The sequence below is a fragment of the Streptomyces sp. NPDC048057 genome, from assembly GCF_040653095.1.
In the GTDB taxonomy this organism is placed as follows: Bacteria; Actinomycetota; Actinomycetes; order Streptomycetales; family Streptomycetaceae; genus Streptomyces.
Map to the genome: position 1 here is coordinate 57,672 of NZ_JBEZNF010000017.1, position 57,671 is coordinate 115,342.

46 protein-coding genes (2 of these 46 cut by a window edge) are annotated in these 57,671 nt (G+C 73.1%); 28 read left to right on the forward strand and 18 right to left on the reverse strand.

The genetic code is table 11. The features are described 5' to 3' along the window. From AB0E05_RS20985 to era, 11 genes are all read left to right on the forward strand, one after another. Nucleotides 1–1,070, forward strand: partial view of an enolase C-terminal domain-like protein gene (locus AB0E05_RS20985; protein ID WP_361965573.1) — the 3' portion only. 226 nt of this gene lie to the left of the window's left edge; only the last 1,070 of its 1,296 coding nucleotides appear in the window; its start codon lies off the left edge, out of view; it ends in the stop codon at nt 1,068–1,070. 196 nt (nt 1,071–1,266) lie between these two features. Further along, complete coding sequence (locus tag AB0E05_RS20990) at nt 1,267–2,310, forward strand: PfkB family carbohydrate kinase (protein ID WP_361965810.1); 1,044 nt, start codon at nt 1,267–1,269, stop codon at nt 2,308–2,310. Nucleotides 2,311–2,678: 368 nt separating this feature from the next. Next, complete coding sequence (locus AB0E05_RS20995; protein WP_361965575.1) at nt 2,679–3,776, forward strand: PhoH family protein; 1,098 nt, start codon at nt 2,679–2,681, stop codon at nt 3,774–3,776. Between the two features lie 14 nt (nt 3,777–3,790). Beyond that, the gene (gene ybeY, locus AB0E05_RS21000; RefSeq protein WP_361965577.1) at nt 3,791–4,288 is read left to right on the forward strand and encodes an rRNA maturation RNase YbeY; all 498 of its coding nucleotides are present in this window, start codon (nt 3,791–3,793) and stop codon (nt 4,286–4,288) included. Continuing rightward, nucleotides 4,285–5,586, forward strand: coding sequence for a hemolysin family protein (locus AB0E05_RS21005; RefSeq protein WP_361965579.1), 1,302 nt, complete (start codon nt 4,285–4,287; stop codon nt 5,584–5,586). Before ybeY ends, AB0E05_RS21005 begins: the two co-directional genes overlap by 4 nt. A gap of 14 nt (nt 5,587–5,600) precedes the next feature. Next, entirely contained in the window at nt 5,601–5,954 is a 354-nt protein-coding gene (locus tag AB0E05_RS21010) for an MmcQ/YjbR family DNA-binding protein (RefSeq protein WP_361965812.1), read from the forward strand. Nucleotides 5,955–6,018: 64 nt separating this feature from the next. After that, nucleotides 6,019–6,396 (forward strand): cytidine deaminase, encoded by a 378-nt coding sequence (locus AB0E05_RS21015; protein ID WP_361965581.1) that lies wholly within the window; start codon nt 6,019–6,021, stop codon nt 6,394–6,396. A gap of 414 nt (nt 6,397–6,810) precedes the next feature. Beyond that, nucleotides 6,811–7,287 (forward strand): hypothetical protein, encoded by a 477-nt coding sequence (locus AB0E05_RS21020; RefSeq protein ID WP_361965583.1) that lies wholly within the window; start codon nt 6,811–6,813, stop codon nt 7,285–7,287. 361 nt (nt 7,288–7,648) lie between these two features. Further along, a complete protein-coding gene (locus tag AB0E05_RS21025; protein ID WP_361965585.1) occupies nt 7,649–9,016 on the forward strand; it encodes a beta-xylosidase in 1,368 nt (455 codons plus the stop codon). A gap of 60 nt (nt 9,017–9,076) precedes the next feature. Next, the gene (locus AB0E05_RS21030; protein ID WP_361965587.1) at nt 9,077–10,039 is read left to right on the forward strand and encodes a DUF916 domain-containing protein; all 963 of its coding nucleotides are present in this window, start codon (nt 9,077–9,079) and stop codon (nt 10,037–10,039) included. Between the two features lie 59 nt (nt 10,040–10,098). Continuing rightward, nucleotides 10,099–11,052, forward strand: coding sequence for a GTPase Era (gene era / locus AB0E05_RS21035; protein WP_361965589.1), 954 nt, complete (start codon nt 10,099–10,101; stop codon nt 11,050–11,052). Between the two features lie 166 nt (nt 11,053–11,218). On the opposite strand, the gene AB0E05_RS21040 is transcribed toward era, so the two are convergent. Both AB0E05_RS21040 and AB0E05_RS21045 read right to left on the reverse strand, forming a co-directional pair. Beyond that, nucleotides 11,219–11,485: a protealysin inhibitor emfourin gene (locus AB0E05_RS21040; RefSeq protein WP_361965591.1), complete on the reverse strand. Its 267-nt coding sequence runs from the start codon at nt 11,483–11,485 to the stop codon at nt 11,219–11,221. 71 nt (nt 11,486–11,556) lie between these two features. Then, complete coding sequence (locus AB0E05_RS21045; RefSeq protein WP_361965593.1) at nt 11,557–12,612, reverse strand: M4 family metallopeptidase; 1,056 nt, start codon at nt 12,610–12,612, stop codon at nt 11,557–11,559. A gap of 416 nt (nt 12,613–13,028) precedes the next feature. Here AB0E05_RS21045 and leuA point away from each other — a divergent pair, with 416 nt between their 5' ends. Together leuA and AB0E05_RS21055 are read left to right on the forward strand one after the other, a co-directional pair. Beyond that, nucleotides 13,029–14,789: a 2-isopropylmalate synthase gene (leuA, locus tag AB0E05_RS21050; protein ID WP_361965595.1), complete on the forward strand. Its 1,761-nt coding sequence runs from the start codon at nt 13,029–13,031 to the stop codon at nt 14,787–14,789. 221 nt (nt 14,790–15,010) lie between these two features. Next, nucleotides 15,011–15,715: a TerB family tellurite resistance protein gene (locus tag AB0E05_RS21055; protein WP_361965597.1), complete on the forward strand. Its 705-nt coding sequence runs from the start codon at nt 15,011–15,013 to the stop codon at nt 15,713–15,715. Between the two features lie 16 nt (nt 15,716–15,731). Here AB0E05_RS21055 and AB0E05_RS21060 read toward each other — a convergent pair whose 3' ends face one another. Beyond that, nucleotides 15,732–17,201, reverse strand: coding sequence for an MFS transporter (locus AB0E05_RS21060; RefSeq protein WP_361965599.1), 1,470 nt, complete (start codon nt 17,199–17,201; stop codon nt 15,732–15,734). A gap of 114 nt (nt 17,202–17,315) precedes the next feature. Between AB0E05_RS21060 and AB0E05_RS21065 the strand changes: the two genes are divergently transcribed. The 6 genes from AB0E05_RS21065 to AB0E05_RS21090 all read left to right on the forward strand — a co-directional run bounded on the left by AB0E05_RS21065 (nt 17,316) and on the right by AB0E05_RS21090 (nt 24,210). Continuing rightward, nucleotides 17,316–18,110 carry a helix-turn-helix transcriptional regulator gene (locus AB0E05_RS21065; RefSeq protein WP_361965601.1) on the forward strand — a complete coding sequence of 265 codons (795 nt, stop codon included), beginning with the start codon at nt 17,316–17,318 and terminating at the stop codon, nt 18,108–18,110. 160 nt (nt 18,111–18,270) lie between these two features. After that, nucleotides 18,271–20,400: an MMPL family transporter gene (locus AB0E05_RS21070; RefSeq protein ID WP_361965603.1), complete on the forward strand. Its 2,130-nt coding sequence runs from the start codon at nt 18,271–18,273 to the stop codon at nt 20,398–20,400. Nucleotides 20,401–20,497: 97 nt separating this feature from the next. Continuing rightward, the gene (locus tag AB0E05_RS21075) at nt 20,498–21,793 is read left to right on the forward strand and encodes a histidine kinase (RefSeq protein WP_361965605.1); all 1,296 of its coding nucleotides are present in this window, start codon (nt 20,498–20,500) and stop codon (nt 21,791–21,793) included. Further along, entirely contained in the window at nt 21,790–22,497 is a 708-nt protein-coding gene (locus AB0E05_RS21080; protein ID WP_361965607.1) for a response regulator transcription factor, read from the forward strand. The genes AB0E05_RS21075 and AB0E05_RS21080 overlap by 4 nt, the downstream gene beginning before the upstream one ends. Nucleotides 22,498–22,573: 76 nt before the next feature. Next, nucleotides 22,574–23,320 carry a DNA repair protein RecO gene (gene recO / locus AB0E05_RS21085; RefSeq protein ID WP_361965609.1) on the forward strand — a complete coding sequence of 249 codons (747 nt, stop codon included), beginning with the start codon at nt 22,574–22,576 and terminating at the stop codon, nt 23,318–23,320. Between the two features lie 65 nt (nt 23,321–23,385). Then, nucleotides 23,386–24,210 carry an isoprenyl transferase gene (locus AB0E05_RS21090; protein WP_361965611.1) on the forward strand — a complete coding sequence of 275 codons (825 nt, stop codon included), beginning with the start codon at nt 23,386–23,388 and terminating at the stop codon, nt 24,208–24,210. A gap of 64 nt (nt 24,211–24,274) precedes the next feature. On the opposite strand, the gene AB0E05_RS21095 is transcribed toward AB0E05_RS21090, so the two are convergent. The 4 genes from AB0E05_RS21095 to AB0E05_RS21110 all read right to left on the reverse strand — a co-directional run bounded on the left by AB0E05_RS21095 (nt 24,275) and on the right by AB0E05_RS21110 (nt 27,670). Further along, nucleotides 24,275–24,706 carry a transcriptional repressor gene (locus AB0E05_RS21095; protein WP_361965613.1) on the reverse strand — a complete coding sequence of 144 codons (432 nt, stop codon included), beginning with the start codon at nt 24,704–24,706 and terminating at the stop codon, nt 24,275–24,277. A gap of 295 nt (nt 24,707–25,001) precedes the next feature. Beyond that, nucleotides 25,002–25,880, reverse strand: coding sequence for a metal ABC transporter permease (locus AB0E05_RS21100; protein WP_361965615.1), 879 nt, complete (start codon nt 25,878–25,880; stop codon nt 25,002–25,004). A 3-nt stretch (nt 25,881–25,883) separates the two neighbouring features. Beyond that, entirely contained in the window at nt 25,884–26,663 is a 780-nt protein-coding gene (locus AB0E05_RS21105; RefSeq protein ID WP_361965617.1) for a metal ABC transporter ATP-binding protein, read from the reverse strand. Beyond that, nucleotides 26,660–27,670 (reverse strand): metal ABC transporter substrate-binding protein, encoded by a 1,011-nt coding sequence (locus AB0E05_RS21110; protein WP_361965619.1) that lies wholly within the window; start codon nt 27,668–27,670, stop codon nt 26,660–26,662. The genes AB0E05_RS21105 and AB0E05_RS21110 overlap by 4 nt, the downstream gene beginning before the upstream one ends. 144 nt (nt 27,671–27,814) lie before the next feature. Here AB0E05_RS21110 and AB0E05_RS21115 point away from each other — a divergent pair, with 144 nt between their 5' ends. Both AB0E05_RS21115 and AB0E05_RS21120 read left to right on the forward strand, forming a co-directional pair. Beyond that, complete coding sequence (locus AB0E05_RS21115) at nt 27,815–29,200, forward strand: glycine--tRNA ligase (protein WP_361965621.1); 1,386 nt, start codon at nt 27,815–27,817, stop codon at nt 29,198–29,200. A 217-nt stretch (nt 29,201–29,417) separates the two neighbouring features. Beyond that, entirely contained in the window at nt 29,418–29,654 is a 237-nt protein-coding gene (locus AB0E05_RS21120) for a DUF6243 family protein (protein ID WP_361965623.1), read from the forward strand. Nucleotides 29,655–29,732: 78 nt separating this feature from the next. Here the strand turns inward: AB0E05_RS21120 and AB0E05_RS21125 are convergent, their stop codons facing one another. Next, entirely contained in the window at nt 29,733–31,178 is a 1,446-nt protein-coding gene (locus AB0E05_RS21125; protein ID WP_361965814.1) for an MFS transporter, read from the reverse strand. A 205-nt stretch (nt 31,179–31,383) separates the two neighbouring features. Between AB0E05_RS21125 and dusB the strand changes: the two genes are divergently transcribed. From dusB to AB0E05_RS21140, 3 genes are all read left to right on the forward strand, one after another. Continuing rightward, on the forward strand, nt 31,384–32,454 hold the full coding sequence (gene dusB / locus AB0E05_RS21130) for a tRNA dihydrouridine synthase DusB (RefSeq protein ID WP_361965816.1): 1,071 nt from the start codon (nt 31,384–31,386) through the stop codon (nt 32,452–32,454). A 436-nt stretch (nt 32,455–32,890) separates the two neighbouring features. After that, nucleotides 32,891–35,608 (forward strand): pyruvate, phosphate dikinase, encoded by a 2,718-nt coding sequence (gene ppdK, locus AB0E05_RS21135; protein ID WP_361965625.1) that lies wholly within the window; start codon nt 32,891–32,893, stop codon nt 35,606–35,608. Between the two features lie 633 nt (nt 35,609–36,241). Then, a complete protein-coding gene (locus tag AB0E05_RS21140) occupies nt 36,242–37,291 on the forward strand; it encodes a winged helix-turn-helix domain-containing protein (protein WP_361965628.1) in 1,050 nt (349 codons plus the stop codon). 67 nt (nt 37,292–37,358) lie between these two features. Here AB0E05_RS21140 and AB0E05_RS21145 read toward each other — a convergent pair whose 3' ends face one another. Beyond that, entirely contained in the window at nt 37,359–38,519 is a 1,161-nt protein-coding gene (locus AB0E05_RS21145) for an alkaline phosphatase PhoX (protein ID WP_361965630.1), read from the reverse strand. A 150-nt stretch (nt 38,520–38,669) separates the two neighbouring features. After that, complete coding sequence (locus AB0E05_RS21150; protein WP_361965632.1) at nt 38,670–40,703, reverse strand: APC family permease; 2,034 nt, start codon at nt 40,701–40,703, stop codon at nt 38,670–38,672. Nucleotides 40,704–40,916: 213 nt separating this feature from the next. On the opposite strand from AB0E05_RS21150, the gene AB0E05_RS21155 reads away from it, so the two are divergent. Then, on the forward strand, nt 40,917–41,522 hold the full coding sequence (locus AB0E05_RS21155) for a hypothetical protein (protein ID WP_361965634.1): 606 nt from the start codon (nt 40,917–40,919) through the stop codon (nt 41,520–41,522). Between the two features lie 268 nt (nt 41,523–41,790). Continuing rightward, nucleotides 41,791–42,687: a putative protein N(5)-glutamine methyltransferase gene (locus AB0E05_RS21160; RefSeq protein ID WP_361965636.1), complete on the forward strand. Its 897-nt coding sequence runs from the start codon at nt 41,791–41,793 to the stop codon at nt 42,685–42,687. Here the strand turns inward: AB0E05_RS21160 and AB0E05_RS21165 are convergent. Both AB0E05_RS21165 and AB0E05_RS21170 read right to left on the reverse strand, forming a co-directional pair. Next, a complete protein-coding gene (locus AB0E05_RS21165; protein ID WP_361965638.1) occupies nt 42,614–43,288 on the reverse strand; it encodes a class F sortase in 675 nt (224 codons plus the stop codon). The two genes, AB0E05_RS21160 and AB0E05_RS21165, sit on opposite strands and share 74 nt — an antisense overlap. A gap of 194 nt (nt 43,289–43,482) precedes the next feature. Continuing rightward, nucleotides 43,483–44,040 (reverse strand): hypothetical protein, encoded by a 558-nt coding sequence (locus AB0E05_RS21170; protein WP_361965640.1) that lies wholly within the window; start codon nt 44,038–44,040, stop codon nt 43,483–43,485. Between the two features lie 255 nt (nt 44,041–44,295). On the opposite strand from AB0E05_RS21170, the gene AB0E05_RS21175 reads away from it, so the two are divergent. Beyond that, on the forward strand, nt 44,296–44,925 hold the full coding sequence (locus tag AB0E05_RS21175) for an NAD(P)H-dependent oxidoreductase (protein ID WP_361965643.1): 630 nt from the start codon (nt 44,296–44,298) through the stop codon (nt 44,923–44,925). Between the two features lie 40 nt (nt 44,926–44,965). Then, on the forward strand, nt 44,966–45,334 hold the full coding sequence (gene cutA, locus AB0E05_RS21180) for a divalent-cation tolerance protein CutA (RefSeq protein ID WP_361965645.1): 369 nt from the start codon (nt 44,966–44,968) through the stop codon (nt 45,332–45,334). Nucleotides 45,335–45,695: 361 nt separating this feature from the next. Here cutA and AB0E05_RS21185 read toward each other — a convergent pair whose 3' ends face one another. The 6 genes from AB0E05_RS21185 to AB0E05_RS21210 form a co-directional block, all read right to left on the reverse strand. Then, nucleotides 45,696–46,286, reverse strand: coding sequence for a TIGR03086 family metal-binding protein (locus AB0E05_RS21185; RefSeq protein ID WP_361965647.1), 591 nt, complete (start codon nt 46,284–46,286; stop codon nt 45,696–45,698). A gap of 104 nt (nt 46,287–46,390) precedes the next feature. After that, nucleotides 46,391–47,107 (reverse strand): ElyC/SanA/YdcF family protein, encoded by a 717-nt coding sequence (locus AB0E05_RS21190; RefSeq protein WP_361965818.1) that lies wholly within the window; start codon nt 47,105–47,107, stop codon nt 46,391–46,393. 77 nt (nt 47,108–47,184) lie between these two features. Beyond that, nucleotides 47,185–49,125, reverse strand: a complete 1,941-nt coding sequence (locus AB0E05_RS21195; protein ID WP_361965649.1) for a hypothetical protein — start codon at nt 49,123–49,125, stop codon at nt 47,185–47,187. Beyond that, nucleotides 49,122–52,712 (reverse strand): DUF5682 family protein, encoded by a 3,591-nt coding sequence (locus AB0E05_RS21200; protein ID WP_361965651.1) that lies wholly within the window; start codon nt 52,710–52,712, stop codon nt 49,122–49,124. Before AB0E05_RS21200 ends, AB0E05_RS21195 begins: the two co-directional genes overlap by 4 nt. Beyond that, nucleotides 52,699–53,811 (reverse strand): AAA family ATPase, encoded by a 1,113-nt coding sequence (locus AB0E05_RS21205; RefSeq protein ID WP_361965820.1) that lies wholly within the window; start codon nt 53,809–53,811, stop codon nt 52,699–52,701. Before AB0E05_RS21205 ends, AB0E05_RS21200 begins: the two co-directional genes overlap by 14 nt. Before the next feature lie 71 nt (nt 53,812–53,882). Further along, nucleotides 53,883–57,671, reverse strand: the 3' portion of a protein-coding gene (locus AB0E05_RS21210; RefSeq protein ID WP_361965653.1) for a hypothetical protein. 1,302 nt of this gene lie beyond the right edge of the window; only the last 3,789 of its 5,091 coding nucleotides appear in the window; its start codon lies off the right edge, out of view; the stop codon is at nt 53,883–53,885.

The window sequence follows — 57,671 nt, forward strand, 5'->3', positions numbered from 1 at the left end:
ACGTGAACGGACTGCACCGGCTCGCCGAAGTGGTGTGCCGCGCCGGCAGCGCACAGGAGGCGGGCTCGGTGGACGCCGCCGGTCTGCGGAGCGTGCGCACCAGCGAGAAGTTACGCCTCTCGGTGGTCTCGGCGTTCGAGGTGGCCCTCCTCGACGCCCTCGGCAAGAGCCTCGACCTGCCCGTGCACGCCCTGCTCGGCGGCAAGGTCCGCACCACGGTCGAGTACAGCGCGTACCTCTTCTACCGGTGGGCGGCCCACCCGGGCGGTGCCGGCGAACCGGACGACTGGGGCGCCGCCCTCGACCCCGCGGGCGTCGTCGCACAGGCCCGTCGCCTCGCCCGCGACCACGGCTTCCGCTCCTTCAAGCTCAAGGGCGGCGTCTTCCCGCCGGACGAGGAGGTCGCGGCCGTCCGCGCGCTGGCGGAGGCGTTCCCCGGGGCGCCGCTGCGGCTCGACCCCAACGGCGCGTGGTCCGTGGAGACCTCGGTGCGCGTCGCGGACGAACTGCGGGACGTCCTGGAGTACCTGGAGGACCCGACGAGCACCACCGCGCACATGGCCGAGGTCGCCGCCCGCACCTCCGTGCCGCTGGCCACCAACATGTGCGTGACCACCTTCGCGGACCTGCCCGAGGCGCTGGAGCGCGGCGCGACCCAGGTCCTCCTCAGCGACCACCACTACTGGGGCGGGCTGCACAACACCCGCGAACTGGCCGGGATCTGCCGCGTCCACGGCCTCGGGCTCTCCCTGCACTCCCACACCCACCTGGGCGTCAGCCTCGCCGCGATGACCCACGTCGCCGCCGTCGTGCCCAACCTCGACTACGCCTGCGACAGCCACTACCCCTGGCAGACCGAGGACGTCATCACCGAGCGGCACGTCTTCGACGCCGGCGCGCTCCCGGTCGACGGACGGCCCGGGCTCGGCGTCGAACTGGACCGCGGACGGCTGCGCGCGCTGCACCAGCGGTGGCTCGACGACGACGGGGCGCTGCGGGACCGCGACGACGCCCGGGCGATGCGCGCGACCGACCGTTCGTGGACGGTGCCGACCGTGCCGCGCTGGTAGGCGCGGGCCGTGCGGCTTTCCCAGCGCCGGGCGGGCGTGGATTTGGCAGACTGACCGGATCTGCACCACGCACAGGAGCGCCACGGTGACCACGCGACACGGAACGCAGCACCCTCAACCCCGGCACACCCACTCCCACGTTCACCCCCACCCCCATCCCAACCGGCACGCCAGCCTCCTCGACCCGCTCGCGCCGCTGCGCGCGCCGGACGACCCGTACTGCGACGTGTACCTGACGGGGACGGTGTTCCTCGACATCATCCTGACCGGCCTGGACTGCGCGCCGGTGCGCGGCACGGAGTCCTGGGCCCGCGGCATGGGCTCCAGCCCCGGCGGCGTCGCCAACATGGCCACCGCGCTCGCCCGGCTCGGGCTGCGCACCTCGCTCGCCGCGGCCTTCGGTGACGACCACTACGGCGACTACTGCTGGGACGCCCTGGAACAGGGCGAGGGCATCGACCTCAGCCGGTCGCGCACCGTGCCCGGCTGGCACTCGCCGGTGACCGTCTCGATGGCGTACGAGGGCGAGCGGACCATGGTCTCCCACGGCCACGAGGCCCCGCCGCCCGAGCCCGCCCCCGACTGCCCGCCGAGCAGCCGCGCCGCGGTGGCCGCGCTGGAGCCCGGCGGCTCGTCGTGGATCTCCGGCGCGGCGGCCGGCGGCACCCGGATCTTCGCGGACGTCGGCTGGGACGAGACCGGCCGCTGGGACCCGGCGCGGCTGGCGGACCTGGCGCACTGCGAGGCGTTCCTGCCGAACGCGGAGGAGGCCATGCGCTTCACCCGCACCGAGTGCCCGCGGGCCGCCGCGCGGGCGCTCACCGCGTACGTGCCGACCGCGGTCGTCACCCTCGGTTCGGACGGCGCGTACGCGGTCGACGCGGCCACCGGCGAGGCCGCGGAGGTCCCCGCGATCGCGGTGGAGGCGCTGGACCCCACCGGCGCGGGGGACGTCTTCGTCGCGGGCTTCGTCACCGGCACGCTCGCCGGCTGGCCCCTCGCCGACCGGCTGGCCTTCGCCGGGCTGACCGCGGCGCTCTCCGTGCAGGAGTTCGGCGGCTCGCTCTCGGCGCCCGGCTGGTGGGAGATCGCGGCGTGGTGGCAGTACGTGCGGGGGGCGCCGGACCAGGACCCCGCGGCGCTGCGGCGGTACGCCTTCCTGGACGACCTGCTCCCCACCCCCGCGACCCCCCGTCCCCTCCGCCGCGCGGTCCCCACGATCGGCTTCCGCCACGGCTGACGCTCCGCTGGGGCGGCTTGGACCTGCCCGCCGTTGTGGTTGCGGCGCGTTGGTCTCCGCGACCCGGTGGTGGGCTTGCCGCGCAGTTCCCCGCGCCCCTGAAAACCCATGCCCTGCGGGCATGAGCGCCCCAGCGCCCGCAGGGCGCAATAGGGGCGCGGGGAACTGCGCGACGAGCCACAGATCAGCCGCAGAGCACAACGCGCCCGCAGGGCTACGGCGAGTAGGCCCGCACCCCGCCCCGCACTGCACCCGGCGGGAAAAGGCTTCCGCTGTTGCGGCCGGGGGGACGTACGCTGGGGTACCAGAGGTTGTCGAGTGGCGAGAACCCCGCACGAGGAGGTCAGGCAGGCCCGTCGGGCCGGACCATGACTCAGACACCCACTGCACAGACCTCGGCGCCAGGTCAGGCGCGAGCCTTCTTCACCGTCCCGCCCAAGCACCCCATGGTGACGGTCCTCGGCTCGGGTGACTCACTGCTGCGCGTGATCGAGGCGGCTTTCCCGGCGGCCGATATCCATGTCCGGGGCAATGAGATCAGCGCGGTCGGAGACGCGGCGGAAGTCGCCCTGATACAGCGACTGTTCGACGAGATGATGCTCGTGCTCCGCACGGGACAGCCGATGACGGAGGACGCCGTGGAACGCTCGATCGCCATGCTCAGGGCGGAGGCGAACGGCGACGGAGACGGCGCCGAGACCCCCGCCGAGGTGCTCACCCAGAACATCCTCTCCAGCCGCGGTCGCACCATCCGCCCCAAGACCCTCAACCAGAAGCGCTACGTCGACGCCATCGACAAGCACACGATCGTGTTCGGCATCGGCCCCGCCGGCACCGGCAAGACGTACCTCGCCATGGCGAAGGCGGTCCAGGCGCTCCAGTCCAAGCAGGTCACCCGGATCATCCTGACCCGGCCCGCCGTCGAGGCGGGGGAGCGGCTCGGCTTCCTGCCCGGCACGCTCTACGAGAAGATCGACCCGTATCTGCGCCCGCTGTACGACGCGCTGCACGACATGCTCGACCCCGACTCCATCCCGCGCCTGATGGCCGCGGGCACGATCGAGGTCGCGCCGCTGGCGTACATGCGCGGCCGGACGTTGAACGACGCGTTCATCATCCTCGACGAGGCCCAGAACACGAGCCCGGAGCAGATGAAGATGTTCCTGACGAGGCTCGGCTTCGACTCGAAGATCGTCATCACCGGTGACGTGACCCAGGTCGACCTGCCGAACGGCACGAAGAGCGGTCTGCGCCAGGTCCAGGAGATCCTCGACGGCGTCGAGGACGTCCACTTCTCCCGGCTCACGTCGCACGACGTGGTCCGGCACCGGCTCGTCGGACGTATCGTCGACGCGTACGAGAAGTACGACGGCCGCCTCGGTGCGCAGGCCGGCGGTGCCCCGCACGGCCAGCAGGCCGCGCACCACCACCACCAGCACTCCGGCCGCAACGCCCAGGGGAAGTAGAGCACCACCACACCATGTCGATCGACGTCAACAACGAGTCCGGAATCGAGATCGACGAGCAGGCGGTGCTCGACGTGGCCCGCTACGCGCTCGCCCGGATGCGCATCCACCCGCTCTCCGAGCTCTCGGTGATCGTCGTGGACGCCGAAGCCATGGAGCAGTTGCACATCCAGTGGATGGACCTGCCGGGGCCGACCGACGTCATGTCCTTCCCGATGGACGAGCTGCGTCCGCCGGTCAAGGACGACGAGGAGCCCCCGCAGGGGCTCCTCGGTGACATCGTGCTCTGCCCCGAGGTCGCCCGTCAGCAGGGCGAGCAGGCCCCCACCGGGCACTCCATGGACGAGGAGCTCCAACTGCTCACCGTCCACGGAGTGCTCCACCTGCTGGGATACGACCACGAGGAGCCGGACGAGAAGGCCGAGATGTTCGGGCTCCAGGCCGCCATCGTCGACGGCTGGCGGGCCGAGCGCGGGCTGACCGGTCCGTCTCCCGCGCCGACCGTGTCATGAGCGGCCTCCTGATCGTCGGGGCCGTCCTGCTGGTCGTCGTCGCCTGGCTGGCGGCGTGCGCCGAGGCCGCCCTCGCCCGGGTCTCCAGCTTCCGCGCGGACCAGGCGGTGCGCGCGGGCCGGCGCGGTGCGGGCAAGCTCGCACAGGTCTCCGCGGACCCCACCCGCTATCTGAACGTCGCCCTGCTGGTCCGGGTCGCCTGCGAGATGGCCGCCGGCGTCCTCGTCACCTACGTCTGCCTCCAGTCGTTCCCGGAGACCTGGGAGGCGCTGACCGTCGCCATCGCGGTGATGGTCCTCGTCTCGTACGTCGCCGTCGGCGTCTCCCCGCGGACCATCGGCCGCCAGCACCCGCTGAACACCGCGACCGCCGCCGCGTACGTCCTGCTCCCGCTGGCCCGGATCATGGGCCCGATCCCGCAGCTGCTGATCCTGATCGGCAACGCCCTCACCCCCGGCAAGGGCTTCCGCAAGGGCCCCTTCGCCAGCGAGGCCGAGCTGCGGGCGCTGGTCGACCTCGCCGAGCAGGAATCGCTGATCGAGGACGAGGAGCGCCGCATGGTGCACTCCGTCTTCCAGCTCGGCGACACCCTGGTGCGCGAGGTGATGGTGCCGCGCACCGACCTGGTCTGCATCGAGCGGCACAAGACCGTCCGCCAGGCGCTCACCCTCGCGCTGCGCTCCGGCTTCTCCCGGATCCCCGTCACCGGGGAGAACGAGGACGACGTCGTCGGCGTCGTGTACTTGAAGGACCTGGTGCGCAAGACCCATGTGAACCGCGAGGCCGAGGGCGACCTGGTCGCCACCGCGATGCGGCCCGCGGTCTTCGTCCCCGACACCAAGAACGCCGGCGACCTGCTCCGCGAGATGCAGCAGAAGCGGAACCACGTCGCCGTCGTCATCGACGAGTACGGCGGCACCGCCGGCATCGTCACCATCGAGGACATCCTGGAGGAGATCGTCGGCGAGATCACCGACGAGTACGACCGCGAGCTGCCGCCCGTCGAGGACCTCGGCGGCGGACGCTTCCGGGTCACCGCCCGCCTCGACATCGGCGACCTGGGCGAGTTGTACGGCGTGGGCGCACTGGACGACGAGGACGTGGAGACCGTCGGAGGGCTGCTCGCCAAGTCGCTGGGCCGGGTCCCGATCGCGGGCGCGACCGCGCTGGTCGACCTGCCCGACGGCCGGTCCCTGCGGCTCACCGCGGAGTCCCCGGCCGGCCGCCGGAACAAGATCGTCACGGTGTTGACGGAGCCGGTCAAGGACCGCCCCGGGGCGGAAGTGGGGGTCGGATGACCGCCCCCCGCCCGCTGACCGCGGCCAAGCTCCGGGCGTTCTGCCTGGAGTTCAACGACGCCGTGGAGACCTTCCCCTTCGGCCCGGAGAACTCGGTCTTCAAGGTCGCGGGGAGGATGTTCGCGCTCAGTGCGCTGGACGGCCGGCCGCTGACGGTCAATCTGAAGTGCGAGCCGGAGAACGCGGTGCGGCTGCGCGCCGAGCACCCCGCGATCACCCCCGGCTACCACATGAACAAGCGCCACTGGAACACGGTCGCCGTGGCCGACCTGCCCGCGCGGCTGGTCAAGGAGCTGATCGAGGACTCGTACGACCTGGTGGTGGCCAAGCTCCCCAGGGCGGAACGACTCCGCCTCGACCGGCCCTGACCCTCCCCGGCCCACCGACGGCCCGACCCGCGGGCGCCTGCGGGTCGCGATCTATGCTTCGGGCATGACCCAGAGCAGCGAATCGCAGGGCGCCGGCGGGGCGGACCTCGGCGCCGAGGACCGCAAGATCATCACGCTGGCGCGCAGCGCCCGGGCCCGCAACGCGGTGCCCGAGGGCGCCGCCGTACGGGACGAGACCGGGCGGACGTACGTCGCCGGGACGGTGGCGCTCGACTCGCTGAAGCTGAGCGCGCTCCAGACGGCCGTCGCGATGGCGGTGGCGAGCGGGGCGACGTCGCTGGAGGCCGCGGCCGTGGTCTCGGAGTCCGCCGCCGTCCCGGAGCAGGACCGCGCGGCCGTACGGGACGCGGGCGGGCCCGCCACCCCGGTGCTGCTGGCCGGCCCGGACGGACAGCTCAGGGCCACGGTCACGGCCGGCTGAGCCGGTCGCCGGACCCCGGCCCGTACGCCTCGTACCCCCTCGCGAATCGACCCGTCCCGTGGGTCCCGCCGTGGATTCCCAGAAGGATCACGGCCGTTCGTCTTGCCTTCGTCGGCCGGTTGCGCATCAATGAACAGCAGCTCAACCCGACGGATCGTCAGATCCACCCCGTTCCACCCGTGACGGCACGGTCCGGGACCCGAGCCGCGGTCCCGAGCCGAGTCCGGCCGTCCCACCGTCCGTGCGGCGTGCGCACCCCGCCCGCGGAGTTCACCGACGATCCACGCACACCCTTGTGACGCAGCCCGCGGCGCGGCGCGTCCGTGCGCGACGACGTCCACGTGTCACCCCGCGCGCGGTCCGACGCGTGCAGCGGGCTGCCCCAACCATCCCTGGCAAGGGAAAGGGGAATCCATGCGAGGCAGCAGATTGGGCATCGGCTCCGCCGTGGCGGCGGGGGTGCTCGCCGTCACGTCCCTGGCGTTCGCCCCGGGCGCCGGGGCGGTCACGCCGACCGAGGCGACCGCCGACTACGACTGCGGCATGTGGGGCGGCGGCCAGGCGCGACTGACCGCCACCCAGAACGGCACCGCGGCCACCATCGTCCTGCGGTCGGCGGTGAAGACGCCGGTGGCGGTGGGCGCCGACACCATCAACGCGACCCTCACGCTGGCTAAGGCCGGCGGCGGCACCCGGCAGTTCACCGGGCAGAAGAACCCGGCGCTGGCGGCGGGCGCGTCCGTGGAGATCGGCCCGCTGAACGCGACGGTCGCGCTCGGCGACAGCCTCAACTCGTACTTCGCCGGGCCGGCCCTGACGATGACGATCTTCGGGTTCCCGGTGAGCTGTGACGCCGTGACCTCGCAGTCGCCGGGACCGTTCGTGTTCTGACCGCCCGCCCGCCCGCCCGCCCGCCCGTCCGTCCGTCGTGGCCGGGGGCCGGTGCCGTTGCCTGCGGCGCCGGCCCCTGCGGCTGCCTGCGGCGGGCGCGGTGGCGCACTGGGGGCGCACTGGTCTCCGCGACCAGCCCAGACGGCCCGCAGGTGTCACGACTGCCGCACCGGCACGGCGCCGTCGCGCCCGCCCGAGGCGGCCGCGGAGCGCGTGGATCTTGACAGTAACTGATGGGTCATCAGTTGGCGGATTTCGCTTCCCTTGACTTCTTTTGAGCGCCCCTGGTCAATGGCCGTCCGCATGCCAGGCCGTCCGCACGCCTCCGCATTCCTCCGCATTCCTCCGAAGGGGACACCACATGGCCTCAAGCCTCCGCAACGCCGGGCGAAGACCAGCGGCCCGACGTCGCACCGCCGGGCGCCGGCGGTGGACCGCCGCGCTCGGCGGCCTCGCGCTCCTCGCCGGCACGGCCGCCCTGGCCGCTCCCGCACACGCATCGCCCACCGCGTCCGCGCCGGTCGACTTCGCGACCCGCTGCGTACCGCCGCCGATCGCCGGCATCCCGCCCATCAACGGCACCACGACCGCCGAGATCACCGTCGACAACGCCGCCCCCAAGGTCGGCGACACGGTCACGGTCACCTACAAGGTCACCAAACCGGCCGCCAGCAACCCGGTCGACCTCGCGCTCCCCGCCGACATCATGACCCCCACCGGCAAGGTCACCCTCGGCGGCGCCCAGACCGGCGCCCTCACCGTCGCCGGCCCGAAGAAGAACCCGCCCGTGCCCGGCAAGGGCGAGTTCCCGCCGTTCGCCATGACCGGCACGTTCACGGTCACCGCGGCCGGCGCGATCACCCTCTCGCCCGGCGACTACAACATCCACACCAGCTACATCATGGAGCTGGACACGCCCTGCACGGTCAGCAGCCCGCCCGCGCCCGTCTCCCAGACGATCGTGGCGAGCGAGCGGCCGGGCGCCAACGAGCGCGCGATCTCGCTGGGCACGGCGTCCGGCAAGCCCGGCGAACGCGTCACCGTCGCCGGTACCGCGTTCACCCCGCTCGCCGACGTCACCGTCGTCGGCCGGGCCGGCGCGGCCGAGACCGCCGACAAGATGACGGTCAGGACCGACGCGGCCGGTGGCTTCACCGCCCGGCTGAAGGTGAACGACAAGGCGACCACCTCGGTCGTCGCGTACGAGGGCAGCTCCTGGTCCGCCGACAAGGGCGCGGGGCCGGCCGCGTACACCGTCGTCGACGACACCCCCGTGCCGGGCAACAGCCAGAAGCTCACCGCGTCCGTGGTCGCCGGCACCCTGTCCATGACCCAGGCCGGGGACGCCGTCCAGCTCTCCGCGGTGAACTTCGGCGCCGGCGGCGCGGCCACCGGCGACCTCCAGAAGGTGACGGTCAGGGACTTCCGCGGCGGGCCCGCCGGCTGGTCCCTCACCGGCAAGGTCACCGACTTCACCGGCCCCGGCGGCCGGATCGAGGCGGGGAAGCTCGGCTGGACCCCCGCGTGCACCACCAAGGCGGGCAGCCCCAGCACCTGCGTGCCGGGCTCCGCCGGGACCGTGGGCAGTGCCGGCGCGACCCTCGCCTCCGCACCCAACGGCACCGTCACCGGCGGAGAGTTCACGGTGGACGCGAAGGTCTCGCTCGACGTCCCCGCGTTCACCGCGCCCGGTGCGTACGCCGGCGTCCTCACCCTCACCCTCACCTGACGGCACGGCGGGCCGGGCGCGCACCCGGTCGGCCCGCCCCGACCCCGGGGATCCGCACCCATGACGACAGCGTTCCGAGCGCGCGCACGGGCCGTCCTGCTGGCCCTGCTCGCCGTGCTGCTGGCCCCGGCCGCGCCCGCCGCCCGGGCCGCCGAGAACGGCGAGTGGTCCGTCTACCCCGCCGCGTCCGAGCTGGGCAGCCGGCCGTACTTCTACCTCACCGCCGAACCGGGAGCCACCCTCACCGACCGGATCACCATCGGCAACAAGACCGCGGCGCCCCTGACCTTCCGGCTGTACGCCGCCGACGCGTACAACACCGAACGCGACGGCGGCTTCGCCGTGCGCGCCCCGGACGAGGACCAGCGCGGCATCGGCGCCTGGGCCAGACCCGAGAGGGAGCGCGTCACCGTCCCACCGCGCGGTTCGGTCACCGTGGGCTACGCCCTCACCGTCCCCGAGGGCGCCGAACCCGGGGACCACCCCGGCGCGCTGGTGGCCCTGGACGAGCGCGTCGGCCGGACCGGCGGGAACGTCGCGCTCGGCGTGCAGCAGGCCGTCGGCGCCCGGGTGTACCTGCGGGTGAAGGGCCCCGCGGTGCCCGCGCTCTCCGTCGAGGACGTCACCCTCAGCCAGGACCGGCCGCTGCTGCCCGGCGCGGGCGAGAGCAGCGCCGTCATCTCGTACACCCTGCACAACCGCGGCAACGTGACCCTGAACCCCGAGGTCGCCCTGAAGGCCGAGGGGCTCTTCGGGCGCGACCTGCTGGCGCGGGAGCTGCAAAAGGTGCCCTCCGAACTGCTGCCCCGGCAGAAGATCCGACTCACCGAGCGCTGGCGCGGCTCCCCGCAGGCCGACTGGGGCGAGATCCGGCTCACCGCGACCGCCAAGGACGTCCGGGAGTCTGCCGCGGTCTCCTTCTTCGCCCTGCCGTGGCTTCTCGCCGCGGCCGTGGCGGTGCTGCTCGGGGGCGGCGGAGCATGGGGCCGCGCCCGGCTGAAGGCCCGTGCACGGGCGCGGTGAGGCCCGTCGCACCGCCTCGTGCGGCACGGAGGACACGGGCGCCGCGGGCATCAGCGACAATGAACGGCATGAGCGTGCGTAACCAGTCCACCGAGTCCGCCCCCCACCGGTCGGGCTTCGCCTGTTTCGTCGGCCGCCCCAACGCCGGCAAGTCCACCCTCACGAACGCTCTGGTCGGTCAGAAGGTGGCGATCACCTCGAACCGTCCGCAGACCACCCGGCACACCGTGCGCGGCATCGTGCACCGGCCCGAGGCCCAGCTGATCCTGGTCGACACCCCCGGCCTGCACAAGCCGCGCACCCTGCTCGGCGAGCGGCTGAACGACGTGGTGCGCACCACCTGGGCCGAGGTCGACGTGATCGGCTTCTGCATGCCGGCGAACGAGAAGGTGGGCCCCGGCGACCGCTACATCGCCCAGGAGCTGGCCGGGATCAAGAAGACCCCGAAGGTCGCCGTCGTCACCAAGACGGACCTGGTCGACTCCAAGACCCTGGCCGAACAGCTCCTCGCCGTCGACCGGCTCGGCCGGGAACTGGGCATCGAGTGGGCCGAGATCATCCCGGTGTCCGCGACCGGCGGCAAGCAGGTCGCGCTCGTCGCCGACCTGCTGGTCCCGCTGCTGCCCGAGGGCCCCCCGCTCTACCCGGAGGGCGACCTCACGGACGAGCCCGAGCAGGTCATGGTCGCCGAGCTGATCCGCGAGGCGGCGCTGGAGGGCGTACGGGACGAGCTGCCGCACTCGATCGCGGTCGTCGTCGAGGAGATGCTGCCGCGTGAGGGCCGCCCGGCGGACAAGCCGCTGCTGGACATCCACGCCAACGTGTACATCGAGCGCCCCAGCCAGAAGGGCATCATCATCGGCCCCAAGGGCAGCCGGCTGAAGGAGGTCGGCAGCAAGTCGCGCAAGCACATCGAGGCGCTGCTCGGCACCCCGGTCTTCCTCGATCTGCACGTCAAGGTCGCGAAGGACTGGCAGCGGGACCCCAAGCAGCTCCGCAAGCTGGGCTTCTGAGCGCGCTCGGGGGCGGCGGTTGCCTTGCGGGGTGCGTCGTGGTCGTCAGCGCAGCCCCTAGCGCCCCCGGACGTACTCGCCGTTCGCACCCGCAGAGACCAACGCGCCCGCAGGGCCACGGCGCGGGTGTCCAGGCGCTCCGGCCCAGCCGCACCGCGGGCAGGACCTACGCGCCTTCCTTCAGCACCCGCGACACCAGCTCGCGCTGCGCCGCGGTCAGGCGGGGGTCCGCGGTGTGGACCGTGCGGCCGTCGACGGTGATCTCGTACGCGAAGCCGTCCGGCACCCCGGCGCGCGGAGCGCCGCCGGCGCTCGCGAGCGCCTCGGCGGCCAGTGCCCGCCAGGCGTCCGCGTCGGACCGACCCGCGGTGTCCACCGTCGCGGACCGCTCGATGCCGGCGAATCCACCGGTGCGCCGTACCTGGATGCGCATGGGCTCCGCCCTCGTGTGTTGGGCCGGCGCTGGGACCCGGGCAGCCGCCGCGGGCCCCTTCGGTCGGCCCGCTACGCGGTGGGCACGCCCACCGTGGACCACGCCTTGAGCACGGCCTCCGTCTCGTCGCCCTCACCGTAGCGCGCGCGTGCCGCGGCCACCGTCTGGCGGGCGAAGTCGGCGAAGTCCGCGTCGCTCGACAGCTCCCCGCCGGTCAGCGTGTCGTACCAGATCTGTCCGGCGCGCTCCCACGACTTGCCGCCGAGCCGGGTGGCCAGCAGGTAGAAGGCGTGGTTCGGGATGCCGGAGTTGATGTGGACGCCGCCGTTGTCCCGGCCGGTGCGCACGTAGTCGTCCATCGTCGCCGGCTGCGGGTCCTTGCCGAGGACGTCGTCGTCGTACGCGGTGCCCGGGGCCTTCATGCTGCGCAGTGCGACGCCGGTGACGTCGGGCGCCAGCAGCCCGGCGCCGATCAGCCAGTCCGCCTGCTCCGCGGTCTGGTCCAGGGTGTACTGCTTGACCAGCGAGCCGAAGACGTCCGACACGGACTCGTTGAGCGCGCCCGACTGGCTGAAGTAGTCCAGGTTCGCGGTGTACTGCGTCAGCCCGTGCGCCAGCTCGTGCGCGATGACGTCGATGGGGATGGAGAAGTCCAGGAAGATCTCGCCGTCGCCGTCGCCGAAGACCATCTGGGCGCCGTCCCAGAAGGCGTTGCCGTAGTCGCGGTCGTAGTGGACGCTCGCCTTCAGCGGCAGTCCGGCGTCGTCGAGGGAGCTGCGCCCGTAGGACTTCAGCAGGAGCTCGAAGGTGGAGCCGAGGCCCGCGTAGACGCGGTTGACGGTGGCGTCCTGGACGGGGGCGTCGCCCTCGCCGCGGACCTTCTTGCCCGGCAGGTCGGTGCCGTTCTCGCAGTCGTACACGGTGCGTCGTGGGGTGTCCCTGGGGCCGGGCGGTGCCGCCGCCGCGGTCAGGCCGCGCACGGTGGTGATCCGGCGCCGGGTGCGCTGGAGGGCGTCCAGCTCCAGGGTGCGGTGGGCGCGCTGGGCGACCGCGCCCGCGCCGGAGCGCGCGATGCGATCGAGCAGATGAGGGGGCACGACGGTGCAGAAGACGGTGTGGAATGCCATGTCTGGCAATGTGGCACCGCGTCACCGAGCTGTCACTAGCTGCGACGGCCTTTAGTGAAATGGAGTGAAGCGCCCGGATCCACTGACGTCTCCCGGTCCCCCCTGCGCCCCCGCGACCCGTGGGGTTGCTCTACAGCGGGCGCGGGTGCGCCGTGACGGGTGTGCGGTAATGGCGGGGACGCGTCCGCCAAGGCGGCGCTCCGCGGGCATTCGGGGTTCCGCATACTGATACGGGCGGGTCCGGACCGCGAGGTGTCGGTTACGATGCCAGGCATCATGCGTTTCGGGCTGCTTCTTCTTAGCTGCCGCGGCGAGGGCCTGTAGTCGTAGGCCGACCCCCTCCCCGCGGGACCTGCTGCTGCTTCGAACCGTCGGCCGGTTGAGACCTTCCATCCGGATTCCGAGGAGCCCGCGCCATGTCCGACCCCACCGTTGGTCGTCCCACCCCGCTGACGAACGCGAGTCACACCCAGAAGCCGTCCGGGATGCCGATCCGCAAGTACCGGCCCTTCGACGCGGTCGACATCGCCGACCGCAGCTGGCCCCAGAAGCGCATCACCCAGGCGCCCCGCTGGCTCTCCACCGACCTGCGCGACGGCAACCAGGCGCTGATCGACCCGATGTCCCCGGCCCGCAAGCGCGCCATGTTCGACCTGCTGGTACGGATGGGCTACAAGGAGATCGAGGTCGGATTCCCGTCGTCCGGCGAGACCGACTTCGCGTTCGTGCGCTCCATCATCGAGGAGGGCGCGATCCCCGAGGACGTGACGATCTCCGTCCTGACCCAGGCGCGCGAAGAGCTGATCGAGCGCACGGTGGAGTCCCTGAAGGGCGCCCACCGGGCCACCGTCCACCTGTACAACGCCACCGCGCCCACCTTCCGCCGCGTCGTCTTCCGCGGCTCGAAGGAGCAGGTCAAGCAGATCGCGGTGGACGGCACCCGGCTGGTGATGGAGTACGCCGAGAAGCTGCTGGGCCCCGAGACCGTCTTCGGCTACCAGTACAGCCCGGAGATCTTCACCGACACCGAGCTGGACTTCGCCCTGGAGGTCTGCGAGGGCGTCATGGACGTCTGGCAGCCGGAGGACGGCCGGGAGATCATCCTGAACCTGCCGGCGACGGTCGAGCGGTCGACCCCGTCCACGCACGCGGACCGCTTCGAGTGGATGTCGCGCCATCTGTCCCGGCGCCAGTACGTGTGCCTGTCCACGCATCCGCACAACGACCGCGGCACGGCCGTCGCCGCCGCCGAGCTGGCCGTGATGGCGGGCGCGGACCGCGTCGAGGGCTGTCTGTTCGGCCAGGGCGAGCGCACCGGCAACGTCGACCTGGTCACCCTGGGCATGAACCTGTTCTCGCAGGGCGTGGACCCGCAGATCGACTTCTCGCAGATCGACGAGATCCGTCGCACCAGCGAGTACTGCAACCAGATGGAGGTCCACCCGCGCCACCCGTACGCGGGCGACCTGGTCTACACCGCCTTCTCCGGCTCCCACCAGGACGCCATCAAGAAGGGCTTCGACGCGCTGGAGGCGGACGCCGCGGCGGACGGCAAGACCGTCGACGACGTCGAGTGGAACGTGCCGTACCTGCCGATCGACCCCAAGGACGTGGGCCGTTCCTACGAGGCGGTCATCCGGGTCAACTCGCAGTCCGGCAAGGGCGGCATCGCGTACGTCCTGAAGAACGACCACAAGCTGGACCTGCCGCGCCGGATGCAGATCGAGTTCTCGAAGATCATCCAGGCGAAGACCGACGCCGAGGGCGGAGAGGTCACCCCGGCCGCCATCTGGGACGTCTTCCGGGACGAGTACCTGCCCAACCCCGACAACGCCTGGGGTCGGGTCCAGCTCCGCTCGGGCCAGTCCACCACCGACACCGACGGCGTGGACGCGCTGACCGTGGACGCGGTCGTCGACGGCGTGGAGACCCGGCTGGAGGGGACGGGCAACGGTCCGATCTCCGCCTTCTTCGACGCCCTCCAGGCCATCGGGATCGACGTGCGGCTGCTGGACTACACCGAGCACACCATGAGCGAGGGCGCCTCAGCGCAGGCCGCCTCGTACATCGAGTGCGCCATCGACGGCAAGGTGCTGTGGGGCGTCGGAATCGACGCCAACACCACGCGGGCCTCGCTGAAGGCCGTCGTCTCGGCGGTCAACCGCGCCGCGCGCTGAGCGGATCCGCCCGCCGTCCGCCCGTGCGGCGTCAGACGTCCACCACCCGCGCCCCGGGTCGTTTCCGTCCGGAATCGGCCCGGGGCGCGGCCGTGGTGACGGTCGTCGGGAATCGGCCATGTGCCGTCCGGCTGTCTCCGGGGTGCTGACGACCCCCCGTCCGTGTGGCTAACATCACGCCAACGCGGCGGTGCCGCGGGGAGCATGGCGGAGGTGGCGGAGTGCGGACTGGCCGAGGAGTATTTGGCCGGAAGGTAGTGGTCTGCGGCGTTCACACCTCGTGGAACACCGTCGGCGACGGCGAGTTCTTCTGCACGGCGTGCGGCGGCGACCGCAACTACCGTCGGCGCACCGGCCGTCGTCGCTTCACCCTGCTCGGGATTCCGCTGCTGCCGCGCGGTTCGGCCGGGCCCGTCGTCGAATGCGCCGCCTGCCACGGCCACTTCGGCATGGACGCACTCGATCACCCCACCACCGCGCGCTTCTCCGCGATGCTGCGCGACGCGGTGCACACCGTCGCCCTCGCCGTCCTCGTCTCCGGCGGCACCGCTTCGCGGTCCGTACGGGAGACGGCCCTGGCCACCGTCCGGGCCGCCGGTCTCCACGAGTGCACCGAGGACCAGCTCACCGGACTGATCGAGGCGCTGGCCGCCGACACCGGCCGGTTCGTCACCGACACCGGCCCCTACGGGGGTGCTGCCGCCGCCCTCGCGATCGAACTGCACGAGGCGCTGGAGCCGCTGGCGCCCCATCTCGCCCCCGCGGGGCGGGAGTCGATCCTGCTCCAGGGCGCCCGGATCGCGCTCGCCGACGGGCCGTACACCCCGGCCGAGCGGGAGGTGCTGACGACGGTGGGCGCGGCGCTGCGGCTGCCGACCGCCGACACCGTACGGCTGCTGGACACCGCCCGCACCCACTCGCCCTGATCCCTGCCCCGGGCGCTCAGTGGTCGGCGTCCGTCGGCGCCGCGGCCGTCGCCTCCTTCGCGCCGTCCGGCTGCCCGTCGGCCGGGGCGCGTCCCGGCATCAGGGTCGCGATGACCACCGCGCCGAGCGCCATGAACCCGGCCGCCACCACCAGCGCGAGCGCGAAGCCGTCCGTCGCCGCGTCCCCGCCGCCGTGCACCGGGTCTCCCTGACTGGACGCCAGGGAGACCAGCGCCGCGATGCCCACCGCGCCGCCGATCTGCTGGACGGAGCTGAGCAGCGCCGACCCGAGCCCGGCGTCCCGTTCCGTGGTGTCGGCGACGGCGGCGATCGCCAGCGCGGGGAACCCGAGGCCCGACGCGACCGAGACCACGATCACTCCGGGCAGCACCGCGGAGACGTAGCCGTCGCCCTCCGAGAGGCGCGACAGCAGCAGCATGCCGACCGCGCTCAGCGCGAACGACACCACGAGCGGCGGGCGGACCCCGTAGCTGGCGACGGCGCGCGCGGAGAGCCAGATGCCGATCAACACGCCACCCGCGTACGGCAGATAGGCCATGCCGGCGCGGAGCGGGCCGTACCCCATGACGTTCTGCAGGTGCAGCATGACCAGGAAGGTGAGGGCGAAGAAGGCGGCGGTGAACAGCAGGGACGTGCCGTATGCCACCGCCCTGGTCCGCACCGCCAGGAACCCCAGCGGCACCAGCGGCTCGGCCGTGCGCGCCTCGACGGCCAGGAAGGCCGCGCCCAGCACCAGCGCCAGCAGCAGCGACACCGCGGTCTGCGGGTCCCAGCCCGACTCCGCCGTCCGCAGCAGACCGTTCACCAGCGCCAACAGGGCACCCGTGCCCAGCAGGGCGCCCGGCACGTCGATCCGCGAGCGCCGGGCCGGCCGTCCACCGGGCAACAGGCGCGGCGTCAGCAGCAGTGCCGCCAGGGCGATCGGCACGTTGATGAAGAAGGCCCAGCGCCAGGACAGCAGGTCCGTCAGCACGCCCGACAGCACCAGGCCCGTGGTGCCGCCCAGCGCGGCCACCCCGCCCCAGACGCCCATGGCCTTCGCCCGCTCCTGATCGCCCGGGTACATCAGGGTGATCATCGACATCGCGGCCGGGCTCGCCAGGGCGGCGCCGGTGCCCTGGGCGAACCGCCCCGCCACCAACTGCCAGGGCTCCTGCGCCAGTCCGCACACCAGGCTGGCCGCCCCGAACAGGCTCACGCCGACGACGAACACCGCCCGACGGCCGAGCAGGTCGGCGGCGCGCCCGCCGGGGAGCAACAGGGCGCCGAAGGTGAGGAAGTAGGCGTTCACGACCCAGGCGAGGCCGGCGGTGCCGAATCCGAGGTCGTCCCGGATGGTCGCCAGCGCGACGTTCACCACCGAGTCGTCGAGGACCAACATGAAGTGCACGCAGGACAGGAGCACCAGCGCCGCCGTGCGCTGGCTGCCCCCGATGGCCTGCGTCGAAGTTGTGATTGCAGTCATACGACGACGCTATTCAGCAGGTCAGATGGCCGCGATATGCTACTGGGCCAGGCAATAGCGCATTGAGGACACAGTGGTGTGCGCCGGCGCGCGCCACAGGAGGTGACGAGCCGGGTGGCCACCCCCGAACCGTGCGACGCCCCCGTGGGCATAGGCGCCATCGTCGTCGGCAGCTTCCCGCTCACCTCCGGCGAGTGGTTCGACGCGCACAGCCACTCCCAGCACCAACTCGCCTGGAGCAGCCGCGGGGTGATCTCCGTCGCCGTCGACGACACCTACTGGGTGCTGCCGCCCACCCGCGCCCTGTGGATACCCGCCGGCACGGTCCACCGGCCCGGCGCCACCCGCGAAGCGGTCCTCTGCTCCCTCTACTTCCGACCCGACCGCTGCACCGTCGACTGGTCCGAGCCCACGCCCGTCGCCGTGGACGGACTGCTCGCCCGGCTCATCGTCCACCTGGGGCGCGACGACCTCGCCGACGACGCCCGGCTGCGGGCCGAAGCCGTCGTACCGGACCTGCTGCACCCGCTGCCCGCCGCCCCCATAGACGTGCCGAGTCCGCACGACGAGCGGGTGCGGGCCGTGGCGGAGACCCTCCTCGCCGACCCCGCGGACCCCCGCACCCTCGACGCCCACGCCCGGGCGATCGGCGTCAGCCGACGCACCCTCACCCGGCTCTTCGTCCACGACACCGGCATGCACTTCGACCGCTGGCGCACCCACGCCCGGCTGCGCGCCGCACTGCCGCTGCTCGCCGAGGGACAGCCGGTGTCCCGGGTCGCGCACGCCGTCGGCTACGCCACCGCCAGCGCCTTCCTCGCCGCCTTCCGCCGCACCGTGGGCACCTCGCCCAGCCGCTACCTCAGCGGTACTGCGGACGATTCACTGGCCGTACTCCCCGGGGAGTAACCGGCCGGGCGGACCCACCGCCGCAGTACGTCCCATCTCGCCCCACCGTCCGACGAATCCGCCGCGCTCCGGCGGGAGTCTGGTGGCCTCGGACGGGCGAACGGGGGCCACGGGCCCGGCCCGGCGAGGCGCCGTCCCGTGACGAAGGGGGAAATGACCCATGGGTTCGACCACATCCGCACCCGCACCCGCACCCACACCTGCATCCCGGACCGGGCCGGGCGGCGCGGGCCGGCACCGGCGGACCCTGCCGTGGGCCGTCCTCGCGCTGTGGATCGCCGTCGTCGCCGTCGCCCTGCCCTTCGCCGGCAAGCTCGAAGAGGCCCAGCGGGACAACGTCGTCGACTACCTGCCGGCCAGCGCCGACTCCACCCAGGTCGCGAAGATCGAGCAGAGCCTGCCGGGCGGCGCGACGACCGAGGTCGTCCTCGTCTACACCCGGGACGGCGGCCTCACCGCGGCCGACCGCGGCGCCGTCGACGGCCAGGTGGCGGCGATCGCGGCCGAGCACCGGCTGACCGCGCCGCCGCAGTCCGTGCCGTCGAAGGACGGCGGCACGCTCATGGTGCCCCTGGTCACCACCGAGCCCGGCAACGACGAGGAGAAGCAGGCCGCGTTCGTCGAGGACGTCCGCGGCGCCGTCTCCGGCGGCGACGGACTGCGGGTGGAGGTCGGCGGCCCCGCCGCGCTCCAGACCGACATGGAGGAGGTCTTCTCCACCATCGACGGCACCCTGACGTTCGCCACCGTGGCCGTGGTGACCGTCCTGCTGATCATCACCTACCGCAGCCCCTTCCTGTGGCTCGTGCCGCTGTTCGCGGTCGGCGTCGCCGCCCTGCTGACCCGCGCCGCCGTCTACGGCCTCGTGGAGGGCTTCGGCCTCACCGTCACCAGCCAGAGCGCCGGCGTGATGACGGTCCTCGTCTTCGGCGCCGGCACCGACTACGCCCTGCTGCTGGTCGCCCGCTACCGCGAGGAACTGCGCCGCCATCCGCTGCCGTACGACGCGATGGCGGCTGCCCTGCGCGGCTGCGGCCCCGCCGTCCTCGCCTCCAGCGGGACCGTCGCGGCCGGACTGCTCTGTCTGCTCGCGGCCGACCTCAACAGCGTGAGCGGGCTCGGCCCGGTCGGCGCGGTCGGCGTGGTGGGCGCCCTCGTCGCGATGATGACGCTGCTGCCGGCGCTCCTCGTCCTGTTGGGGCGCCGGGTCTTCTGGCCGCTGGTCCCGGCGTACGGGGCCGAAGCGCCCAACCGCACCTCGCTCTTCGCCCGCATGGGCGGCTCCGCCGGCCGCCGGCCGCTCGCGGTGCTCCTCACCGGCGTCACCCTGCTCGGCGCGCTCGCACTCGGTGCGTTCAACCTGCCGGGCGTGCTGAAGACCGAGGACGGGTTCACCGACCGGCCCGAGTCCGTCTCGGCGATGGAGCGGCTCGCCGACGCCTATCCCGAGCGCAGCGCCCAGCCCATCAGCGTGATCGCGCCCACGGGCCGCGCGGAGGAGCTGCGGGCCGAGGCCGAGGCCGTGGACGGCGTCGCCGGAGTGGAGCGCGGACGCAGCGCCGACGGATGGACCGAACTCGCCGTCTTCGCCGAGGACCCGCCCGAGTCGGCGGGGGAGACCGCGACGATCGAGGGGCTGCGGGACCGACTCGCGGGGGCCCACGTCGGCGGGCCCAGCGCCCAGGCGCTCGACCTGGCGGACACCAACGCCCGGGACCGCACGATCGTCATCCCGCTCGTCCTCGGCGCGGTCCTGCTGATCCTGATCGCCCTGCTGCGGTCCGTGGTCGCCGCCGCCGTCCTCACCGCCGCGGTCGTCGCCGTGTGGGGCGCCGCCTGGGGCCTGGGCGGGCTCGTCTTCGAACCGCTCTTCGGCTTCCAGGGCGTCGACCCGACCATGCCGCTGCTCTCCTTCGTCTTCCTCGTCGCCCTCGGCGTCGACTACGGCATCTTCCTGATGCACCGCATGCGGGAGGAGGCGCTCGCCGGCAGGGAGCCGGCCGACGCGGCGCTGACCGCGCTGCGCACCACGGGCGGCGTGATCGCCTCCGCGGGCGTCGTCCTCGCCGCCACCTTCGCGGTGTTGATGAACCTGCCGCTGGTGGCGCTGGTCGAGATGGGCTTCCTGGTCGCCGTCGGCGTCCTGTTGGACACCTTCCTGGTGCGGACGTACCTGGTGACCTCCGCCAGCCTGCTGCTGGGGCGGGCCGTGTGGTGGCCGGGGAAGCTGTCCAGGCCGGTGACCGTACCCGAACGGCCCGCGGCGGAGCGGGAGTCCGTCGGCACCTGAGCACCTGAGCACCTGAGCACCTGAGCAGTTGCGCAGTTGAGCAGGGGGCACTGCCCCCACCCTCCCCGTGACCCGGCCCGTGACCCAGGATGGAGCGATGGAACCGAAGCCGTCGAAGGACACCGCGCACCCGTCGCCGCCGTCCTCGGGGCCGGGGAGGCGGCGGACGGCGGGGAGCGGTGGCCGGCTCGGGGGCGTGCTCACCGCGGTGAGCCGGGATCCGCTGTCCACCCCGCACCGGACCCGCAACGACGCCGTCATCACCGCCGTGATCGCGGTGACCGCCGTGGTGGCCGCCCTCCTCGCCGGCGAGGGGCGGCGCCCCGACGCCCTCGGCTGGGTCCTGCTGTTCGGCGCGACCGTGCCGCTGGTGTGGCGGCGCTCCCACCCGTACGCGGTGCTCGTCGTCGGCGTGCTGTGCGTCGCGCCGTACCACGCCCTCGACAACGCGCACGGCGCCCCGATGGCCGGGTCGATGCTCGCGGTCTACACCTTCGCGTCGCTCGTCCGCCCGCTGCACGCCGTCCTCGTCGGCGCCGCCGTCATCGGCCTCACCCTGACCACGATGTTCACCGTCGGCGCCCACGAGGGCCTGGAGTCGCTGCGGACCTCCGGCTGGATCATCGTCTTCCTCGTCGTGGGGATGGACGTACGGATCTACCGGCAGTACGTCGCCTCCATGGTGGCCCGCGCCGAACACGCCGAGCGCACCCGGGAGGAGGAGGCCGCCCGCCGCGTCGCCGAGGAACGCATCCGCATCGCCCGCGACCTGCACGACCTCCTCGCGCACTCGATCACCCTCATCGGGGTGCAGACCTCCGTCGCCTCCCACGTGCTGACCGTCGACCCCGACCGGCTGGACCGCGCGGCCATCGCCAAGGCGCTCGACGACATCGCCGACACCTGCCGTGCGGCCCGCGGCGAACTGCGCACCACGCTCACGGTGTTGCGCACCGACCACGGCCGCTCCGACGCCGGCGCGCCCAGCGGTCCGCTGCCCGAACTCGCCTCGCTGCCCGAACTCACGGCGGCGTCCGGCGCCCGACTGACCCTGCGCCCGGGCGGGGAACGGCTCCCGCCGGCCGCCGAGGTCGCCGCGTACCGCATCGTCCAGGAGTCCCTGACGAACGCCGTGCGCCACGGGGGCACGGGCGTGGACATCGAGGTCTCGGTCGAGCGCCGCGGCGAGGCCCTGCACGTCGCGGTCGTCGACGACGGCGCCGGCGAGCCGCTGCCCGCCGCCGTCCCCGGCCAGGCGCCCGGCTTCGGCATCGTCGGCATGCGCGAGCGCGCCCGCAGCGTCGATGGCACCCTGGTGGCGCGCCCCCGCCCCGACGGCGGCTTCGAGGTCCTCGCCGTCCTGCCCCTGAGACAACCGGAGCCCGCCGCATGACGTCCGAGCCCGCCGCCACCGCCAGCGCAGCCGCCCCGATACGCGTCCTCCTCGCCGACGACCAGCACCTCGTCCGTGCCTCCTTCGCACTGCTCGTCTCCTCCGCCCCCGACATGGAGGTGGTCGCGCAGGCCGGCAACGGCGCGGAAGCCGTCGAACTCGCCCGCAGCGAGCGCGCCGACGTCGCCGTCATGGACGTCCGGATGCCGCACCTCGACGGCATCGAGGCGACCCGGCGGATCGCCGCCGACGACGACCTCGCGGGCGTCAGGGTCCTCGTGCTGACCACGTACGACACCGACGAGTACGTGGTGGACGCACTGCGCGCCGGCGCCTCCGGCTTCCTCGTCAAGGACACCCGCCCCGCCGAGCTGCTCAGCGCGATCCGCACGGTCGCCGCGGGCGAGGCACTGCTCTCCCCGGGCCCCACCTCCCGGCTGATCGCCCGCGTGCTGGCCGCGCCGAGCCCGCCCGTACCGACTGCCGGCACCGGCCCCGACCACCTCACCGACCGCGAGCGCCAGGTCCTCGCCCTGGTCGCCCGCGGACTGAACAACGCCGAGGTCGCCGATGCGCTGGCCCTCTCTCCGCTCACCGCGAAGACCCACGTCAGCCGCATCATGGGCAAGCTGGGCGCCCGCGACCGGGCGCAGCTGGTGATCGTGGCGTACGAGTCGGGCCTGGTCGTCCCCGGGGAGGCGTGACCGCGGGCCGGTTTCCGGGCCGGGCCGTCGCCGGGGCCGTCCGTCGACGTCGTCGCGCTGGGGGAGAATGGGGCCCATGAGTCTGTTCCGCGACGATGCGATCGTGCTGCGCACGCAGAAGCTGGGCGAGGCCGACCGCATCATCAGCCTGCTGACGCGGGGGCACGGGCGGGTCCGGGCGGTGGCGCGCGGGGTGCGGCGGACGAAGTCGAAGTTCGGGGCCAGGCTGGAGCCCTTCTCCCACGTGGACGTGCAGTTCTTCGCCCGCGGCAGCGAGCTGGTGGGCCGCGGGCTGCCGCTGTGCACCCAGAGCGAGACCATCGCCCCGTACGGCGGCGCCATCGTCGCCGACTACGCCCGCTACACGGCCGGCACCGCGATGCTGGAGACCGCGGAGCGGTTCACCGACCACGAGGGCGAGCCCGCGGTCCAGCAGTACCTCCTCCTGGTCGGCGGGTTGCGCGCGCTGGCGCAGGGCGAGCATGCACCGCACCTCATCCTGGACGCCTTCCTGCTGCGCTCGCTGGCGGTGAACGGCTACGCGCCCAGCTTCGTGGACTGCGCCAAGTGCGGCCTGGAGGGACCGAACCGCTTCTTCTCCGTCGCGGCGGGCGGCGTCATATGCGGCGACTGCCGGGTGCCGGGGAGCGTCGTACCCTCGGCTGAGGCCATCACGCTGCTCAGCGCGCTGCTGACCGGCGACTGGCCCACGGCGGACGCCTGTGAGGCGCGCCACGTCCGGGAGGGCAGCGGACTGGTCTCCGCCTATCTGCACTGGCACATGGAGCGCGGGCTGCGCTCCCTGCGCTACGTCGAGAAGTGATCGAAGCAGTACGAGCGACACCCGTAGAAGCAGCACGAGCGACACACGTAGGAGAAGTGAGCCGCATGGCACGACGCGGAATCCTGGGCCGTTCCCGCCGCGAGTACAAGGTCCCCGAGCCGCACCCCTCGGGCGAGCGCCCCCCGCGGATCCCCGCCGAGCTGGTGCCGAACCACGTGGCCTGCGTGATGGACGGCAACGGCCGCTGGGCGAAGGAGCGCGGGCTGCCGAGGACCGAGGGCCACAAGGTCGGCGAGGGCGTCGTGCTCGACGTGCTCAAGGGCTGCCTGGAGATGGGCGTCAAGAACCTCTCCCTGTACGCCTTCTCCACCGAGAACTGGAAGCGCTCGCCCGACGAGGTCCGCTTCCTGATGAACTTCAACCGGGACGTCATCCGCCGCCGCCGCGACGAGATGGACGAACTCGGCATCCGGATCCGCTGGGTCGGCCGCATGCCCAAGATGTGGAAGTCCGTGGTGCAGGAACTCCAGGTCGCGCAGGAGCAGACCAAGGACAACGACGCCATGACGCTGTACTTCTGCGTCAACTACGGCGGTCGGGCCGAGGTCGCCGACGCCGCGCAGAAGATCGCCCGGGAGGTCGCCGCGGGCCGGCTCGACCCGTCGAAGGTCACCGAGAAGACCTTCCAGAAGTACCTCTACTACGGGGACATGCCCGACGTGGACCTCTTCCTGCGGCCCAGCGGCGAGCAACGCACCTCGAACTACCTGCTCTGGCAGAGCGCGTACGCCGAACTCGTCTTCCAGGACGTGCTGTGGCCCGACTTCGACCGGCGCGACCTGTGGCGGGCGTGCCTGGAGTACGCCCAGCGCGACCGACGCTTCGGCGGCGCGAAGCCGAACGAGGTCCCGACGCAGGGCGGACGCTGACGTCGAAGGCCCCCGGAGCCGGCGTGCCTCCGGGGGCCTTCCTCCGTGAGCTTCCCGGCCCGGGTCAGTTCCCGGCGGCGGCGCACTCCGCGCAGGTGCCGAAGATCTCCACCGTGTGCGCCACGTTCACATAGCCGTGCTGGGCCGCGACGGCCTCCGCCCACTTCTCCACGGCGGGCCCCTCGACCTCGACCGCCTTGCCGCAGATGCGGCACACGAGGTGGTGGTGGTGGTCGTCGGTGGAACAGCGCCGGTACACGGACTCGCCGTCGCTCGTGCGCAACACGTCGACCTCGCCCGCGTCCGCGAGGGACTGGAGCGTGCGGTAGACGGTCGTCAGCCCGACCGAGTCGCCCCGGTGCTTGAGCATGTCGTGCAGCTCCTGGGCGCTGCGGAACTCGTCCACCTCGTCGAGCGCCGCGGCCACCGCGGCGCGCTGCCGGGTGGACCGGCCTCGCACGGGGGCGGTGTTCCCGCCGGTTGGCGCCGTCGTCACAGGTGCCTCCTCGTTTGGCCCGCAGTTACCCTGCCACCCCAATTCTGCCAGGCCGCCCTCCCACGCCGAACCATCCCGCCCCGCGTCCTGTAGCCCCCGCTCGCGCGCGGCCCGTCTACGGTGCTCACGAATTGCCGCCCCCTGCTACCAGCAGGGCACGCAGCAGCGCCGCGGCAGGCGATGCGGTGAGGCGTCTCACGGGGCGTAGGCGCCCGACGACATTGCCTGCCGCGGCGCTGGCGCAGGTCTTGAGGGGCGCGGGCAACCGCGGGCGCGGCGCCGGGCCAGCGCGGCGTCAGCGTTGTGCCGGGACGCCTCCGGCGAGAGGCGTCGCGCAGGTCGCGTCCGCGTCCGCTGCGCGGGCCCGGCGGCGGGCCAGCGGCGCCGCCACCGCCGTCAGCGCCACGAAGACCCCGATCGCCAGCAGCACGATCGTCGCGCCGGGCGGCAGGTCCCGGTAGTACGACGCCGTCGTCCCGCCCAGCGTCACCGCCACCCCGATCCCCACCGCCAGCGCGAACGTCGCGCGGAAGGAGCGCGACACCTGCTGCGCCGCCGCCACCGGCACCACCATCAGCGCGCTCACCAGCAGCAGGCCGACCACCCGCATCGCGACCGAGACGGTCACCGCGGCGGTGACCGCGATCAGCAGGTTCAGCGCCTGCACCGGCAGACCGGTGACCCGGGCGAACTCCTCGTCCTGGCTGATCGCGAAGAGCTGGCGGCGCAGGCCCACGGAGACCAGCACCACGAACCCCGCGAGCAGCGAGATCGCCAGCAGGTCGGCGTCGGAGACCGCGGAGAGCGAGCCGAAGAGGAAGGAGCTGAGGTTCGCCGTGGAGCCGCCGTCGGAGAGGTTGACCAGCAGCACGCCGCCGGCCATGCCGCCGTAGAAGAGCATCGCCAGCGCGATGTCGCCGCGGGTGCGCCCGTACGCCCTGATCAGCTCCATGGTGACCGCGCCGAGGACGGAGACGACGGCCGCCGTCCAGATGGGGCTGGTCGACAGCAGGAAGCCGAGGCCGACGCCGGTCATCGCGACGTGGCCGATGCCGTCGCCCAGCAGCGCCTGGCGCCGCTGCACCAGGTAGACGCCGATCGCGGGCGCGGTGATGCCCACCAGCAGGGCCGCGAGCAGGGCCCGCTGCATGAACGCGGTTTCGAGGATTTCCATGGGTCAGCTCAACAGTCCGGTGCGCAGCGGCTCGCCGGCCGCGTGCGGGTGTACGTGGTCGTGGCCGGGCAGGGCGTGCTGCCCCACGGCCTTCGGGGGCGGGCCGTCGTGGACGACGCAGCCGTCGCGCAGCACCACCGCCCGGTCGATCATCGGCTCGATCGCGCCCAGCTCGTGCAGCACGAGCAGCACGGTGGTGCCCGCCGCGACCTGCTCGCGCAGGGTCGAGGCGAGGACCTCCTGGCTCGCCAGGTCGACGCCGGCCATCGGCTCGTCCATGATCAGCAGCTCGGGCTCGGAGGCGAGTGCGCGGGCGATCAGCACCCGCTGGTGCTGGCCGCCGGAGAGCGCCTCCACCGATTCCTTGGCCCGGTCGCCGAGGCCGACGAGGTCGATCGCGCGGTCCACGGCGGCCCGGTCGGCGCGGCTGAGCAGGCCCAGCCGGGTGCGGGAGAGCCGCCCGGAGGTGACGACCTCGCGGACGGTCGCGGGCACCCCGCTCGCGGCGCTGGTGCGCTGCGGCACGTACCCCACCCGGGCCCACTGGCGAAAGCGGCGCAGCTCGGTGCCGAACAGCTCGACCCGGCCCTCGGTGAGCGGCACCCGGCCGATCACGGCGCGCACGGCGGTCGACTTGCCGGAGCCGTTGGCGCCGAGCAGGGCGACGACCTCGCCGTGCTCCACGGTCAGGTCGACCCCGCGCAGCACGGGCCGGGCGCCGAGCGCGGCCCGTGCCCCGCGCAGCGCTATGACCGGCGGCTCCTGTGCTCCCCGGGTGCTCACTTCGCCCCCAGTGCCGTCTTGAGCGCGGTCAGGTTGGCCTGCATGACCTCGAAGTAGTCGCGGCCCTTGGACTTGTCGGTGATGCCTTCGAGCGGGTCGAGGACGTCCGTCTTGAGTCCGGTGTCGGCGGCGAGGGTCTTCGCGGTGCGGTCGCTGGCGAGCGTCTCGAAGAAGACGGTGGTGACGCCGTCCTTCTTGGCGATGGACTGGAGTTCCTTCATGCGGGCGAGGGAGGGCTCGGCCTCGGGGTCGACGCCCGAGACGCCCTCCTGCTCCAGGCCGTACCGGCCGGCGAGGTGGCCGAAGGCGGAGTGGGTGGTGATGAAGGTCTTGGTGGTGGTGTTCTTCAGCCCGTCCCGGAAGGAGGCGTCCAGCGCCTTCAACTTCGTGACCAGCGCGTCCGCGTTCTTCTTGTACGCGGCGGCGTTGTCGGGGTCCGCCTTGCCGAGCGCGGCGCCGACGCCCTCGGCGATCTCCGCGTACTTCACCGGGTCCAGCCAGACGTGGGGGTCGGCGCCGCCTTCGCCGTGGTTGTGTCCGTCGTCGGCGCTGTGCTCCCCGCCCTCGCCCTCGGCGTGGTCGTGGCCGTGTCCGTCGTCGGCGGGCTTCTCGGCGGCCGGCTCGGTGCCGGCGACGTCCAGGTCGGTCAGCGCGGCGGCGTCCGTGGTGTGCTTGACGCCGGCCTTCTCGATCGCGCCGTCGACGGAGGGCTGCACGCCCTTGAGGTACAGCACGTACCCCGCCTCGCTCAGCTGCGCGGTCTGGCGCGGCTTGAGCTCCAGGTCGTGGGGCTCGACGCCCGGCTTGGTGAGGGTGGTGACCTTCACGTGCTCGCCGCCGACCTGTTCGGCGAGGTACTGCATCGGATAGAACGACGCGACGACCGACAGCTTCCCGCCCTCCTTGCCGTCGGCCGCTCCGGCGTCGGAGCAGGCGGAGAGGGCGAGCAGACCGAGAACGGCCGCTCCTGCGGCGGCGGCGGTAGGTATCGGGCGACGTATGTTCATGACACTCATTTTCAACAAAAGTGGAAACGATTGTCAACAAGCGCCCCCGCCCCGTGAACGGGCCACTCGATTTGATCCGGGGGGTGCGCGCGCCGGTAACCTGAGGCCTTCGCCCTTAGCCGTCGTTCCCTAGAAGAGAGCACCGTGGCCGCCGACAAGATCGAAACGATTGTCAGCCTGAGCAAGCGCCGTGGCTTCGTCTACCCCTGCAGCGAGATCTACGGTGGTCAGCGCGCTGCCTGGGACTACGGGCCGCTCGGAGTCGAGCTGAAGGAGAACCTCAAGCGCCAGTGGTGGCGCGCGATGGTCACCTCCCGTGAGGACGTCGTCGGCATCGACTCGTCGGTGATCCTCGCCACCGAGGTCTGGGAGGCGTCCGGCCACGTCGCGACCTTCAGCGACCCGCTCACCGAGTGCACCTCCTGCCACAAGCGTTACCGTGCGGACCACCTCATCGAGTCGTACGAGGAGAAGCACGGCGGCCGGGCGCCCGAGAACGGCCTCGCCGACATCAACTGCCCGCACTGCGGGACCAAGGGCGCCTTCACGGACCCCAAGCAGTTCTCCGGCCTGCTCGCCACCCACCTCGGCCCGACCCAGGACTCCGGCTCCGTCGCCTACCTGCGGCCCGAGACGGCCCAGGGCATCTTCACCAACTTCGCCCTCGTGCAGCAGACCTCGCGCAAGAAGCCGCCGTTCGGCATCGCGCAGATGGGCAAGTCCTTCCGCAACGAGATCACGCCCGGCAACTTCATCTTCCGGACCCGTGAGTTCGAGCAGATGGAGATGGAGTTCTTCGTCAAGCCGGGCGAGGACGAGACGTGGCACGAGTACTGGATGGAGCAGCGCTGGAACTGGTACACGGGCCTCGGCCTGCGCGAGGAGAACATGCGCTGGTACGAGCACCCGAAGGAGAAGCTCTCCCACTACTCCAAGCGCACCGCCGACATCGAGTACCGCTTCCGCTTCGGCGGCAGCGAGTGGGGTGAGCTGGAGGGCGTCGCCAACCGCACGGACTACGACCTCAACGCGCACTCCAAGGCGTCCGGCCACGACCTGTCGTACTTCGACCAGGAGGCCGGCGAGCGCTGGACCCCGTACGTCATCGAGCCCGCCGCGGGCGTCGGCCGCTCGATGCTGGCCTTCCTGCTCGACGCGTACAACGAGGACGAGGCGCCGAACGCCAAGGGCGTCATGGAGAAGCGCACCGTGATGCGGCTCGACCCGCGCCTCGCGCCGGTGAAGGTCGCGGTGCTGCCGCTCTCCCGCAACCCGCAGCTCTCCCCGAAGGCCAAGGGCCTCGCCGCCGACCTGCGCAAGAACTGGAACATCGAGTTCGACGACGCCGGCGCCATCGGCCGCCGCTACCGCCGTCAGGACGAGATCGGCACGCCGTTCTGCGTCACCGTCGACTTCGACACCCTCGACGACAACGCGGTGACCGTGCGCGAGCGCGACACCATGCAGCAGGAGCGCGTCTCGCTGGACCAGATCCAGGCGTACCTCGGCGCCCGACTGCTGGGCTGCTGAACGGCCCCGAGGGCTTGCGGAGGGGCCGGTCGGGCACACAGCCCGGCCGGCTTTTCCCTGCGCCGGGATAACCAGGTGCATCCGACGGTCGGGCGGGGGTAGTGTCCCGGGCATGTCTTCGTTCTTCCAGGTCTACGAGTGAGAGCGCGGCGGCCGCAGCGTCGCCGCCCCATCTGACGATTCCTCCAGTCACTTCTCACCCTCATGGGAGAACACCATGGCCAAGAGCCGCAACAACCTCCTCGGCGTGGGTGGACAGCGCAAGAAGCTGTCCCGGGCCGAGCAGCGGGGTCACGGCCCCACAGGCTCCGCCGACCGCCAGGCGTCCGCCGACCAGAAGGCGGAGCTGCTGCGCAAGATGCGCAGCCGTGCGGCGGGCGACGAGTCCACTGCCGCGCCCGAGTCCACCGAGCCCCAGCAGGCCGGGGACGGCGCGGCACAGCAGGACGGCTGAGCAGCACCCCGTAGCGGGGAGCACGAGCAAAGGGACCGGCCCCGGACCGCACACGCGGTCCGGGGCCGGTCGCGTTCTTCACGTCCGGGACGGCTCCGGGCTGAGTTCCGGCTCCTCCAGTCGGTGCGCACAGCTGAGCGCCGTGCCCTGCGCCCAGGAGCCGGTCGTCAGCGCGCCCACCAGGAGCACCAGGAACCCGCAGCCGGCGATGATCCACCAGGCCGTCCTGCTGGCGTCCGCGAAGGAGTCGGCGTACGCGGTGCTGCGGGCCGCGGCACCGGCCGCGGTCGCGACCCCGGACGCCAGCACCGTGCCGATGACGGCGACCCCGAGGGTCGCGCCGATCTGGCGGCTGGTGGAGGCCACGGCCGCCGCCACGCCCGCCTGCGCCCTCGGCATCCCGGACACGGCGGTGTTGGTGATCGGCGCGTTCACCAGGCCGAAGCCGATGCCGAACAGGACGTATCCGGTGAAGAGCAGGGCGTTCGAGGTCTCGGCCTGGAAGATTGCGAACAGCAGGCCGCTCGCCGCCATCGTCGCGCCGGCGACCACCAGCGGCAGCCGGGGGCCGCGGCTGCCGACCAGCCGCCCCGACAGCGGTGCGCAGACGAAGGTGAGACCGGCCATCGGCAGCATGTAGAGCCCGGCGTGCAGGGCGGAGTAGCCGCGGACCTCCTGGAGGTACAGCGTGTTCATGAAGAGGAAGCCGGCCAGGGCGGCGAACGCGGCGATGGCGATGACCGTCGCCCCGCTGAACGGCGCGCTGCGGAAGAAGCGCAGGTCGATCAGGGGCTCCCGGCGCCGGGGCTCGTACAGCAGCACGCCCAGCAGCGCGACGGCGGCGACCGCGGCGGCGACCGGGCTCTTCTCGATGATCGCGTACGTGAGGGAGCCCAGCAGGGCGATCACCAGCAGCTGGCCGACCGGGTCGGCGCGCCGTGGCCTCGGGGCGCGGGACTCGGGGACGTAACGCCAGGTCAGCAGGAGTGCGGCCAGTCCCACGGGCAGATTGACCCAGAAGATGGAGCGCCAGCCGACGGAGTCCACCAACAGCCCGCCGATCAGGGGGCCGGCCGCCATGGAGATGCCGACGACGCCGCCCCACACCCCGATCGCCCGGGCGCGTTCGGCCGGGTCGGTGAAGGTGTTGGTGATGATCGACATGGCCACGGGGTTGAGCATGGAGCCGCCCACGGCCTGCACCATCCGGAAGACCACCAGCAGCTCCAGGCTCGGGGCGACGGAGCACAGGGCCGAGCCGAGGGTGAAGAGCACCAGGCCCGCCATGAAGACCTTGCGCCGGCCGATGCGGTCCGCGGTGGAGCCGGCGAGCATCAGCAGCGAGGCGAGGACCAGGGTGTACGCGTCGATCGTCCACTGGAGGCCGGAGACGGAGGCGTCGAGCTCCCGGCCGATGGACGGCAGCGCCACGTTGAGGATGGTGTTGTCGAGGCTGACGATCAGCAGGCTCATGCAGCAGATGCCCAGCACGAGCAATCGGCGTTGCGATGTGAGCTCAGACACATGCATATGTCGATAGTACGGTTAACTAATGACTTCTGCGTCCCCGTGGTGCGCCATACGCGAGAATGGACGGATGACCACGCTCGCCCCGTCCCCCGAACCCACCCCGTCCGCGCCCCAGGCACCGGCCCCTTCGGTCTCCTCGGTGCCGACCGTGCTGGCGATCGGTCCGCACGCGGTGCAGCCGCCGGTGGTGCTGGCCCCCATGGCCGGCATCACCAACGCGCCCTTCCGCACCCTGTGTCGGGAGTTCAGCGGCGGCAAGGGGCTGTTCGTCAGCGAGATGATCACCACGCGTGCGCTGGTCGAGCGCAACGACAAGACCATGCAGCTGATCCACTTCGACGCGAGCGAGACGCCGCGCTCGATCCAGCTGTACGGGGTCGACCCGGTGACCGTCGGCAAGGCGGTCCGCATGATCGTCGACGAGGACCTCGCCGACCACGTCGACCTGAACTTCGGCTGTCCCGTCCCCAAGGTGACCCGCAAGGGCGGCGGCTCCGCCCTGCCGTTCAAGCGGCCCCTGCTGCGCGCCATCCTGCGCGAGGCGGTGGGCAACGCGGGCCCGCTGCCGGTCACGATGAAGATGCGCAAGGGCATCGACGACGACCACATCACGTATCTGGACGCCGGGCGCATCGCCGTGGACGAGGGCGTCACCGCGATCGCCCTGCACGGTCGCACCGCCGCCCAGCACTACGGCGGCACGGCCGACTGGGACGCCATCGCCCGGCTGAAGGAGCACGTCCCGGAGATTCCGGTGCTCGGCAACGGCGACATCTGGTCCGCCGACGACGCGCTGCGGATGGTCCGCGAGACCGGGTGCGACGGCGTGGTGGTCGGCCGGGGGTGCCTGGGCCGGCCCTGGCTCTTCGCCGACCTCGTCTCCGCCTTCGAGGGCGGCTGCGCGCGCACGGCGCCCACCCTGCGCGAGGTCGCCGCGGTGATGCGCCGGCACGCGGAGCTGCTGGGGGAGTGGATCGGGGACGAGGCACGCGGTGTCATCGACTTCCGCAAGCACGTGGCCTGGTACCTGAAGGGCTTCGCCGTCGGCTCCGAGATGCGCAAGAGGCTGGCGATCACCTCGTCCCTCGCGGAGCTGGACGAGCAGTTGGCGCTGCTGGACCTCGACCAGCCGTGGCCGGCGGGCGCCGACGGCCCCCGGGGCCGCACCTCGGGCAACAACCGCGTCGTCCTGCCGGACGGCTGGTTGAAGGACCCGTACGACTGTGCGAGCGTCAGCGCCGACGCCGAGCTGGACACCTCCGGAGGCTGACCGCCCCGACCGTGCCGACCCTGCCTCCGAGTGCTGCGACGAACGTCGGGACGCTCGTCCGGATGATGGAACGGGCCGCCTCCCCAACGCGTGATTCTCGCCACCCTTGATAAGGGTTGTGCTCAAATGAGCGCTCAAAGGTCGACTGCACCTCTCAGACGAGTGACACTGCGTGCCAGGCTCTCTGTGTTCACAAGGTGGAGCACTCCTTCACCTTCCGTCGACTCTTCTCCGCTCGCGCGTGACGACCCGTCTCCATGGCTTCAAGTCGTGAAGCGAAGGTTCTCGGCCGCCCGCCCATCGGTTCACTTTCGATCCGGTGGCGGACGAGTGGTTACAGCCGTATGACGACCAAGTGGACGTACCCAGACGCCTTTGATCTGGGTATGTTCCTCGCCGTCAGGGCAGCCAGCGAGCCTCGGAGGAGTCGAGAGCCGTGTCGGAAACCAGAGAGCTCCAAGGGCAGAAGTTCGTCTACGACTTCACCGAAGGCAATCGCGACCTCAAGGACCTCCTCGGCGGCAAGGGGGCCAACCTCGCCGAGATGACCAACCTCGGTCTGCCCGTCCCTCCGGGCTTCACCATCACCACCGAGGCGTGCAAGGTCTACCTGGACAGCGGCGACGAGCCGCCGGCGCTGCGCGCCGAGGTGAGTGCGCACCTCGACGCCCTCGAAGGGAAGATGGGCAAGAAGCTCGGACAGGCCGACGACCCCCTCCTCGTGTCGGTCCGCTCCGGTGCCAAGTTCTCCATGCCCGGCATGATGGACACCGTCCTCAACATCGGCCTCTCCGACGCGTCCGTGGTCGGGCTCGCCCAGCAGGCCGGTGACGAGCGCTTCGCCTGGGACTCGTACCGCCGGCTCATCCAGATGTTCGGCAAGACCGTCCTCGGCGTCGACGGCGAACTCTTCGAGGAGGCGCTGGAGGACGCCAAGGCCGCCAAGGGCGTCAGCGTCGACACGGACCTGGCCGCGGACGACCTGAAGAAGCTCGTCAAGCAGTTCAAGAAGATCGTCAGGGCGCAGGCAGGACGGGACTTCCCGCAGGACGCCCGCGAGCAGATGGACCTCGCCATCAAGGCCGTCTTCGAGTCGTGGAACGGCGACCGCGCCAAGCTCTACCGCCGCCAGGAGCGCATCCCCAACGACCTGGGCACCGCCGTCAACGTCTGCTCGATGGTCTTCGGCAACCTCGGCCCCGACTCCGGCACCGGCGTCGCCTTCACCCGCGACCCGGCCAGCGGACAGCAGGGCGTCTACGGGGACTACCTCCAGAACGCCCAGGGCGAGGACGTCGTCGCCGGCATCCGCAACACCGTGCCGCTCGCCGACCTGGAGTCGATCGACAAGGCGTCGTACGACCAGCTCATGCGGATCATGGAGACGCTGGAGAACCACTACCTGGACCTGTGCGACATCGAGTTCACCATCGAGCGCGGCCGGCTGTGGATGCTCCAGACCCGGGTGGGCAAGCGGACCGCGGGCGCCGCCTTCCGGATCGCCACCCAACTCGTCGACCAGGGGCTGATCGACGAGGCCGAGGCGCTGCACCGGGTCAACGGGGCCCAGCTCGCCCAGCTGATGTTCCCCCGCTTCGACGAGGACGCCCCGGTGACCATGCTGGGGCGGGGCATCGCCGCCTCCCCGGGCGCCGCGGTCGGCAAGGCGGTCTTCGACTCGTACACCGCGATCAAGTGGTCGCGCTCGGGGGAGAAGGTCATCCTCATCCGGCGTGAGACCAACCCCGACGACCTCGACGGGATGATCGCCGCCGAGGGCATCCTGACCTCGCGCGGCGGCAAGACCTCGCACGCCGCCGTCGTCGCCCGCGGCATGGGCAAGACCTGCGTCTGCGGCGCGGAGGAACTGGAGGTCGACACCAAGCGGCGCCGGATGACGGTGAACGGCACCGTGGTCGAGGAGGGCGACGTCGTCTCCATCGACGGCTCCACCGGCAAGGTGTACCTCGGTGAGGTGCCCGTCGTGCCGTCCCCGGTCGTCGAGTACTTCGAGGGCCGGATGCACGCGGGTGCGGACGACGCCGACGAGCTGGTCGGCGCCGTGCACCGGATCATGGCGTACGCGGACCGGGTGCGCCGGCTGCGGGTGCGGGCCAACGCGGACAACGCGGAGGACGCGCTGCGCGCCCGGCGGTTCGGCGCCCAGGGCATCGGGCTGTGCCGCACCGAGCACATGTTCCTCGGCGAGCGCCGCGAGATGGTGGAGCGGCTGATCCTCGCCGACCACGACGAGGAGCGCGCCGAAGCGCTGGAGAAGCTGCTGCCGCTCCAGCGCAAGGACTTCGTCGAGCTGTTCGAGGCGATGGACGGACTGCCGGTGACGGTGCGGCTGCTCGACCCGCCGCTGCACGAGTTCCTGCCGGACATCACCGAGCTGTCCGTGCGCGTGGCGCTCGCCGAGTCCCGCAAGGACCACAACGAGAACGACCTGCGGCTGCTCCAGGCCGTCCACCGGCTGCACGAGCAGAACCCGATGCTGGGGCTGCGCGGCGTACGGCTCGGGTTGGTCATCCCGGGGCTGTTCGCGATGCAGGTGCGGGCGATCGCCGAGGCCGCCGCCGCCCGCAAGGACGCCAAGGCCGATCCGCGCGTCGAGATCATGATCCCGCTGGTGGGCACGGTCCAGGAGCTGGAGATCGTCCGCGACGAGGCCGAGCGGGTCATCGCCGAGGTCGAGGCGGCCACCGGCACCTCGCTGAAGCTGGCGCTGGGCACGATGATCGAGCTGCCGCGGGCGGCGCTGACCGCCGCTCAGATCGCGGAGGCCGCCGAGTTCTTCAGCTTCGGCACCAACGACCTCACCCAGACCGTGTGGGGCTTCTCCCGGGACGACGTGGAGGCCAGCTTCTTCACCGCCTACCTGGAGAAGGGCATCTTCGGGGTCTCGCCCTTCGAGACCATCGACAAGGACGGCGTCGGATCGCTGGTGCGCAGCGCGGTGGAGGCGGGGCGGGCCACCCGTCCGGACCTGAAGCTGGGTGTGTGCGGCGAGCACGGCGGCGACCCCGAGTCGGTGCACTTCTTCCACGAGGTGGGGTTGGACTACGTGTCCTGCTCGCCGTTCCGGGTGCCGGTGGCGCGGCTGGAGGCGGGGCGCGCGGTCGTGGTGACGCGGGGCAGCGACTCCCGCTGACGGGGGCCGGGAGGCCGCGGTGATGCCGCGGCACACAAGACGAGGAGCGGGCGCCATGTGCGGGGCGCCCGCTCCTTCTTTGTGCGACGGCGTACGACCTTCGCGCGACCTTCCAGCGCCCCTCGTGCGACGGCGTACGGCCGGGGGCGCGGGGCTGCGCCGAGCTGTGCGCCTGCGTTGGGCTGCGTTGGATCATCCGTTGGATCGCGTTCATTTGCGCTCAGTGGCGGTCCGTCGTGTGAGGTCGTGCGCGCTCGGATGATGTTTACCGGACTTCCGAAAAGTGTCTTCTGAATTCAGCTCTTCAGACGCCGCAAACGGCGGAGGCTGACATTCCGTCCAACACGGGCGGGGCGCGGCCCGTGGATCCCCATCCCCAGGCCGCGCCCCATTACCCCGGCCGGACAGGGAGCCGCACCTTCTGTCACCCGCCGCCGGACGTGCAAAGCCCCCCACGGTCTTCGCCTCGTCCATCGGAGACAGAAGGAACCTGCCCGACGCGGTACAGGATTTCGGTTCGCACCCGGGCTGGGCGAGACATTTCAACTCTGGCTGAAACCCCCTGGTGACCGGTTGTGATGACGTGCATACTCAGGGGTAGGGGGCGATTGCTCGTGCAACAGTGGGGGTTCAGTGCTCCGTATCCATTTCACCGGCGACGATCTAGCCGGAGTGAGAATGGCAGCAAAACCGGATGTCCTGTGGGAAACGATTCTCAGTTTTCATCGATTGCGGGAGCGTCGACGTGCCCTGATGTTCGGGGAATGGCGCACGGAAACCCGTGCCCGGTTGAACGGTGAAACAAACCTGCTAGCCGCACTGGTCCCGTCCAAGGGATATTTTCCGGACTTCCTGACCCCGCCCGAGGCGGGCGGCGGGTTGGAATCCGGCCTCGCGGCGATACGGGCCACCGCGCCTGCGCGGTTACATTCCGAACTGACCCTCGCTTCAGCAGCACGTGCATCCGCCCGTGCGTCCGGCCCTGCATCGAGCCCTCTTCCCGGGCCCGCGACCCCTTCAGGAACGGCCGTTCTCAGCGGTCTCGCCGAGGGTGCGCCCCAGGCGCTGTCCCGACTGCTTTCGGCCCTGCGGGGATATCACCGGGCGGCGATCGAGCCGTACTGGCCGCACATTCAAGCCAGGGTCGAGGCGGACCGTGCCGTGCGGGGCCGGGCGCTGCTCGACGGCGGCGCCGCCGAACTCCTGGGCTCGCTGCCGCCGGTGTTGCGCTGGCGCGCACCCGTCCTGGAGGCGGACTACCCGGTCGACCGCGAACTGCACCTCGACGGGCGCGGGTTGCTGCTCCAGCCGTCGTTCTTCTGCCGCGGCACCCCCGTGGTGCTGCGGGACGTGACGCTGCCGCCCGTCCTGGTCTATCCGGTGGCCCATGCGCCCGACCCCGCCTTCGGCGAAGGGACGTCGGCGCTCGGCCCCTCGCTCGGACGCCTCGTCGGCCACACCCGGTCCATCGTGCTCCAGGCCATCCGGTACGGCTGCACCACCAGTGAACTGGCCCGCAGGGCGGGCGTTTCGCTCGCCTCGGCCAGCCAGCACGCCGCCGTGCTGCGGGAGGCGGGGCTGGTGCTGACCCTGCGCCACGGCAATGCCGTGCTGCACACCCTCACCCCGCTGGGCGCCGCCCTGCTGCGGGGCGGCGCTCCGGCGGAGGCGCCGGCGGGTTGACCCCCGCCGAAGCGGGCGCGGACGGGCTTCAGGTGCGGAGGGGCCCGTCACTTGCAGGAGGGGTCCGTCACCTGCGGAAGGGACCCGTCACCTCGTAGGTGATCCCGTCGGACGACGAGCCGCCGGTGCCGCGTTGACTGGAGAAGTACAGCCGTGACCCGTCCGGCGAGAAGGCCGGTCCGCAGATCTCCGACGACGACTGGCCGTTGATCCTCAGGAAGGGCGCGATGACTCCGGTCGGAGTGATCACGCAGATCTCCATGTTCCCGCCGTCCTCGGCGACGTAGAGGTCCCCGGACGCTGCGGCGGTGACGTTGTCCACCCCGGTGAGGGGCGCGCTGCCGCCGGTGACCAGGGAGTCGTCGTACGCCAACTCGTACGTGCTGGTGGTCAGGTTGAGCTGCCAGACCCGGTTGTCGCCCTTGGTGGTGAACCACAGCTTGTCGTCGGCGTAGTGACAGCCCTCGCCGCTGCTGAACTTCTTCGCCCCCGACACCTGGCTGCGGGTCGCCGTCGGGGAGCCGTCCGGGTCCGGGACGTCCGCCCAGCGGTAGCTGCCGGAGGTCGCGGAGCCCGCCACCAGCACCTGGAGCTTGCCGCGGGAGAGGTCGCCCCAGGTGGTGGGGGTGAAGCGGTACAGACAGCCGCTGGACTCGTCCTCGGTCAGATAGATCGTCTTGCGGACCGGGTCGGCCGCCGCCGCCTCGTGCACGAACCGCCCCATCGCGTCCCGGCGCACCGCCGGCTTCACGCCCCAGGGGTCCGTCTCGAAGACGTAGCCGCGACCGACCTCCTCGCAGGACAGCCAGGTGTTCCACGGGGTCGCGCCGCCGGCGCAGTTGCGCCGGGTGTTCGTCAGGATGGGGTACGCGCCGGTGATCGCCCCGGACGAGGAGAAGCGCACCGCGCCCGCGCCCCCACCGGTGGACAGCTCCGCGTTCGACACGTAGATCCAGCCGGTGCCGTCCACGAAGCACGCACCGCCGTCGGGCGCGCCGTGCCAGGTGTACGAGGTGCCGGCGACCCGCTGTCCGGAGCGGGCGATCAGGCGGCTGGTGAACCCGTTCGGCAGTTGGATGCCGTTGGTGTCGGCCGGTCGCAGGGCGCCGTAGGGGCCCGGGCCGGGTTGGGCGGGGTCGGCGAGGGCGGCGCCCCGCCACAGCGAGCCGCCGAAGGCGGTCGCCGACGCTCCGACAACCGCTCCGCGCAGGAAGTTGCGACGTTCCACGTATCGCTCCAGGGGAATGGGGGGTCACCCGTCGCGCCGGACGGCGGACGGGGCCGTGCGGGGGGAACGTAGCACCAGTGATTGACAAGTGCACGACAAAGGTCGGGTCTTTCGTGGTCGCCCGTGTGAACGGGCGAGGAGCTCGACGCCTCAGCCGGCGCCGCCGGGCAGGTCGGATCCGCCGGGCAGACCGGATCCGTTGGGCCGGTCCGTGCGGTCCAAGGGGGCGGGCGGTCGGGCGGCGGACGGGGAGGAGTCCCGCTCCGGCCCCGGCAGCCGGAAGCGCAGCCGGCAGATCACCGCCTGCGTGTCCCGGCGCACCGCGTGCGCCAGCACCGCGCCCCGCTGGTTCTGGAGCAGCCGCTGCCACCAGCGGTCCGGCTCCACCTCCGGTATCAACACCGTCACCCGGGTGCCCGGGTGGTACTGGTACACCCGTCGTACGTACTGGGACACCGGACGCCCTATGGTCCGGTGCTCCGAGCGCAGCTCCACCAGCTCCACGCCCGGGTTCCACCGAGCCCAGTCGCGCCGCAGCTCCCGCGCCGCCTCCCGGTCCTCCGCGTCGTCGTGGGTGACCGTCACCGCCCGCACCTCGTCGCCCAGGGACACGGCCGCGTTCACCGCCTCGCAGGTGAGCCGGGACAGGTGCGACACCGGCACGATGACCAGGGAGCGCTCCCGGTGCGGGGCCTCGGGCACCCGCCCCAGGCCGATGCGGTCGTCGATGCTGCCGTACGCCCGGTGGACCCGCTCGAAGAGCAGCACCAGCAGCGGCAGCGCGATGACGACCAGCCAGGCGCCCTCGGTGAACTTGGTCGCGGTGACCACCACCGTGCTCACTCCCGTCAGCAGGGCGCCCAGGCCGTTCAGGGCGGCCTTGAGCCGCCAGCGCGCGGAGCGTTCGGCGCACCAGTGGACGACCATGCCGGCCTGGCAGATCGTGAAGCCGACGAAGACGCCGATCGCGAACAGCGGCACCAGGGTGTTGGTGTCGCCGCCGGAGAAGAACAGCAGCAGCGCCGCGACCGCGGCCAGCGTCAGCACGCCGTGGCGGTGCACCTCGCGGTCGGCCTTCAGCCGGAACACGTGCGGCAGGTAGTTGTCCCGCGCCAGCAGGGACATCAGTACCGGCAGCCCGCCGAAGGAGGTGTTCGCGGCCAGCGCCAGCAGCACGACCGTGGCGAACTGCACCACGTAGAAGCCCCAGTTGTGGCCGAGGGAGGCGTCCGCGAGCTGCGCCAGCACGGTCACGCCCTCCACCGGCTGGAGGTGGAAGCGCCCGATGAGGACGGACAGCCCGATCAGCATCACGCCGAGGAGCGCGCCGAGCGCCACCTCGGTGCGCTGGGCGCGGCGGGCCGCGGGCGCGCGGAAGGACGGCACGGCGTTCGCCACCGCCTCCACGCCCGTCAGCGCCGAACAGCCGGACGCGAACGCCTTCAACAGGAGCAGCGCGCCGACGGTGGTGGCGTCCTCGCCCAGCGCGGACGCGTGGTCGGCCGCGGCCTCGGTGGACACCGGAGCGCTGCGGAACAGCCCGACCGCGATCAGCGTCAGGATCGATCCGACGAAGACCGCCGTCGGCACGATGAACGCCTTCGCCGAGTCGACGATCCCCCGCAGGTTCACGGCCGTCACCAGGACCAGGACGCCCGCGCACAGCCACATCCGGTCGTCGTGGAGGGAGGGGAAGGCGGAGGTCAGCGCGGCGACGCCGGCGGTCACCGACACCGCGACGTTCAGCACGTAGTCGAGGACGAGGGAGGCGGCGGCCGTCAGCGAGGTGCGCCGGCCCAGGTGGCGACGGGCGACCGCGTACGATCCGCCGCCGTCCGGGAAGGCGGCGATGACCTGGCGGTACGAGGCGACGAGCACCGCGAGCAGCGCGGCGATCGCCAGCGTCACGGGGAGGGTGAAGCCCAGCCCGGCGGCGCCGGCCGCGGCGACGACGAGCACGATGGCCTCCGGGCCGTACGCCACCGAGGCCATCGCGTCCAACGACAGGGCGGCCAGACCCTGGAGCGAGGTCAGGCGGTGCCTTTCACGCCGGTCGGGCTCGGAGGGACCGTCGGTGTCGTCGGTGCTGCCGGAGACAGTGGGGTCGGCGGGTCCGGCACGTCTGACGGGGGTCTTCGGAGTCGGCGTGGCCGCGTCTCCGGAAGCGTCCGACGACGTGGACATGCTGGTCATCGTGGTGGATCCCTCCCTGGTGGCCCTCGCCGTGAGGGCGGCACCTCAGCCTGAGGGAGCGTTTTTCGCCGTGCGCATCCCTTTGTCACGACCCTTGCGCCCGAGGGCGCCGTCTTCACGGGACGTTGACGCGGGGCGTAGGGAACGCGTCAGGAATTCGCCGGGCCGTGGCCGGCGGGCGCACGGCGGCCTACCGTCCGGGCCATGGAGAGTCGACCCCGCGGCGGCGGTCTGGAGGACGGCGGAGACGGCTCCGGCAGCCGCGCCCCGGAGGATGACGGCGGCCCGCCCGACGGCGGCGACGTGCTCGCGGAGGACCGGAGATGGATGCCCGACCTCTGGGCGGCCTGCTTCTGCGCCCTGGCGCTCCTGCTGCTGCTGCACCTCGTGGACCTCGGCGCCGGCACCCTCTCCGCGCCGCGCTGCGCCCTGTGGTGCACCCTGGGCGCCACCCTGTTCGTCGTGCTCTACCCGCCCCGGGTGACCGCCGGCCGCGACTGGCTTGCGGTGCGCGGTCTGGTGCGGGAGCGCCGGATCGACACCCACCGGCTGGTCCAGGTCGAGCGGCGCGGCGGCATCGCGCAGCGGGTGGTGCTGCGGGACGTGCGGGGCCACCGGGTCGAGATCGACCCGAGCACCCTCGCCGACAACCCGCTGATCTGGTACGCCGTGGAGGTCGGCGTCGCCCGCTCGCGCGCGAGCGGGCTGCTGCGCACCGGCGGTCCCGTCTTCGACGCGCTGGCCCGGCGGATGGAGCAACTGGAGACCGACGCGGCGCGGGCGGTCTTCGAGGCGTCCGGCCTGAGGTGAGCGTCCGACGTGAGGTGAACGTCCGGCCCGGGGCGAACGTCGGGCCTGAGGCGGGCTTTCGGCCCGGTTCCGGCGCGGGTGCGTCGTGGGGGAGGGTCGGATAGTGTGGCCGTTCCCTCGCCCGAGCCGGGCGGGACCGATCGAGGAGGTGGGACCCATCACTGCCGTGGCAGATCGGGCGTTCCCCTCGCACGGGCCCAAGGCCCTTTCGGCACACCGGAGCCGGTGATCCGAGGAGCGTCCTTCGTGTTGTCGAAAGGTCGCTCCCATGTCGTACGTTCCGCTGCCCGTCGATCCGTCGGACGCCGTTCTTCCCCCTGCTGCTGATGTCGGTGAGGCGGTCGTCGCGCGGCTGCGCGCGGCCGGGTGCGTCTTCGCGGAGGACGAGGCCCGGCTGCTCCTCGCCGCCGCCGACCGGCGCCCCGACCGACTGACCGCCCTGGTCGAACGGCGCGTCGCCGGGCTGCCGTTGGAGCACGTACTCGGCTGGGCCGACTTCTGCGGCCTGCGCGTCGAGGTCGACCCCGGGGTCTTCGTACCGCGGCGCCGCACGGAGTTCCTGGTGCGGCACGCCCTCGTGCCGGCCCGGCCGGGCGCGGTCGTCGTCGACCTGTGCTGCGGCTCGGGGGCGCTCGGCGCGGCCCTGGCCGCGGGCGCCGGGGCGGACGACGGCGCCGGCGTCGAACTGCACGCCGCCGACATAGACCCGGCGTCGGTCCGCTGCGCCCGTCGCAACGTGGCGCCCTTCGGCGGCCGGGCGTACGAGGGCGACCTGTACGCGGCGCTGCCCGCCCGGCTGCGCGGCGCCGTGGACGTCCTGCTGGCCAACGTGCCGTACGTGCCGACCGACGAGATCGACTTCCTGCCGGCCGAAGCCCGGGTGTACGAGGCACGGGTCGCACTCGACGGCGGCCGGGACGGCCTCGACGTGCTGCGCCGCGTCGCCGCCGAGGCGCGGAACTGGCTCGCGCCGGGCGGCTCGCTGCTCTTCGAGACCGGTCAGCGGCAGACGGCACCGGCCGTGGAGGCCGTGGTGCGGGGCGGGTTGACCGCGCGGGTGGAGACGTCGGACGAGTTGGCGGCGACGGTGGTCATCGGGAGCCGGTCGGGGCGGTCGCCGCACCGGCCGCGTCCGTGGGGTCCTGGACCGGCCTCACACCGATGAGGTGGGCGAAGGCGACCACGTTCCCCTGGTAGCCGCTCTTCTTGTTGAACCCGCCGCCGCAGGTGATCACCCTCAGCTCCGCGCGGTCCTTGGCGCCGTACACCTTAGCGTCGGGGAACTCGTCGGCCTCGTACACCTCGATCGCGTCGATGGTGAACACCGCCACCCGCCCGTCCGTCCGCACCACCTCGATGCGGTGGCCCTTCTCCAGGGCGCCGAGGGCGTAGAAGACGGCGGGGCCCTTGGCGTTGTCGACGTGTCCGGCGACGACGGACGTGCCGCGGGAGCCCGGGGGCGTGCCGTTGCGGAACCAGCCGACCAGATTGCCCTGCTCGGCCGGCGGCACCTCCAGGCCTCCCTTCGCGTCCAGGCCGAGGCCCGTCATCGGGGCGTCCACGTCGATGTCGGGGATGCGCAGCCGCAGGGGCGCGGACGGCGGCAGCGGGTCGGCCGCGGCGTCCGTGTGCGCGCGGGGGCCGGCGGCGAACGCCTGCGCGGCGGAGGGGGAGGGCGGCGTGACGTTCTGCGCGCCGTCGTGGACGAGCCACAGCCCGGTGCAGACGGCGGCGGCGATGCACCACCCCTTGGCCTGGGAGCCCAACGGTCCTCCGTGGTGAGGGTGCGTGACGGCGTGGAGCGTGCGCGGGCGCGCGGGGGTACGGGTGCGCTGGTGCGGGGTGTGGTTGTGCGCGGTGTGGTTGTGGTTGTGGTTGTGCCCCGCTCCCGTCGGCCGAGCTGGGCCGGGCCGACGGGAGCGGGGACGGGGCGGGAACGGGGGGCGCGCGAGGCGGCCCGTCAGCTGCCCTGCGCGCCTCTCGCCCGACGACGCAGAAGCAGGGTCCCGCCGGCGGCGGCAGCGGCCAGTACGGCCACACCCGCCGCGATCTGGGTGGTGTCCGGGCCCACGCTGCCGCCGAGACCGGTCCGTACGTGGCCACTGGGCTCGTCGCGGCGCTGCTCGCCCGACCCCTCGTTGCCCCGGTCGCCCGACTGGTGCCTTATCACCACATCGCCCGAGCTGCGCTTGCCGTTCTTGCAGCGCACCTCGACGCGGTAGCTGCCCGACTCGATGCTGTGGGGCGCCTGGAACTCGCCGACCACGGACTCCCGGTGGGAGCCGGGGGAGAGGTGGAACTCGTCCACCCCGAGCGAACGGGCGTCCCCGGTGCCGTGGCCGTCCTTGCCGCAGGCGGTGGTGTTGACGGTGATCGTCGTGCCGGGCTCGGCGGTGGAGGGGAAGACCTCCAGCCGACCGCCGCCGTCCTCGGCGTGCGCTGCAAAGGCGCCGAGACCGAGCCCTATGGTCGCGGTGGCGAGCGCGGTGCTGGACAGCAGGCGGGCGGTGGTGCGCATGGTCTCCTCCGGAGCACGGCGTTTTGGTCCGTCCCCTCCGAGGTAAGGCGCGGGGGGCCCGTACCGCCTGCTGATAAGTCATCAGATCACGCCCCACTGCCCGGCGTGGCGCCCTGGACGCATGGCGTCACCGCAGGTCAGGAGGGGTGTCCCGGATTTCCTTGCGGTGCGCGCCGATCGGGTGACGCGGCCCGGCCGGCACGGGCGTGGGGCCGGCTTGACCTCAAGCGTGCTTGAGGTCGGAACCTCTCCTTCATGGAGATGACCACGCGGGAGAACCCGCAACTCACCCCTGCCCGCCCGCGATCGGGCCCCGACTCCCCTGCGCTGAAGCTGGCCGTCATCGTCGCCAGCAATCGCTCCGGGCGCTTCGCACCGGTGATCGTCCGGTGGTTCCTGCGCCATGCGCAACAGCGCGACGACCTGGACGTCACCCTGGTCGACCTGGCCGAGCTGGACCTTCCGTCGGCCCTCGGGGCGGCGGCGCCCGAGGGCCTGGCGGCGGTCTCGGCGACCTTGGCGCGGGCCGATGCGTTCGTCGTCGTGACGCCCGAGTACAACCACTCGTACCCCGCGGCCCTCAAGAGCCTGATCGACTGGCACTACGCGCAGTGGCACGCCAAGCCCGTCGCCTTCGTCTCCTACGGCGGAGTGTCCGGCGGCCTGCGGGCGGTCGAGCACCTGCGGCAGGTCTTCGCCGAACTGCACGCCGCGACCGTGCGGGACACGGTCTCCTTCCACAACGCCCACGGCGACTTCGACGCCGAAGGGCGCCACAAGGACCCGACGGGCTGCGACGCCGCGGCGAAGGCGCTGCTGGACCGGCTGACCTGGTGGGCGCACGCCCTGCGGGACGCGCGGAGGGAGCGGCCGTACACCGTGTGACGCGGCGCGCGGGGGTCGTACGCGTGCGTACGGTGGGCGCATGACCGACGCCACGGACCTTCCCGACGCCGTCGACTTCGCGGGCGCCGTCGCCCTGACCGTCCTGACCACGACCGACAGCGCCGCGAAGGCGGAGGAGTTGGCCCGGGGCGCGGTCGAGGCGAGGCTCGCGGCCTGCGCCCAGATCTCCGCGCCCGTCACCTCCGTCTTCCACTGGCGGGACGCCGTCGAAACGACCCAGGAGTGGCAGGTCCTGTTCACAACCGTCCCGCAGCGCTACGCCGCCCTGGAAGCCCACCTGATCGCCGCGCACGACTACGACCCCCCGGAGGTGCTCGCGACCCCGATCGTCGCGGGCGCCCCCGCGTACCTCACCTGGCTGGAGCACGAGACGGCCCCCCGCGGCTGACCGCTTCCCTTCGGGAGCGCTGGTCCCTGCGGCCCGGTGGTGGGCTTGTCGCGCAGTTCCTCCCCCTGTGCCCTGCGGGCACGGGGCCCCACCTACGCCCGCAGGGCGTGGCCATGAGGGGCGCGGGGAACTGCGCGACGAGCCACGGACGGCTTGCAGAGACCAAGCCGTCCGCAAGGGACATGGCGGGTACGTCCAGGGGCGCTGGGGGTACCACCATGCCCTTCGGATGCAGGGAGAGGAACTGCGCGCGTACCGGCCACCGGGCCGCACAGGCCAACGCTCCGCAGGGGAACGGTCGGTTTGGCGGGGCCGGGCCCGAAAAAGGGGTCGGGCCCGAAAAGGGGTCGGGCACGGAATTTCAGGCGCGGCGGCCCAGCAGCGCCAGCAACCTCGCCTGGTGGCTGTCCCCCGGCGGGGGTTCGACCGGCGGCGCGAACAGACCCGTCTTGGACAGGCCCGAGGCGTACGGAGTGACCTCGTCGAGCGCGAAGTTCACCAGTTCGTCCGGCAGCCGTTCGGGCGCGCCGATCGCCCGCGACAGATCCCACGCGTGCACCACCGCGTCCGTCGTCATCTGGGCGCAGTACGCGACCGCCGGGGTCTCCCCGTACGACAGCCAAACGGTCCGCTCCAGCGCACCCGGCGCGGCGAACGCCTTCCGCGCGGCGCGGGCCGCCGCGTCCCAGACGCCGCGCGGGTTCTTCCCGAGCACGTCGCCGTCGTACGCGTCGCCGACGTCCGCGGTGGTGGCGCCGTCGGTCACCAGGTCGGGCACCCAGAGCTGCTCGGCGGTGAGGTGGTTCACGAGGTCGCGCACGGACCACTCCGTGCAGGGCGTCGGTTCGTCCCACTGGTCGGGCCGCACGGCGTGGACGCGTTCGGTGAAGAGCGCAAGCGCCTCGGAGTGACGGCTGAGCAGGGTCGTCACGTCCTGTTCCAGGTGTGCCATGGGGCCACTGTCGCGCGCCGGGGGTGGCGACGCGAGCGTGCGCCCGTTCGTCAGCGTGTCCGTGGCCGGGACGGGTCGCCGCCGGCGTGCCCGGCGGCAGGTGGTCAGTCGCCGGCCGACGCCAGGGCCCGGTGCACGCCCTTCTCCTGCGCGCCCAGGAAACGCGGGTCCGGCTTGAGCGCAGCGTCCAGCGCCGCCTTGCCCGCCGCCGCCAACTCGCGCGCCCCGCCGTAGTACCAGGTCGCGTCGCGGCGCTCGGCGACACCGACGCCGTATGCCTCGATGCCCGCCGATTCGCAGAGCGCGAGAGCCCGCCGGATGTGGAAGCCCTGAGTGACCAGGACCGCGCGGTCCACGCCGAAGATCTTCTTGGCGCGTACGCAGGAGTCCCAGGTGTCGAACCCGGCGTAATCGCTGACGATGCGCCCGTCGGGCACGCCGCGCTCGGTGAGGTACGACCGCATCGCGCTCGGCTCGTCGTACTCCTCCCGGCTGTTGTCCCCGGTGACCAGGACGACCTTGACCTTGCCCCGCTCGTACAGCTCGGCCGCCGCGTCCAGCCGGTGCGCCAGGTACGGCGTGGGGCGGCCCTCCCACAGACCGGCGCCGAAGACCACGGCCACGTCCTGCGCCGGGACCTCCGCGACCGTACGGATCCGATCGTGGGCGGACAGGTGCATCCAGGTCGCCGGGGCGAGCGCGAGCACGGCCCCGAGCATCGCCGACTGCACCAGCCGGCGCTGACCCCGTCGGGTGCGCGGCAGGCCGAGGCGCGGACGCGCCCCGGCGGGCCTGCGCGTCCGCACCCGGATGGCCGCCACGGCCGCCCGGGCCGCCACCAAACTACGGAGGGGGCGAGGCTCGGGACCGAGGCGTCCAGGCGGTGCTATCGGTCTCTTCATACCTGGTCAGACGCTTGATGAGGCACATTGGTTCTCTTTCGCCCGCATTCTGCCGCCCCGGCCTCCTGCTTCTTTGCCCGTTCTGGCCGCTCTGTCTGTTCCGGCTGTTCCCTCTGCTCCGGCTGGCCCGTCGGGGACCAGAGCGCCGGCAGCAGGGACCGGGTCGCCGCCGTCGCGTACACCGACGCCGCGAGCCACGCCGTGGCGAAGCCGTCCGGGTCGGCGGGCAGCAACCTGCCGAGGCCGTCGCGGCGGCGGTCGGCCGCCGCGCCCGCCAGCGCCCGTATGCACTCCGCGCCCGACGACAGACCCACCGCGCGGAGCCGGCGCGGCAGCTCGTCGTCCGCGGACGCCGCCATGACGGCCCGCCCGCCGGCCACCGTCCGGTCCACCGCGCGCCGCAACAGGTCCAGCTCCACGGGGAGCGCGGGGTGAGCGCCCGCCGGCCCCGGGCCGGGGGCCGGCTGCCGGGTGTCCACGGGCAGATGGGAGCGGTTCAGCCGGCGCAGCCCGAGGTCCACCCGCAGCGGCTCCCCGTCGTGCCCCTGCCAGGCCGCGGCCAGCGCCGCGACGCTGCCCGGCCGGTCGGCGCTCACCCGGGCGATCAGCCGCAGCTCCAACCCGGGGCGGGAGGCGAGCAGTCGTACGTTCGCCGCGTACGGCAGCTCGGCGCGCTCGTCCGGCGCCAGCAGGCGCAGCAGCGGGCCACCGGCGACCCGGAAGCCGCCGTGGGCCACCACCCCGGTCAGATGGAGCAGGTCCCCGCCCGCGGGCCGGGTCTCCGGCGGGCTGGCCAGCCAGTCCAGCGCCCGGGCCAACTGCTCGGCCGCCGGGCGCTGCCACAACCGGTCGAGCGGCGGCTCGTGCCAGTGGGCGCCCGCGGTCGTCACGGACCGGATCCGCGAACCTCCGCCGACCCGGCCGTCCGGGGAGACCGTCGGACCGGTCAGGATCACCGCGCCCCCGTCGCCCCAGTCGCGCAACGGCAGTGCGCAGCCGCCCGGCACGGGGGTGCCCGCGGCCTGGAGCGCGCGCTCGGGCGGGCCGGGCGCGACGTCCGCCACGGTGTGCACCGCGCCGTCGGCGGTGACGCCGTAGCCCACCGCGCCCGCGTAACCCGACGCGGTGACCACGGGCTCGGTGAACAGCCCGTACAACCGAAGAGGCTTGGCCGGCTCGTACGCCCGGCGCGCGGGCGTCACCGCCTCGTCCGGCGACCTCAGCAGCTCCAGCAGCCCGGCCAACTCCGCCGACAGCTCCGGCAGCCGGAAGCCGGGGTCCTGCGAACGGGCCTCGTCGAGCCGGCGGGCGATCCGTACGGCGGCGGCTGCGGGCAGGTGCAGCCCGGCGACCTTCGCCGAGTGCGCGGCGTGCAGCAGCCCGGCCCGGTGGACGGCACCGGAGCCCGTGACCCCGGCGACGAGCACATCGGTGGCGGCGGTGCGCAGCGCGACCAGCGCGGTCGACTGGGCGGTGGTGAGGGCGGCGCCGGTGGCAGAGGACGCCGCACCGGTGGATCCGGACGAGTCCGCGCTCGCTGCGGGCGCCTCGTTCGCCGGCGCTGCGTCGGGAGCAGCGGTGTCGGTCGTCGGGGCGTCGGGCGGCGGGGGGTCGGCGACCGCTTCGGCGAGCGGGGCGCTCGACAGCACCGCCGCCCGGTGCAGACAGGCCGGCGCCAGGAGACAGCCGCACACCGCGTCCGCGGCGCGGGCCACCACCCCGTCGGTGAGCGTGAGCGTCACCGCCGTCTCGTCGTCCACCCGGATCCGCACGCCGTCGGGGACGGCCTCCACCGGCCAGCCGGCCACCTTCGCCGTCGCCCCGTCCACCCGCTTGCGCAGCCGGGCCGGCAGCAGGTCGAGCGCGCCGGCCGCCACGTCCGCGGCCACCGGAGGCAGCGCGCCTGCGGTGGACACCGAGGGCTGAGGGGTCGTCATCGAGCGCTACCTCCCACGCGTTCGCCGACCCAACGGGCCAGCTCCAGAGGGCTGAGTGCGGCGACCGGCATGCCCGCCGCCACCAGACGGCCCGCCACACCCGTCGAGTACCGGGGCCGTCCCTCGTCGTCCAGCGAGGCACAGCCGAGGACGTGACACCCGGCGTCGACCAGTGCCCGCACCTCCGCGAGCAGCGGCCCGACCGGGCCGCCCTCCTCGAAGTCGCTGACCACGACCACCAGGGTCCGGGACGGGACCTTCACCATCGAGCGGGCGTGCCGCAGGCCCCGCGCGATGTTGGTGCCGCCGCCGACCCGGACCTCCAACAACAGGCCCAACGGGTCGTCCACGCGGTCGGTCAGGTCCACCACCTCCGTGGAGAACGCCAGGAAGTGCGTGCTGAGGGCGGGCACCCCGGCGAGGACCGACGCGGTGAGCGCCGACCAGATCGTGGACGCCTCCATCGACCCCGACACGTCGACGACGAGCACCAGCCGCCAGTCCGTCGACCGGCGCGCCCGGGTCCGGAACACCGGCCGCTCCGGGAGGACCGTCACCGCGCCCGTCTGCCCGTCCCGGCGCGCCGTCGCCAAATTGGCCCGTACCGTACGCGCCAGGTCCAGCGGCCCGCCCGGTCGGCTCGTCGGCCTCGGGTGGGTCAGGCCGGTGAGCGCCGGCCGCAGCCGATTGGCCAGGGCCGCAGTCAACTCCCGCACCAGCGCGGCGACCAGCGGGCGCAGCCGGGCCAACTGGTGCTCCGGCATGCCGCCCGCGTACGAGAGCACCGTCCGCAGCAGGTCGACGGAGGGCTGCACGGATAGCGGGTCCAGTTCCATGGCGGCGTCGAGGCGGCCCGTGTCCGCGGCTGCGGCCAGCACCTCCTCGCGGACGCCGGGGCCGAAGAGCGCGACCAACTCGTCGGACCACTCCCGCACCCCCGGGAACGACGGCCCGTCTCCCCCGCCGTTCCCCGCGAACTCCTCGTCGCTGAGGGAACCTTCACCCCTGCCGCGTCCGTACAGCTCGTCCAACGCCGTGGCGGTGCGGCGGGCCTGACCGCTCAGGCCCTGGCCGCGGCCGAGGAGCAGCCGCCACCGATCGCCGGGCGACAGGGCGTGGTCCGCGTCCGCAGCCGCCGGCTTCGCGACCCGTGGGGCGGGTGCGGCGGCCGGCGTCCGGGCGGCCGGTGCCTCCTCCGCAGGGGCGCTTACGGCCAACCCCCGCGCCGCCAGGGCCTCCCGGCCCGCTTGGTCCGCCAACGCCAGCAGGGCCAGCGCGGCCGGGTCCGTCACCGGCCCGGACAAGGTGCCCGCCGCCGTCCCCGTACGGTCCTCCACCACGGCGAGCAGCCGTGAACGAGCGGCGGGCGACAGTACGTCGAACCCGGCCCTCAGCGCCGGAAGGCGATCCAGGAAGGCCCGGTCCGAGAAGGACTCCACCCGCTCCACCAGCGGATCGAGCGCGCCACCGGTCTCCAGGAGCGGCCCCGCGCCCAGGAGCGCACCCCGCAGTACGTCCGTGAGCTGGGCCCGCAGCTCCCGGGAGGTCGCGCCGTCCGCCCGCGACGCGAGGCGCGCGCCGAACGCGGCGGCGTCCTGCTGCCCGAGCAGCACCTGCGCGGCCCCCGCGGCGCCCTTCATCAGCGCCGTGCCGTCCGACTCCAGCCGGGCCAGCGCGTCCACCAGCCGCAGCCCGCCGCCGAGCCCAGCCGCCCGGTCCACCAGTGCGAGCAGGGCGTGGGCGTCCGCCGGCTCGGTGGAGCCGGCGAGCCCGTCAAGCGCGCGCACCCCCGCCGTCGTCAGCTCCTCGTACGCCCCGTCCACCGCAGGGCGCTCCCAGTCCGCGTCGATCCCCGGCACATGGCCGGCTCTGATCCGCTCCAACAGGGACATGCCGTCCAACAGCTCCGGCAAGGTGCCCGTGGCGGGCAGCAGTTCGGCCAGCTCGGCGAGGCGCTGCGCCGCGAGCGACGGCAGCACGCAGCGCGTCGCCTCCGCCAGACCGCCGACGGCGTCGGCCGCCGTGGGCCCGCCGCCGCGGTGCTCCTCGGCGCTCCGGCGGCGCAGCACGCCCTCCGCCGCCTGCTCCAGGGTCACTCCGTGCACCCCGGCCACGTCGAGCATCGCCGCGGTCGACGGCGACCAGGCCACGTGCCACCGCGTGGTCAGCGCGGACGCGTCGCCCACCGTGGCGACGGAGGACTCCTCCCCGTACGGCACCCCGCAGACCACGAGCCGCCGCAGACTGATCTCCCGGCGCCGGTCGAGGTCGCTGCGCAGCACGTCGAGCCGCAGCTCACGGCGGTCCGACGCATCCGGCCCCGGCAGCTTCAACTCGGACAGCAGCGCCTCGACCGACGGTCCGAGGCCCGAACGCGGGGTGTCCGGCGCGAGCCGCCCCCTGCGGCTCCCGACGAGGACGTCCTCCATCGCCGCCGCCACGACCCGGCCGCGCCCCAGCAACTTGCCCTGGGTGAGCACGGTCTGCACGGCCTCCGCCAACTCACCGCGGCCGGCCGCCGGAAGCCCGCGCAGCGTCGCCAGGTCCCGCGCCACGCGCACCACTTCGCGGGCGTCGGCCGGACCGCTGGGATGGCCCGCGTTCCGTACGGCAGCGCAGATCCGCACCGCCGTCGCCGTCAGCAGCTCGTCCATCCGCGCCGGGTCGCCCCCGGCGCGGAACACCCCCTCCTGCCACTCCGGATCCCGGATGCCCGCCGGATAGCCCGAACGCTCGTCGAGCAGCGGATACGCATACGGCACCAGGGACGTGACCACCTCCACCGGAGCGTCGGTCCCGGCCTCCGCCCCCGCCGGCGCCACCGGCTCCGCGGCACCGGCGCCCACCAGGGCGGGCGCGTGGAACGCCCCGATGACCGCCGCCGCACGCCGGTCCCCGCGCTCGGCGAGCCGCCGCCTCATGTGGGCCTCGCGCCGCAGGTCGTACGGGTCGATCCAACCGGGCGGCGTCCGCTCGTCCTCCCGCAGCGCCCACCCGACGAGCAGCGCGGCCCGCCGCAGCGCCTCCGGCGCACAACCGGGGGCGGCGGCCTCGACCAGCCGGTCCCACAGGTCGTCACCGGGGCGGCCACCGGCACGGGCGCGCAGCGCCGCCGCGAACCCGGGTCCGGGCCCGTCGCCACCGGAACCACGGGAGTCCTCGCCGGGCACGGCCGTGCCCCGGCGGCCGTCCGAGCCGTGCCGGGCGGCGAGCGGCAGGTCGAACGGGACGACCTCCACGCCGGCCTCCCGTGCCCACCGGATCGCCGCCAACTCCGGCGAGAACGCGGCGAACGGCAGGAACACCAGGTCCGCACCGCTGCCCGCGAGCGCGACCGGCGGCACCGTGCGCGGGTCCGCCAGGTGCTCCAGCCAGGGCGCGAACTCCTCCGGCAGCTCCACGAACACCACCTCGGGCGCCGCCTGCTCCAACAGCGCCGGCACGGCCGCCGCCAGCGCGGGGGAGTGGTGCCGCACCCCGATCAGATACGGCTCCCGACACCCCGCGAGCACGTCCGCCGCCTGCGTCGGCGACCAGCCCCCGGCCGCGGCGCCGGAGGGCTCCGCCACCGGGTCATCCGAGGTCATCGCGCAACTCCCACAGCGTCCGCCACAGCGGCGCACCGCTCTCCGCCCGACGGCGCACCGGCCCGTCCCAGTAGCCGAGGAGCCGGGCGTGGTCCGCGGGGTCGTCCTTGCGGACGGTGCCCAGCAGATGGCCGGGCAGGGAGCGCACCACGTCCCGGCCGTCGCCGAGGTACGCCGCACCCAGCCCCATCGCCGTGGCCACGTGCACCGCCTCCGCGGTCGACATCACCGTCGACGGCCGCTCCACCTCCCAGCCCTCCGTGCTGCGCCCGGAACGCAGGTCACGAAACGCCGTGACCAGCGCTTCCAGCACCGCGTCGTCCACCCCGAAGGCCGCCCCCGAGCGCGTCAGCGCGGCCGTGGCCTGCGCCCGTACGAGCGCGGTCTCCGCGTCCAGGTCGTCGATGGGGCCGACCTCTTCGAAGTTGAACCGGCGCTTCAGGGCCGCGGACATCTCGGAGACGCCCTTGTCGCGCAGGTTCGCCGTGGCGATGAGGGTGAACCCGGGGGCCGCGTGCACCGTGCCCTCCGACAGCGCGTCCCCCGCCAGCTCCGGCACGGCCATCCGCCGCTCCGACAGCAGGGACACCAGGGCGTCCTGCACCTCCGGCAGACAGCGGGTGACCTCCTCGATGCGGGCGACCGCGCCGGTGGTCATCGCGGTGAGGACCGGGGAGGGCACGAGGGCGGCGCGGCTGGGGCCCTGGGCCAGCAGCATCGCGTAGTTCCAGCCGTAGCGGAGCTGGTCCTCCGTGGTGCCCGCGGTGCCCTGCACCGTGAGCGTGCTCGTACCGCACACGGCGGCGGACAGCAGCTCCGACAGCATCGACTTCGCCGTGCCCGGCTCGCCGACGAGCAGCAGCCCGCGCTCGCCGGCGAGGGTCACCACGCACCGCTCCACCAGCGCGCGGTCGCCCACGAACTTCCGCCCCACGACCAACTGGCGCCCGTCCGCGGCGCGCAGCGGCTCGTCCCCCGAACCGCAGACGAAGAGCACCACCGCGCGGGGCGTCATCCGCCAGCCGGGCGGCCTCGGCCCGTCGTCGTACGCGGCGAGGAACGCCAGCTCCTGCGCGTACCGGTCCTCCGGCAGCTCCATCTGCCGGGCCCCCGGCTGCGGCTCCTGCGACGGGCGCGCCGGTCCCGCCCCGTTCCCGTTCTCGTACCCGCTCATCGCGAACCTCCCCTGGACCTGCGTCCCTTGAACTCCTCGAACCCGGGCGGATCCCCGGCCACCACCCGCTGCCACGCCGCCGCGTACAGCGCCGCCACCGTCACGTCCGGCACCACGAAGCCGTCACTCCGCAACCAGGGCAGCAGCGCCGTCTTCCACGTCTCCACGGGGAGCTTCGGCGCCTTCGCCTCCAGCCAGCCGCCCGGCAGGAAGAGCGAGCGGCCGGCCCGCGCCCGCTTCGCCTCCACCACCAGGTCCGTGGCCGCCAACTCGGCGCGGGCCTTCTTCAACCGGGCCGGCTTCCAGCCGGTCCACTCCGCCTGGTTGCGATCCGTGGGGTCGGGCAGCGCCAACAGCATCAGATACAGGGCCGCTGCGTCCTCCCCGAGCCCCAGCTCCTGCGTGGCGGCCCCCACCAGCTCCGGCGCACCGGTCGCCGGGCACTGGGCCGCCCCCGGCGCGCCGTCGGCCGTCACCAGGGCCTCGAACTCCGGGCTGAGCAGCGCCCGCAGCGCCATCAGATACGGCCGCTCGCCCGCCGTCCCCAGGAGCAACTGCACCGCGGGGTGATCGGTGCCGGGCGCCGCGTCGGCCGCCGCCATCAGGACCGCGGGCCGCACCCACACGTCCTCCCAGCCGGAGTAGTACTGCTTCGGCAGCAGGACCAGCGCATCGGCCAGCTCGACGAACCCCTTCGCCTCCTCGGGCCGCGCCCCGACGCCGTGCGCCTTGCGCAGCAGCTTCGACGTGGCGTTGCCCTCGGAGTCCCAGTCCACGGCGAGGTGGAGCAGCAGCCCGGGGTCGCGGAGCCGCTCCCGCAGCAGCCGCAGGGTGACGGGCAGCACCTCCCGCAGCGGATCGCCGAACGGCAGCCGGTACGCCAGCCAGCGCAGGGTGGTGACGTACGCACCCAGGTCCGCGCCCGTGAGCAGCTTGTTGCGCTCCCCCGCGACGAGGGCCTCGTCCTTGTCGAGCTTCTGCTCGGTGCGGCCGATCAGCTCCGGCTGCACCTCCGGGTTCAACGTGCGGTCCAGCAACGAGGCGGGCCCCAGCTCCGCCACCGCCCGGCCCGTCAGCCACGGGGGCACCGTCCGCTGCTTGCCGCGCGCCGCCACCCACGCCGAGGCCAGCGCCTGCGTGTCCAGTCCGGCACGCCACAGCTCGTCGACCCGCTCCGGCTCCAGCGGCAGCAAGAGGCTCGTGTAGCGCTGCCGCTCGCGCGGGCCCAGCCCGCTCAGGACGCCCCGCGCCGCCTTGGCGTCGGCCGACTTCAGCCCCAGCGGAGCCAGGTGCTCGGCGGACAGCAGTCCGTCGCGGCCCGAGTCGGTGATCCCCGGCAGGCCCAGCGTCAGCAGCGCGCCCACCGCCGGATTCGTCCCCGTCGCCGTGGCGAACTGCTCGATCGGCCCGGTCAGGTACGGCAGCGGCCCCTGCTCGCGGACCGCGGCCACCATCCGGCGCACCGCGTCCGCCCGCAGCGGGTCGTCCGGCGCCCCCAACACGTCGGACTCGACGAGGGCGAAGCCGTCCCACGCCCCGAACCCTCCGACCGGGTCGTATTCGAGGCAGTGCCAGTGCGCCAGGTCGTCCCCCGCGTAGCGGCGGTCCAGGAAGACCAGCCGGCGCGCCCCGTCCTGCTGCACCGTGCCGAGCATCTTGGTGAACGTGCCGGACTTGAGCGCCTTGAGGTGCACCGTCCGCAGCCGCCCGCGCGGATCGACGAGGACGGCGTCCCCGTCCGCCCGCACCTCCAGCACGGCGGCCAACAGCTCCAACAGGCCCGCCCGTTCGTCATCGGCGAGCTGCGGGGCGCCCGCGCGCACGGCAGTGGCGAGGACACCGGCGCCGACGAGCGTCAGCCAGCCCACGTTGGTGTCGAACACCTCCTCGCCGTCGACCTCCCCGGCCCCCAGCGCCCTGCGCACCAGGTCGACCTGGGCCATGGCGGTCACGGTCCGATCGTCGCCGGAGTAGTACCGGTACACGTTGCCGGTGTCGACGAGCCCGTCCAGCGCCCGCTGCAGGAGGCCGTCGAAGGCGTGCTCGGTACGGGACGCCGCGGACGGGGCAGTCGCCTGCTTCAGACGCCCCTGCTCGGCCCGCTCGGCCAGCTCGGTGACGCGTCGGGCGAACTTCGCCGACAGCTCCACGAGGGACGCCACACCGGTCACCAGGCTCGGGTGGCTGACCTGCGGAAGCAGCTCGCGCACGACGTCCTGCGCGGGCGCGCCGCCCACCACCGCCGCGACCAGCTTCCCGGCCTCCGCGTCGGTCACCTCCCGCAGCGCCGCCGACCCGGCCTCGTCCCGCGGACGCAGCGCGTGCCAGTACGCGAGGGGCGGCACGGCCGTGGTGCCAGCGGCGTAGGTGTTGCCCCAGGAGCCCTCGACGACGCTGGACAGCAGCAGCCCCTGCGCGTCGTGGAACTCGATCTCCGTCCGCTGGCCGCGGATCTCCCGCGGGTGCAGCACGGCGCCCGCGGGCAGTCGCATCGGCGGCGTCGGCACGGCTTCCGTGCGGTACGAGAAGCGGGTGTTCGCCTTCTTGACGGTCGCGGAGGCGCGGCTGCCGTCCACGGAGCAGGCGGTGGCCGTGCCGGAGTTCGGCTCGGACCGCACCCACCAGCCGAGGAGCCCGTCCCGGGTGCCGAACGGGGAGCCCTCGAAGCCCGCCGGCACCGGCAGCAGTCGGCAGTGCCGCTCCATCAGCGACCCGCCGGAGCCCAGCGCCGAGTCGAAGAACGACGGCACCGAGACCCGGCCGCGGCGGGCCGTCACCGGGTCGTAGTCCCACCACTCGCCGTCGTGGAGCACCCACAGCGAGACCCCGTCCGAGGCGAGCGCACGCCACTCCTCGGCGAACGACGTGTCACCGGGGGAGACGGGACGGGCGCCGAACGTCCGACTGCCGTCCGCCAGCTCCAACGACGGGTGCTGGTAGGAGACGTAGCGGTTCACCACCACGCCGTCGGGCGTGAACACCTCTGCCGGCCGACCCGACCAGCGGGCCCTGCGGTCGTCGCCGACCCCGCTGACGGTCAGCCACTGACCGCCGATGTAGCGCACGTCGGGGGTGTCCCAGCCGAACTTCTTGGCCGACGGGAGCGAGATCGTCAGCCGGTCCTCCACCTTCTCGGCGCCGACGAGGACGGCCTGCATGCCCAGCCGGACGATCAGCCCGGGCCAGGCGTCCATCATCCGGTACCAGTCGTCGCGGTGTCCGTGGCCGGTGTGCTCGTCCTCGGGGGCGGGGGCGCCCAGCTCCGCGAGGCCCTCCTCCAGGGCCGGCCAGCCCAACTCGTCCCAGACGCCCGCCCGCAGGGTGCGCCCGAGCGCAGCGGCCGGGGAGAACGCACCGATCCGGGACAGGGCCTGCGGCGCGGTCGCCAGCACGGGGGCGTGGGCGAAGGGGACGAGCCGCTTCAGCAGCTCGTCGATGCCCGGCAGGCCGATCGGCACGGACAACTCGTCCGCGCGGTCGTCGAACCACCCCACCAGCACCGTGCGCAGCACGGGATGGTCCGCGATCTGCTGGAGCCGGGCGGTGGAGCTGCGGCCGCGCGTCAGATGCTCCAGACCGGCACGGAGCAACGGGGCGAACCGCGGATCCGCGGCCAGTGCCGCCAGGTCCCGCTTCCCGTCCTCCGGGCCGGTGAGCCAGCTCTCCAGGTCCAGGGAGTCCACGTCGTCACCGGGCGGCGCGACCGGCACGCCGAGGGCCAGACACAGGTCGAGGACGTCGAGGTCGACGCTGGCGCGCCAGCCCGAGCGCACCAGCCGCACCGG

Bases quoted from the DNA above. Each gene is read 5' to 3' on its own strand.
- AB0E05_RS20995 (WP_361965575.1), top strand. From the start codon at position 2,679: ATGACTCAGACACCCACTGCACAGACCTCGGCGCCAGGTCAGGCGCGA.
- ybeY (WP_361965577.1), top strand. From the start codon at position 3,791: ATGTCGATCGACGTCAACAACGAGTCCGGAATCGAGATCGACGAGCAG.
- AB0E05_RS21005 (WP_361965579.1), top strand. From the start codon at position 4,285: ATGAGCGGCCTCCTGATCGTCGGGGCCGTCCTGCTGGTCGTCGTCGCC.
- AB0E05_RS21015 (WP_361965581.1), top strand. From the start codon at position 6,019: ATGACCCAGAGCAGCGAATCGCAGGGCGCCGGCGGGGCGGACCTCGGC.
- AB0E05_RS21020 (WP_361965583.1), top strand. From the start codon at position 6,811: ATGCGAGGCAGCAGATTGGGCATCGGCTCCGCCGTGGCGGCGGGGGTG.
- AB0E05_RS21025 (WP_361965585.1), top strand. From the start codon at position 7,649: ATGGCCTCAAGCCTCCGCAACGCCGGGCGAAGACCAGCGGCCCGACGT.
- AB0E05_RS21030 (WP_361965587.1), top strand. From the start codon at position 9,077: ATGACGACAGCGTTCCGAGCGCGCGCACGGGCCGTCCTGCTGGCCCTG.
- era (WP_361965589.1), top strand. From the start codon at position 10,099: ATGAACGGCATGAGCGTGCGTAACCAGTCCACCGAGTCCGCCCCCCAC.
- AB0E05_RS21040 (WP_361965591.1), bottom strand. From the start codon at position 11,485: ATGCGCATCCAGGTACGGCGCACCGGTGGATTCGCCGGCATCGAGCGG.
- AB0E05_RS21045 (WP_361965593.1), bottom strand. From the start codon at position 12,612: ATGGCATTCCACACCGTCTTCTGCACCGTCGTGCCCCCTCATCTGCTC.
- leuA (WP_361965595.1), top strand. From the start codon at position 13,029: ATGTCCGACCCCACCGTTGGTCGTCCCACCCCGCTGACGAACGCGAGT.
- AB0E05_RS21060 (WP_361965599.1), bottom strand. From the start codon at position 17,201: ATGACTGCAATCACAACTTCGACGCAGGCCATCGGGGGCAGCCAGCGC.
- AB0E05_RS21070 (WP_361965603.1), top strand. From the start codon at position 18,271: ATGGGTTCGACCACATCCGCACCCGCACCCGCACCCACACCTGCATCC.
- AB0E05_RS21075 (WP_361965605.1), top strand. From the start codon at position 20,498: ATGGAACCGAAGCCGTCGAAGGACACCGCGCACCCGTCGCCGCCGTCC.
- AB0E05_RS21080 (WP_361965607.1), top strand. From the start codon at position 21,790: ATGACGTCCGAGCCCGCCGCCACCGCCAGCGCAGCCGCCCCGATACGC.
- recO (WP_361965609.1), top strand. From the start codon at position 22,574: ATGAGTCTGTTCCGCGACGATGCGATCGTGCTGCGCACGCAGAAGCTG.
- AB0E05_RS21090 (WP_361965611.1), top strand. From the start codon at position 23,386: ATGGCACGACGCGGAATCCTGGGCCGTTCCCGCCGCGAGTACAAGGTC.
- AB0E05_RS21100 (WP_361965615.1), bottom strand. From the start codon at position 25,880: ATGGAAATCCTCGAAACCGCGTTCATGCAGCGGGCCCTGCTCGCGGCC.
- AB0E05_RS21110 (WP_361965619.1), bottom strand. From the start codon at position 27,670: ATGAACATACGTCGCCCGATACCTACCGCCGCCGCCGCAGGAGCGGCC.
- AB0E05_RS21120 (WP_361965623.1), top strand. From the start codon at position 29,418: ATGGCCAAGAGCCGCAACAACCTCCTCGGCGTGGGTGGACAGCGCAAG.
- dusB (WP_361965816.1), top strand. From the start codon at position 31,384: ATGGCCGGCATCACCAACGCGCCCTTCCGCACCCTGTGTCGGGAGTTC.
- AB0E05_RS21150 (WP_361965632.1), bottom strand. From the start codon at position 40,703: ATGTCCACGTCGTCGGACGCTTCCGGAGACGCGGCCACGCCGACTCCG.
- AB0E05_RS21155 (WP_361965634.1), top strand. From the start codon at position 40,917: ATGGAGAGTCGACCCCGCGGCGGCGGTCTGGAGGACGGCGGAGACGGC.
- AB0E05_RS21160 (WP_361965636.1), top strand. From the start codon at position 41,791: ATGTCGTACGTTCCGCTGCCCGTCGATCCGTCGGACGCCGTTCTTCCC.
- AB0E05_RS21170 (WP_361965640.1), bottom strand. From the start codon at position 44,040: ATGCGCACCACCGCCCGCCTGCTGTCCAGCACCGCGCTCGCCACCGCG.
- AB0E05_RS21175 (WP_361965643.1), top strand. From the start codon at position 44,296: ATGGAGATGACCACGCGGGAGAACCCGCAACTCACCCCTGCCCGCCCG.
- cutA (WP_361965645.1), top strand. From the start codon at position 44,966: ATGACCGACGCCACGGACCTTCCCGACGCCGTCGACTTCGCGGGCGCC.
- AB0E05_RS21185 (WP_361965647.1), bottom strand. From the start codon at position 46,286: ATGGCACACCTGGAACAGGACGTGACGACCCTGCTCAGCCGTCACTCC.
- AB0E05_RS21195 (WP_361965649.1), bottom strand. From the start codon at position 49,125: ATGACGACCCCTCAGCCCTCGGTGTCCACCGCAGGCGCGCTGCCTCCG.
- AB0E05_RS21200 (WP_361965651.1), bottom strand. From the start codon at position 52,712: ATGACCTCGGATGACCCGGTGGCGGAGCCCTCCGGCGCCGCGGCCGGG.
- AB0E05_RS21205 (WP_361965820.1), bottom strand. From the start codon at position 53,811: ATGGAGCTGCCGGAGGACCGGTACGCGCAGGAGCTGGCGTTCCTCGCC.